This window comes from Paenibacillus sp. N22P23 (assembly GCF_059383735.1).
In genome coordinates, this window is sequence record NZ_JBXENT010000003.1 from 634,210 (window position 1) to 691,578 (window position 57,369).

The window sequence follows — 57,369 nt, forward strand, 5'->3', positions numbered from 1 at the left end:
ACGAAGACCTTCGCGTCGTACGCAAAGGTCTTCGTTATACACAAGGAGCGTATTATTGAAAGTTTTCCCGGTATTCCTGAGGGGTCATGTTCATGGCTTTCTTGAATACGCGGTAAAAGTGCCCATCGGACAAGAAGCCTACCGCCGCCGAAATATCGTTAATTCTCATAGGGCTATCCCTTAGCATCTGCTTCGCTTTAGAGAGTTTTGCTTCAGCGATAAAGTCGGACAAGTTCTCGCCCGTGACCTGCTTAAATAAACGGGAGAGGTAGGATTGATTGAGCTTTACGACTTCGCCGAGCGCAGGCAGCGATAAATCGCCGGAAATATGATCGGCGACGTACCGCTTGATTTTATTGATGATTTCATTGCCCTTCTTTTCGAAACCCGCATTTTTGCTCGCAAACACCCTTACGGCCAGATGATGAAAATAGTCGAGCGCCGAGTTCCATGAATCATGCGCCTGAATACGCGTAAGACGATCCAGGTCTATCGCGCTTTCCTGGCCTGTTTCTTTGGCTAATTCGTGCGCGAAAGGCAGGAACACCGCGACCAGCGAATAGAAAATTTCCGCTCTCCATTCTACGGCCAATCCGGCGGGGATTTCCGCGATGTTCGTTTTCATTTCCGCGAACACCCGCTCAAACTCTTCCGACTTTCCCTCTTCCAGCAAAGCTCTCAATTGGGAAGTGCGATTGGTTTTCGATTTTAAGAGATGTAGCTCGGAGGACGTCGTCTTTACCGCATGTTCTTCCGTTAACAGCAGCTCCTCGCCAAGACCGAGTCCGTGCGAGAGTTGAAGCCTCATCTCTTTGAGTTGCTCCTCTAATTCCCCCCAGACAACTTCCTTGTTGCTCGTCACAAACGATATTTTCATGCGGTAAAACCCGCGGCACGTCTCTTGGATTTGTTCGAGCATGCCTTGGATAAAGCGGGCGATTCGCGCGCGTGATTGCTCGTCGGCTTCTTCCTCATCTTTGGATTGAAGAATCCAAACCATCTTGTTTTCATCCAGGAAACAAGAAACGGACGACAACATGGACGAAAAGAACTCTTCGGAGATGTTTTGCAAGGCGAAGCGATACCGCGTCCGGTCGGAATAGCCTTGGCTAGTCCCCCAATCGTCCACTCTTGCAAGAACAAGGTGAAAAGGCCCCTCCGTTAGTGGAAACTTCAACTCCACTGCTTTCTCCTGGATGATTCTAGGATCCCTAATGCGACCGCCCACGACTTCCTCCAGAAAGGATTGGCGAAGCATCGGCAATGCCGTCTGGGCATGCTTCTTCGCCGCCGAAAGCTGGACTTCCATATCCCACTCTTTCTCAAGCAGCTTGACCGCCCTGTCCACCGCTTGGAGAATACGGGCGTCTCCTTCCGTTTTCAAGACGAAATCCAGGCTCTCGTTGCGCATCGCTTCTTGGAAATACTCGACCTCGTGATAGCCAGTCAAAAAAATGACTTTGCAAAGCGGCCATTGGCGCAAGATCGACTTTTGCAACTCCAATCCCGTCATGCCTGGCATTTGAATATCGGAAAGCACGATATCGATTTTGGTCCGGTTCAGCCAGCTCAATGCTTCGTCCGCCGACTCTGCGCCGTATAGTTCCAAGTGTTCCATCGAACCAAATAGATCGATAAGGCCGTCGACGACGAATGACTCGTTATCTACGATCAATAATCTGAACTTCATCGTTAGGCTCCTTTTCTTTGGCGGGAATTAGCAATGTGGCGAGCAGTCCGCCAAGCGGCGAACGAGAAAACCGAAGTCCGGACTCGGCGCCAAACTTTAATTGGAGACGCCGATGGACGTTCAAAAGCCCCGTCGTTTCGACGTCGTGGCCCGATAACTCCAAGGTTCGGTTCATGTCGGCAATGTCCTCGTCAGAAAGCCATTCTCCGTTATCTTCAACGCGAATGCTCAGGCTATCCGGCGATTCCGAGAATTGCACGCTTAGCAATCCATCCCTTTTTTTGCGTTCGAGGGCATATTTAAAACTGTTCTCGATCAACGGCTGTAAGATCAGCCGCGGTACCTTCCAGCGTTCCGAGCCCGGAGGCAGCGTATCGAACTCGGAGGAAACAGACTTTCCGAAACGGGTCATCTGAATTTCCAAATAAGCTTTCGCGTGGCTTGCTTCCATCTCCAAGTCCACTTCGTCTTCCGCCGTTCTCGTCATAAATTGAAAATATTGCGTCAAATGCTCCGTAAACCGGATTACATGGTCGATGTTGTGCAGTTTGGCCATGCGGTAGAGTACGAAAAAGCTGTTATATAGAAAGTGAGGATTGATTTGCGATTGCAATTGTTTCAGCTCCGATCGCTGGGAGCGTATTTTTTGTTCGTACACTTCATGGATCAGCGTTTGCAGCTTGACCGTCATATCGTTGAACCGATCGATCAGAAAGCCGAATTCGTCCCGATGCCGATAGGTCAGACTAACATTCAAATCCCCGCTTTCCAGCTTTCGGAACGCCCTGGACAAATGGTTCAACGGAATTTGAATCAGACGGTAAATCCGATAGCTGAAGAACAGGATAAGAAGAAAAGACATCATGGCTAGAGCTAACAGCATGATCTTGTACATGTTTAACGCTTTGAAAAATTGATCTTGAGGGACATAGGAAATCAAATAAACGCCGAGGAGCGGGGAGTAGTCTTGCGTGATCAGATAGGTACGGTCGCCGATTCTCAAGCTTGTTTGGCTGGCATCTGCCGTCTTCGAGAAATGCCCGTCCAAAAATGCAGCGATTTCAGGGCGATTGCCATCGCCAATGAGTAACCCGTTCGCTGGATTATATAAGGCCGCGCCGCTATTCTCGAAATTGCCGATCTGACTTAGAGCGTCGGTAAATTTCGCTTGATTTAAGGAGATGCTCAATAGAAAAACGGGGTCGCCTTTTTTCGAATTCGACGAGGGTTGTACCAAATAAACTTGTCCGTTCCATGAAATTATAGGCGATCCTTGTTGATCAAATGGATTACGGAGCGCAGCGGTCTCGTCCTTTGGAGCATTCCCTTCACTGAACCCGTCCGGATAGATGGCTCGCCCAATGAGCGGAATTTCTGCTTTCACTTCATTAACATAGACGCTGGCCGTCTTCAGCATGGAAAGCTTCTTTTGCAGCCTCAAAATAGAAACGCGCTTGTCGTAATTGTTCATATATGTCGCAATCGTGCTGAGATCCATGAGATCGTCGTCCCGCACGAATTCTTTTTTCAATTGTTGCAGTCGTTCCATCTCGATTTCAAATGAATTCAAATAAAAGTGGACGTTTGAACGCATGGATATCGAAATCTCTTTCTTTAAATTCTCCGAAGCCAGCTCCACGATATAAAGACACAAGGAGACGATCGGTACGATGACGAGCAGAAAGGTAATCAGTAATCTACGATAAATCGAAATCCGGTTGCGTTTACCCCATTTCATCGCTGGTGCTCCCCCTCAAGTTGTCTTCTAACTATAAACACGCGGCGGCATTTCGGACAAGCGTTTTCTTAGTGAAGCCAAACGGACTGCCGCGCCACGCGCGAGCAGTCCATTCGATTTCATGCTTTCCCCGCTACACGATGCTAAACTCAGTTGCGAAACTGCGGCGCTACCGGCTGCAACGGTTTTCCTCCGCCTCCTACTGATTCAGGCGAATTGTTCGTAACCTCTCTCAATGCCGTGAATATCTTCACCATATCCCTGTTCCAAGCCGTATCCGCCCATCCATCCGGAGACCATGTGCTCATCTCGATGTCGGCGACTTCTTTCATCTCGCTGCGAACGCCGTATTCCACGTTGAGAAGATTTTGCCCCCAGCCGCTATTGTGGCCGCCGGCATCCACGATATACGCGCCGTAATACCTCAGCGTCCAAGCGATTTTCTTAGCTGGCATCGTCTCCAGACTGTCGAGCAAAGCCGAGAGTGCTTCGTCCGACGATATGGCTAACAAGGAGCCCATCTTCAGAAATGGCTCATAGCCTTCAGCGTTGATTCCATAAGCATCAAAGCTCAAGTTTGTGTCAGCTGCAATGGCAGGCCATCGGTACAAATTGCGCACGACGTTGCCATCCTCGTCTTTCTCACCTGCAGCCCAACGGGATGTATCGATCGTTAGTTGCAAGACGTGGCGAATGCGCTTGGCTTCTTCCGAGGTCAGCTCACCAAGGCGCAGCATGCCGCCAAAGCTGGATAAACCCGATCCGCCGTGACCGCCGAAGAAGTCGCTGGATGGCTGCCCGCTTCCTTTGATGTCCTGCTTGGAGCGTATGCCGTCTCCTGCGATGTAGATGTTCCCTCCAGGCGTGAACCTTCCGAAGTAATTATATTCTTGAATGGTGTTGCCGTCCTCGAGGACGATGGCGCCCATATTGTTGGGCATATCCCCGCTCCAATCCCCGTCTCCTGGCTTCGCGATATAATCGTCGCTGATCGGCCATCTTTCGCCCGTGTCGTAAGCATTAACAGGTGGGTTAACGATCGGCCAATCGGCCGCGAATACTTTGCGCAAAGGAGCGCCAGGGTTAATGACGATTGGAGCCGTGTCCACGTCAAAACCATTCGGTGGTTGGATTTTGTCCGCGGGAACCGGTGGACCCGAGAAAATCGCATCCGATCCTATCGGCATATTCCATATGCTGTCCGAAGCGAACGGCCATACATATTTGTTTCTGGATGAAGGAAATACATCCTGTACAGGTTCGACGCTCACGTTGTCGAAATTCGTTCCCGTGGATTGCACGCCAACCCCAATTTTACCGAACGACAACGAAGTATCCTGCCTTCTCTCTATTAACGTCTTCGTAACGGAATCTTTCGCAGCTTTAACAGTCATGTATCCCCCGACCTCATAGTTAATTTCAATGGTCGTATATCCGCTTCCGATATTCAGATCGCTAGCCACCGTCTCCAGCGCGGACTCCGTACCGCCGACTCGTTTTTTCAAGGAGACGGTAGGAGAATCCCCGGCACCGATCTCGGCAAAGTAATAATTATCGCTGTCGGTGTAGCCGAAGATCACCTTCGTCTTATTGCCGTCGCCGCCGCCCCATGTATTCACGTCGACTTTGTAGACGAAACTGCTATTCCAGATAACGGGTTCGTAGACGTTCTCCGTATGTCCGCCCCAATTTTCGAGAGACATTTTATTGCTTCCAACTGACCAATTGTCCAGAAGATCTATCCATCCCTGCGCTTCGTCGTCGCTAAGGTCTTCCGTATAGGTTGGTAATGGTGCAGTCTCGGGTTCCGTTTCGGGATCGGTCCCTCCCCCCGGTTGTTCCGGATTTGGGTCCGGTTCCAACGGATCCGGGGGCAGCGGTTCCGGTACCGAGTTGACGACGCGTACGTTGTCAAAATCGCTTGCGCTGGAAGTTACCGTTACACCGATCTTCCCCGTTGCGAATGTCTCATCTTTAATCCGGTTAAAGAGGACGACGGTCGACTCTCCTTGTATCGCAAGGACAGTAATGAAGCCTGCGCTTTCGTACCGAATTTCGATGGTCGTGTAGGCATCTCCGTTAATAGATGGTTGTACCGGTTTGGCTGCCAGCGTGCTGCTCGTACCGTCTGCCATTTTCCTTAAGTAGCTTCTCGGACTGGATCCTCCTCCCAGATCAACGTAGTAGTAGTTCTGGTCGTCGGTATAGTTAAAGACAAGCTTCGTACGATTTCCGTTGTCGCCCGCTACAGTGCGGACGTCCGCTTTGTACGTATAATCTCCTGTCCACACAATTCCGTCATAGACAGCGATCGGATTGATATCCCATCTGTCTGAATGAAGCGCGCCGTCGCTTACGGAAGTTCCTTCCGGAAGCACCCATTCTTGTGCCAGGTTATCTTCGAAATCCTCGGAATACGTCCGAATCGGTAGTTGCGGTTGCGTTGGTGGCGAGGTGGTGACCGGGGGTACCGGTGCAGGTGTTGGAGTCGGTTCGATCAAACCGAGTGCCGTTGCCAGCTTGGCATCCACGATCCCATTCTCGATTAATACGTCGATTAATGTGACTTTTTTACTTGCTGAAGATGTCTTTACCTCTGCACGCAATATTCGCGCGATCCCATCGGCAAATATAGCGTTATTCAGGCTGAGAGGCTCGCCACCTGCAGCGATCTGCTTGCCGGTCGCGAACTCCGTTACCTTGTCCCATGTGAAATCCCGATTATACTCATAACCAAGGGCAACGAGGATCACCTTTAAAAACTCCTTGGCGTTTACTGTTTTTTCCGGGTGGAAATAACCGGAGGAATCACCGATCCACCCTAATTCCGGATGCGCTTTCAAGAATCCGGTTACCTTGCCGGCGAGACTGGACAGGCTTGTGTCCTTGAATGCAGCCTCCCCATTGTAGCTCAACGCTTCATCCCAACGTCCATTCAGTCGCAAGCAAACGATCGCCAACTGCAGACGGGTGGTCGGCATGTTCAGATATTGCTCCGTAATGCCTTGACCGTTGCCGACGATGAGACCCAAACCTTCTACGATTTCAAGGCTTGTTTCTTTGTCGGAGCGCGCCGCGTTGACTCCGGGCGGGGCGATCGGTAGGATTGCGGAGAATAATAAGGATAACGCAATAAGAATAGCTAATCTTTTTTCTCTCTTCACGTTGGAAATGACCTCCTTTAAGGTTTCGAATTCGCTTTCGTTCGTAATTGTATAACGGTGATTAGGCGTCGCTCTACTTGCATCTCATGACATCGGTGTCTGATGTTTTTACGTCCACACACACAAGAAGCCTCCGCACCATAGCGGAGGCTTCACGTTTAAAGCTGATAGATTCTAGCCGCATTTTCTCCAAAGAGCGCAGACTTTTCCTCAGCAGATAATTCCTCAGGCAAGGACTGCAATAAGAGCTGATAGACGTTACCATATCCGCAAGTCGTCAAGCAGACCGGCCAATCGCTGCCGAATAAGACACGATCGGATCCGAACGTTCGAATAACATGATGCACATAAGGCTTTAAATCTTCTGCGGACAGCGCTAATTGGTTGGCTTCCGTGACTAGTCCGGATAGCTTGCAAGAAACGCCCGGATAGGCAGCCAACTCGATCATATCAGTCCTCCACGGTTCTATGATGTTCTCCGCGATAAACGGTTTAGCCGCATGGTCAATGACCGCCCGTAAACTGGGATAGAGACGTAACATCTCCAGCACGTAAGGAAGGTGGCGCGGCCTAAGCTGCAGATCTATGGGGAAACCGTCTCTAACGATCAACTCCAAATTTTGTAATACCTGTGGCCTAAGAATCCAAGGATCCGGCAAATCTTGAAGCATGGGACGAAAGCCAACGAAGCCTTTTCTTTCGCGCAACCTTGCGTACGTCTTCGGAAATTCGGCGGAGTCCAAATCTAACCATCCGACCACTCCCGCGATACTGTCGTATTGATCGAATAGCGAGAGTAGAAACATGGTTTCCTCGATCGTAGGTGCCGCTTGAACCGCAATCGTTCGCTCGAAGCCGTATTTTAAGCGCGACTCATCAAGATGCTCCGGCAAGTAATCCGCATATAGAATTCCCGTATCCGGGGTCAGCCAGCCATAGTCTTCACGATCAATCTTCCAGTAATGCTGATGCGAATCTATTCTCATGCTCGGGCCTTTAGCGAGGTCTTTTGATAATGAAGCACCTTAACCTCGTCTTCATTCATCAAAAATTCGAATCGTTCACCTATTGAAGAGATTTCATATGTGTGTCCACTCGAGAGATCATAGACTTCTCCCGCCTCGGGAAAACGTATATGCGCGATGGCATTTTTGCCTTCGTTAATGACCGTAAGTACTTCTCCTTCGGGGTGATCGAGTTTTTTCAAGCGAATTCGGCTGTCCGTTTCCTTCTCTAGCTCGGTGCCTTGCTTCACCCGTCCGCCCAGCAACCGCCGCGCGAAAGCGCGTAGTTCCGTTCCAGGGTTCGAGAAATAGGACTGGAACAAACAAGTCCCTACCCGAATCAGCGTGCCTTCCCCGAGACGGCGTTCCGTCATGGCAGTTCGGCCGTCTTCGAAACGTCCGATCACCACCGCATTCTCATCGCAACGCAGTGGCAATCTGTAAAACCATCCCGGCAACGGCTCGTCATTGTCGGAAACGGTAATACGAATCCCCTTGCGCTCGGATACGACATCCTGCACGCGTGCTCCGAACAGGTAACCGGCTTGCTGCATGGCAGCTTGATCGAGTTTGCCGTTGGCATCCTTCATCCCCGTCAACCCGTCCGCGACGACGAGCCCTCCCCTTCGCGCAAATCGTTCTATCGCTTCCCATTCCGGCAAGCCGAGCACAATTGCGTTCGGTATTATTAAGACGCGGATCGCATCCGGCACGCCTTCTTTCGCCAACCGCTTATCGTTGATGAACTCGGCGTCGATAGACAAATCGGACAACATTAAGTAAGCTCCCGCTACCGCATCCATATACATATTCCGGTTGCGGGGGTTTAATGGTTCATCCCCTTGCCCTTCCACGCGTCCGAGCAATGACGACGTTTCGGAGCAGAGAATCATGACCTGACCTTGAGAAGGTTTGCACGCAGCAAATAAGATTTCGTGGCGCTCCAATAGATCGGCAGCCTCTCGAACCGCCTCTAGACGAGGAGACGTATTCCCAAGCTGGTCGAGAAGTGACCATTCGCCTGCCTCGTAACCGCTATTACGGGAATTAAAGCACCAGAATACGACCGCTTTCGCCCCGCTTCCGACACCCTCCCAGATCCATTTGCGAATATCCGCTTTCGAAGGTGAGTACGCCTCATTCGCGGAAAACAAGGTCATCCCTCCTTGCAATTCCGTCACCCAAAACTTGCGGCCAGGCGCCCGGGTCGCACTCTTCATTAAGTCTGAGAACATCGCGACGGACTGGCTCCATCGGTCAGAAGGAAACCGGGTAGAATGCCAGGTCGGATGCGCCGAGCATCCCATGAAATCCACGATTTCGCTTTCTTCCCATATGGATTGTCCGATTGGCTGCAATTCCGTCTGAATGTTATGCGGATTAACGTGTACGGGATGAACGGGATCAATTCCGCGAATTTCGTCCCTAATGATCCGTAACTGTTCGTTCAGATTATGTACCGTAAAGCGATACCACTCCAATTGCTCGATGAACGATTTGAACGGTTGATCGTACGCAACCATTCGCTTCTCTTCCGCCTGCCTCAATTGCTCGAAGCTCGAATATTGCTCATAGGAAACGGCGTTATACGCCTCGATCGTTCCGTAACTTTCTTCTAGGTAGCGAGCGAAAGCCTGGATAGCGAACGGAGTCCTAGCTATCGCGCGGCATGCCTCGTTCCACAAGATCCAAGAATCCATCGCGGGGTGATCATGGTATCGGCTTACGACTATTCGAATATACGATTTCGATATCTCCAGATATTCCGGATCGTCTAAGTCCGCTACCGCTTGCGGACCATCAGTCAATCCCATCCAACCCGGAGGACTTACGGACATCAGCGTCGGAACGACAGTCATGCCGTTACGAGCAGCTTCGTCGAAGCAGGCATCGTAATTATCGAACTGCCATAAGCCTTGCTTCGGCTCGAGCTGTTCCCAAATCATGAACAGTCTTATCACGTTTAAGCCATACGACTTCATTTTAACGACCAGATCCCTGACTTGCTCCGGCGTATCATCCTTATTAATAAATAACTGGCTTCCTAATCTAATCGATTCTGGCATGTTCAACCTCCGTCGTGGTAGCCTATCTTATTCATATTTTAAGATGTCGCCCTATCACTCTCTACTCGCATCTCATGACATATGTAGTCCATATTGTCTCTATTTTTTACTTTGTGTCCCTCCGTGCTCCTATACTCTGTTATAAAATATAAAGCAAATTTTCTAGCAAGGCTGAACAATTGGCACCGGATCTTGTAGCGATAATGCCCGCAGCCTATTCCTCTCCCTTCAATCCGAACGTCTGCAGCGGACCAAAGGAGGTCATACGCGTTATTAACAAAGCCATCTCTTGAGGAGAAATCTGCATGCCGTGTTCTAACCAGTGCTGAATGACGCCTAAGTTTGCGGATGCCAAATAAGCAATAATGTACTCGCGCGGCATCGCTATTTGCTCGGACTGTATCAAGGTCAACTTATTAAAGATAAGCTTTTCAATGATTCGTCTTATTTGAATAGGATAAGCCGGATCGCCTTTGGGTCCTAAGAGAACTTTGAAAAATACCGCATGCAGCGTGAAAAAATCGAACAATTTCAGGAATACCGGATAAGGCTCGTTACGTGCGGCATGCTTCATGAGTTGAATAGGATCGACAGCATTAATGATTTCCAGAATCTCATTGAGCATGTCCTCTTTGCTCAGTTCCAGTAAATCGTATTTATCGCGGTAATGTAAATAAAAGGTACTCCGATTCAAGCCTGCCTGCTGCATCAAATCCCGGATGGTTATAGCTTCTAAGCCTTTTTCCTCCAATAAATCGATTAAGGCATTTCTTAGCATTAGCTTCGTTCTAATAATTCTAGGATCTGTCTTCTCCTGCATGTTCTTCCACCTCTCCGTCAATCTATTTATAAACTAATAAACATCCCGTATGGATGTGTCGAGTAGTCGACTTTTAGAGGCATCTTGATTATTGAATTTATCCTCGATCTCATTATAATAAACTGTGTGACGACTAATCAACATGAAGTCGATTAAATAGGAGGAGATCGTATATGAGATCTGAGATGACACGAATGCAATACATCAAAGAATTTGCAGGCCAACGTCCTATTCTGTTTCTATTCTCTGTTGTTTTCATTAGCTGTTGCGGGGTCATAGCGACATTCGGCAGTCTTTGGACGATTGCGGCACTTTGCATGGGCTCTATCGTTTTTATCTTAATCGAGTATACGGCTCACCGATTCGTTCTTCATGAATTCCCACGATTTGCTCCCAAATCTTATATGGGGCATGTGGCTCATCATGCATCACCTAGCGATGCAAAGCATTTGTTCGGTCCGGTCTCTGTCGATGTGTACGGCTATTTGATCATTTTCGGAGCGGCATTTGTGGTAACGGGATTTAACTGGCATCTGTCTCTGGCCGTCGTGTTAGGAACATCCGGTTTTCAGATCTATTATCAATGGCAGCATTATATCGCTCATCGCCCTATAGTCCCACTGACCCCTTGGGGGAAATGGATGAAAAAAAGACATCTGCTGCATCATCATATGGATGAGAATGCCATGTACGGCGTAACGAACCCTATGATCGATATGGTCATGAAAACAAACCGGCTAAAGCGTCAAAATCGCGGCCATCAACTTCCGAAAACGAAAAAGGGAGATGCTGTACATGAGCGAAATGACAAGAAAATGGCTTAGTTGGATCGGCATTGCGGCAGCTATTATCGGTTGTTTCTTTGCAACTGCCTGGATGGGCAGCATTGCCGTTATCCTAGGACTCATTTGCATGGCTACCGGTCAAACGCCTGTACGTTGAAATAAATGCAATTACAGTCGGGTTGCCATGATGCGACATACCTACCTTACTTGTGCCCGAAGCAAACAACTTAATCATACAAATCTAAATTAATGGAGATGTTGCAGATGAATGAAACGGCAGCAAAATGGCTTGGCTGGATCGGTATTGTGTTAGCTGTAATCGGATTTTTCTATGCGCCTATCTGGATGGGCGGGATTGCCGTTATCCTAGGACTCACATGCTTTGCTAATCCTAAAAAGGGAATCGCTTGGTGGACGACCAATCTAGGTGTAATTGCATTAATCATTCCGTTATTTAAATAAACCTAGTAACCGTAGAAAAGCATTTAAAATTAGGTAGGTATGTGACATCATGGCGACCCTTGAACCCTTGCGTAGCAAGGGTTCTTTGATTTTTGATTATCGACAATAAAAAAGCCCGCGATTAACACGGACTCCACCACATTTTGATGCACAAACAGACTATAAGCTCCCGTTTATAACCGGAATATGAAAGACCCGATCATGAGAACATGATCGGGTCTTTCTTGGCGTCCCATTTGTGTTATTTCGCACTACGAGGACCAGCGGTCGACTTCCGGACAATCAATTGCGTCGGCAGCAGCAGCTCCGTATAGGGGTCGTCCGGAAACTCAATGCGCTCGATCAGTCGCTCCACAGCTTTGACTGCGTAAAGCTTCAGGTCAACCTCTACCGTCGTTGATGGCGGCGTGGAGATACGAGAAAGATATCCGTTATCGAAACTTACGATAGATACATCTTCCGGCACAGACAATCCTTGTTGCTGAACCGCGGCGTTTAGGAAGAAACCGAGACCATCGTTCACGCAGAACCAGGCGGTCGGCAGCTCGTTCAGCCCGTTTATATAGGAACAAATGAACGTACCGTCTTCAATCGCCGAGGTATGAACCCATTCCTCCCGTATAGGAAGGCCGAATTCATACATTGCCATTCTATAGCCGTCTAATCGCTCGTAGTAGCTTGGCGAGAAAGCAATATCGCCTACAAAACCGATGTTGGAGTGCCCTAACGCAATCAAATGACTGACCGCTTCATAGGCACCGAAACGATTGTTAGTCAGAATACAGTCTGCTTTGATTTGTGGGTGGTGATGGTCGATCAGAACGGCAGGTATGCCTGTATCCAGAAGGGCATTAATATAATCAGTTGTAATATGGGACAAGATAATCATGCCGTCTACCGCACGGTTCTGCACGATTGGCGGCATAAGAAGTTCCTTGACCGAATCAGGGCCGATCGATTGAATAAGCAACTCATAGCCCTGCTGCTTCGCTTCTTTCTCAACGCTCAAATAGATTTGGCCAAAAAAGCTGTGCATGCTAAAGGCGAAATCCGAGGCAATCAGCGCGAGCTTGCCGCTTAACGGGAGACTACTCTCCTCCTTCTTACCCTTGCTATATACATAACCCAACCGCTGGGCCGTCTCAATAATCAGCTTGCGCGTATCTTCGCTGACGCCATCTTTTCCAGTCAGCGCTTGCGAGACGGAGTTTTTGGACAATTTAAGCTCGTCGGCAATATTCTGCATCGTTACTTTCGGTTTCATCACCAAAACATCCTTTCGACGCAGCATAGCAAATCCGCGCAGCACTTTCTTCTATTGTAACGTTACAAAATAACATTGTAAATATCCTGTCCTTTGTATAGTCACTTGGAAATCGAATTAATCACTTGACTTTGCGTTACAAATATTCAATAATTGATGACACAAGCGCTTACAAAAATATTGTAACGTTACTTTAGTCATGACAAACCTCATTACTTATTTTTGTTTGACACATCAAAGGAGGAATTTCACGTAATGAAAAAGCTAGCTTCCACCCTTCTCATCACCGCAATAGCCGGTTCGATGCTCGCAGGCTGCGGCCAAAGCAGCGATAACCAAAATGTTTCGGAAGATGGCGTAACAACAATCGAGTTCTGGGCTGCTCCTAACCCGACCCAGCAGGCTTACTGGATTGATTTAGCAAAGGCTTACGAGAAAGTCAACGACAAAGTTAAAATCAACGTCAGTGCTATAAAGGAATCGCCTACCTCGGAAGCAAGCATCCAATCCGCGATTGCCGGCAAGAGCGCTCCTACGATATCGGAGAACATCAACCGCGGATTCGCAGCCCAGTTGGCCAACAGCAAGGCGCTTGTCCCACTTGAAACGCTGCCAGAATTCGAGGGTCTTATAAAAGCTCGGAACATGACAAACACAATCGAGCCTTGGAAGTTTTCCGATGGCCATCAATATGTGCTGCCAATCTACTCCAATCCCATGCTGTTCGGCTGGCGCATCGATATTCTAAAGGAAGCCGGCGTTAACGAAATCCCGAAAACATACAGTGAAATGCTGGACGCGACCAAGAAGCTGAAAGCCAAATACCCGGATAAATACGTATGGGCCAAACCGGATTTGGCTGATCCGACTGCTTGGAAACGCTGGTTCGACTTCTTCATGCTGTACAATGCGGCCTCTGGCGGCAACCACTTCGTCGAAGGCAGCAAATTTGTCGGTGACGACAAAGCGGGCACGGAAGTCTTGACGTTCGTGGACAACCTGCGCAAGGAAAAGGGCATTCTGTCGCAAACCGTCACCGATCCTTTCGAAACCGGCGTTGGCGTCTTTACCGATATCGGTCCTTGGACATTCAGCATGTGGGAAGAAAAGTTCCCTGAGCTTAAATTGGGCGAAACGTTCGCGCTGAGCATGCCTTTAGTGCCGGATGGTGCAGACCCGGCTGCAAGCAAGACATTCGCCGATACGAAGGGTCTTGTCATCTTCGCGCAAGCTTCGGAAGCGGAGCAGAAAGCGGCGGTTGACTTCATCAAATGGGTCTACTCCGATGCGAAGAACGACGTGAAATGGCTCGAGCAAACGAAGCTGCCGCCGGCACGCGACGACCTGACGAGCAATGAATCGTTTAAAGCCGTACTCGATGCGAATCCTGCATTGAAGCCTTACGCGGAAAATGTGCCGAATGCCGTGCCGCCGATGGACAATGCAAAATATAACGACCTACAGACGCTAATCGGTCAAGAAGCCTTCAACAAGGTGGTACGCGGCGAAATCGCGCCAGCCGAAGGCTGGGCTAATATGAAGAAAGCCATTGAAGCCGCTCTTCAATAGAGGGAGTTGTCCTAATGGATAAACAAAACAATCGATTGGGCTGGTTATTTACCAGCCCCTACCTCATTTATTCGCTGATATTTTTCTTCGGCCCGCTTCTCTGGTCGTTGTACCTGTCCTTTACGGACTGGGATTTAATCGCGCCAAGCTACAATTTTATTGGTCTTCGTAATTTCACAGACGCATTGAAGTCGCCGGGCGTTCACGCCGCGTTCTGGGTGACTTACAAATTCATGATGATTTTCGTCCCACTCGTGACGATTCTCGCACTGGGCGTTGCGGTCGTTGTACACAGCCTGCCAAGATTCAAGAGTTTGTTTCTAATCGGTTTCTTCCTGCCCTACTTGTCTTCTGGGGTCGTGTCGGCACTGATCGTCAAAGGGCTTCTGTCCTATTCGAGTCCGCTCAATACGTTTATGCGCAAGCTTGGCATCGAAAACATAGATTGGCTTGGCACTCCGATGGCGGCGCTGTTTGTCGTGGGGATGATACTAGCGTGGAAATTCACAGGGTATTATGCTCTGATTCTGACGTCGGGACTGAACAGCATCGACAACGAGATCTATGAAGCCGCCGCAATCGACGGCGTCACGGACCGCCAGCGATTCTGGCGCATTACGCTGCCGATGCTCTACCCGGCGTTCTATACGACGCTCATTTTATCGTTCGGCGTCACATTCGGCATTTTCACGGAAGTGTATCAATTAACCGGCGGCGGACCGAATTTTGCCACGAACACGTGGCAGATGGAGATTTTCAACCAAGCATTCAAAAACTTGAAAGCCGGCTACGCATCTGCCGTCGCACTGCTTGCGTCGATTGCTACCTTCATCTCGATCTTTATCATCCGCAAACTGCTGGAACTGTGGGGGAAACGCAATGGTTGGGTCTAACCGAAACAGTAAAAGCAAGTTGGTGGTCCGATACGTGCTGGCTGCCATACTTCTGTTCTTCATGGTCTACCCGTATTTATACATGGTGCTTAATTCGTTCGCGGATTGGAGCCAAATCGACAAGAAACTTGTACCGAATTCGTATTCCACGAAATCGTACGTTTGGCTGTTCTCCGGCGGCGAGACGGGCATATCGCGCCCTTGGGTGAGGTCGTTCTTCAATAGCGTGCTCGTATCGGTCGCTTCAACCACCCTGATGATGTTATCGGGCGTGATGGTTGCTTACGCGCTTTCCAAGTTGAATTTCCGCGGACGGGACACGATCAACAATTTCGTTTTGTTCCATATGTTTTTTCCGGCGATCATTTTGCTCATTCCGACCTTTCTGATCGTGCAGAAGGTCGGCCTGTACGACACCTATTGGGGCATGATACTCCCCAAGGCAGTCAGCCTGTGGGCTATCTTCATGTACACCAACTTCTTCAAGGCGATTCCGTCGGTGTTCATCGAGGCGGCCAAACTGGACGGCGCCAATGATTTCAAAATTATGTACCGCATCATGCTGCCGATGTCCAAGTCGATTACGACAGTCATCTTCCTGTTCCTGATCATGGAACGCTGGACGGAGCTTCTGTGGGATATGATCATCATACGCAGCGACGATATGCTGACGCTGAACGTGCTGCTGTCGCAAATGTTCGGACCGTACGCCACCTATCCGGGGCCGTTATACGCCGCGTCGGTACTGCTATCGGTGCCGATCATCATCCTATTTATTATTTTCGGCAAGAAATTCCAAGACGGCATGCAATTCAACTTAAAATAGTGAGTCTTATGGCGAGAGGAGTCGAACAGCTTGGGTTTGAATAAAACGGCTATTACAACATGCGAAGAACTGCTGAGAACGTTCCAGTCCTCGGGAGCGGAGCTGCGCGATGCGCAGAAGCTTACGTTTGCCGGGGCCGACGTTGAGGGCAAGGACGTTTACAATATTACCGCTCCCTTCACGGACGAAGGCGAACAAGTCATTGCGGGTCGCGTTGAGTCACGCGACAGCGAGCATTCCGATGTCCTGTTCTTCACGCAGCTTGACGGACGCTGGATGCCGCGCGCCGGTGCGCCGACATTTCGCTTGCAGGATCCTTTCTTCACGCGAATCGCCGGAGAGCTCGTTCTTGGCGGCGTAGAAATATTTCCCGATCCGTTGAAGCCGGATGCGCTGAAGTGGCGAACCGTCTTCTATCGAGGCGAGAATATCGCCTCGTTGCAGCCGTTCTTCAAAGGGCCAGACGGTATGAAAGATATCCGCCTCATTGAGCTCGCGGACGGTTTCATCGGTGTTTTCACACGTCCTCAAGGCGTGAAAGGCGGCCGGGGCAAAATCGGCTACGTCCGAATTGCCTCGCTGGACGAGTTAACCGTCGAGCGGATCAACGATGCGCCGCTATTGGATGGACAGTTCACCGATGAAGAGTGGGGCGGCGCCAATGAGGCCCACCTGCTCCGGAACGGGCTGGTTGGCGTACTCGGTCATATCGCCTCCTTCGACAAACAGGGGGACCGTCACTATTACCCGATGGCGTTCGTCTTCGATCCAACAGACGGGACCATCTCGGATATCAAGCTGATAGCCGTTCGTGCCGCCTTTTTGCCAGGCCCGTCGAAACGACCGGATCTGCAGGACGTTGTCTTCAGCGGCGGTCTTATACGCCAGGGAGATGGAACGGCCGTCCTGTACGCCGGGATAAGCGACGCCGAAGCGCAGCGGATAACCATCGCGGATCCGTTCGCGCAGTTTGAAACCGAATTTGCTTGATAAGGGAGTTATCGATTGTTCATGAATGTATACCGCTATGAAGAAAATCCATTGCTTACGCCGCTCGACGTGAAACCGCACCGCGACAATTTCGAAGTCATCGGCGCATTCAACGCAGGCATCGCGTCCTACAATAATGAAGTTATCATGCTGCTGCGCGTAGCGGAACGTCCGATCAGTCCTGATCCGGGCATCGTACTGGCGCCGGTCTATAATATGGCAACGAAAGATCTTGACCTGATCGAGCTGCGGCTTGACGACGAGCGCTATGACTTCTCTGACCCGCGCGTCATCAGGAACAAGTCGCAAAGCGCAACGTTCGAGTATTTAACCTCGATTTCTTATCTGCGGATCGCACGCAGTAAGGACGGCCACCACTTTACCGTCGACGAGAAGCCGTTCCTTTATCCGTCCCAGTCGCTTGAAACGTTCGGGATCGAGGATCCGCGCATTACGCAGATCGGCGACACTTATTACATTTACTATTCAGCAGTAAGCCCGGTCGGCGTCGGCGAGTCGATGGTATCCACAACTGACTTTGTGAACGTCACTTACCACGGCATGATTTTCGGGCCGGATAACAAGGACGTGCTTATCTTCCCCGAGAAGGTGAACGGCAAATATTACGCCCTTCACCGTCCGACGACCAAGAGCACCGGCAACCCGGAAATGTGGATCGCCGAGTCGGACAACCTGCTGTACTGGGGCAATCACAAACATCTGATCGGACTTCGCCCAGGCATGTGGGATGGTGGCCGGATGGGCGGCGGCTGCGTGCCAATCAAGACAGATCGCGGCTGGCTGGAGCTCTACCACGGCGCTACATTCGAACATCGCTACTGCATGGGGGCCGTGCTTCTTGATTTGAACGACCCGTCGAAAGTGATTGCCCGCTCGGGCAAGCCAATCCTGGAGCCGGAAGCCGATTATGAGAAGGAAGGTTTCTTCGGAGACGTGGTCTTCTCTTGCGGAGCGCTTGTGGAAGGCGACCTCGTCAAAATGTATTACGGCGTCGCGGACACGTCTATGGCGGCCTGCGAACTGAGTTTGCAGGAGATTTTGGACAGCTTGGAACCGATTGAATAACGCAGCTAACAAACGAAGAAGAGAAGAACCTCCGGGAAGGCGTCCCGGAGGTTCTTCATTTTTGAAGGCAAGCTACCTTTTTCGGATAACGAGCACGGCGTCGTAAATCCCCTTAGGCTGGCGAACCGTTAATTTGCTTAACTTCTAGACCCGCTCCAGCCGCAATATCCAATCATCTTGATCTGGTGTATAAGCCCGCCACATCATACCACTGCCATAGCCATGGTACTCGCCTGCAGCCGGGCTCCATTCGCCAGTCCTCGGGTTCATCCACTTTCCTTCATATTTCGAGCCGTCTTGCTTATCCCCGAGAATCATAACCATAATCGGCGTAGCTACCTGACCACCAGTGCAGTATATGACGTACTGGGACTGCAGAATAGCTGCGCAATACACATTGCTTTCGATCGTCGTGCTCACCCATTCCGGATGCGGCTCCAGCCGCTTCCAATCCACCGATTCCATGAGTGTTCGAACATGCTTCATCTGGCCTGAGCCGGGTAAATGCAAGTCATGCGTCCACAGGTCCGGTCGGAAAAAGTCTGTCCACTTCTCCTGCTGCTCGCCATTATAGAGCGACCAGATGCCATGTGCGCCATATGTTTGTCCAATACAACCTTGAAGTAGAGGCACATAAGTCGCGAATCGGATCGACTTCTCGTGAATTCTACCATCCTCCAACACGCAATTCGGATGGTTCTCGTACCACGATTCACTCATGATCGTCGGCTTTGGCGGCTCCATGTGATAATCAATATAAGGCAGCTCAGCCATAAAATTTTTGAACCCGAGCACATGCCCGACTTGGATTAAGTTGAAGTCATACCATTCCTCTGCATGGTAATGGCGGCTTCCGCTGTGCGGCGCGATGGAATGAACGGAGGTCGGATGATCGTACGGATCATAGCAGTGAATTTCCTGCCCAAGCACACGCCACCCTTCGACGTCGTCCGTGAACAAATATTCACCAGCCGGTGACCATATCACATTGCAGGCCGCATACCGTGCGATGATGTAGCGAAGATAGCGCTTGGCGTCTTCTCCCTTTATCCCCTGCAGTTCCTGTCCCCACATAGCCATCAGGCAAGGTACAAAGCCCTCCTCCAACATCAGTTGGATTCGCTGATCCAAGTAACGGAAGTAGGAAGGATTAATGCGGGAGTACCGCTCCAAATACGGGGCTCCGCCCTCGTTCAGGAAGTATTCGGGATCGTATCTCACATAGCTCGGCGTATCTTCCCCCCACTTATCCCCGGTTGGATGCCCAACAACCATCTGAATGACAGTAAACCCTTTTCTCTTTCGGTCATCTAAGTAGGTAGGCAGCGTGGCCTCCACATCGCAGCGAAGCGTATGAGCAGACCATAAAGTATCGCCCATCCAGTAGAAAGGTGTGCCGTCCGCATATTCGAACGAACGACCTGCCTCATGCACACGGATGAAACCTCGTCGATTCGGATTCGCAAGCAGCTCCCCCTCCTGCCACGCGCTGGCTGTCACAATGCCTTTCTGTCCATGCAGCCCGCTGTCTGTTTGCACCGAACAGACGGTAGTATACCGCCACTCCCCAGTTACTGGCGGCGCGAATCGAATCTTCCATTGGTTTTCCCCATCCCAAAAACCAGGAATGATGAGTTCCTGCCGATCAGAGCTTTCAAATCGAGCATATAGCACTACATCCAAAAACGGATTTTGATAGCCCCCCTCTGCCATAAAGGTAAGCTCTACGTATTCCCACAATTTCGTTTCTATTATTAGATCCATTCACCATCACCCTCCCGATTGTTAAAAATCCAGCCAACTACTAATAATCTTGTCATCATTGTAATTCAGACACTTCAATGAAAATAGTAAATAAACCGAGGAAATTTACCGCAATCCATAGATTTATTTCCACTAAAGTGGATACACAAGAAAAAACTAGGATTACATGCAAAAATCCCCTAGCTAATCATCAGATACCGTTAAACTTCCGAAAATTGTAGGGTATTGGTCATCAAGATCAGAGTGCTAGGATCTAGGAAGTACGAAATGAATGCGCATACATTTCGAAAGGCAGGTGAAGTAGCCAGCCCTAAAGCAGGTCGCTTTCCAACTATAAGGAGGGATATGAATGAGTATGATGTTTTCCACAGCAAGACCAGGCAGGAGATCAATTTGGTTACTAGCGTTTGCGCTTCTGATCGGAACTTTATCTGCGGCGTTCGGTCCGATCTCACCCATGCACACGGCGTCAGCTGCTGGTGCGGTTTATTACGTCGGAGGCACTGGCGCGTCCGACAGTAATCCGGGCAGCTCCTCTCAACCATTCGCAACGATCCAGAAAGCCTCTACCATGGCAACGGCCGGAGACACGGTTAGAATCCGCAGCGGCACTTACCGCGAAACGATAACCCCTACCAACTCTGGAACTTCCGGCAATCCGATCGTGTACGAGCCGGATGGCGATGCCGTCGTAACGGTTAGCGGTGCGGATACAGCCGATGGTGGCTGGACAGCTCATAGCGGCAGCATCTATAAGAAAACGATCACGATGACGAACGGCTACAACGCCAACATGACGAACAATTCGACGCTCATGGCGAACCAGGTCTTCGTGAATGGTCAAATGATGATCGAAGCCCGTTGGCCGAACCTTCCGGATTCGAACGACTTGCTGAACCGCAACGACTATCGAAGTGCCACGATCGGTACTTGGTCGACTGTGGGTTCACAAACGTTAAACGATTCAGGCATTCCAAGCATCACTGGCGGCTGGGCGGGCGGCACGATTTGGGTGAACGGATGGTTCATTTCTCAAACCCGTAATATTACCAACCAATCCGGCTCAACACTCACGTTATCCGGAGATCTCATCGGGGCAGACTTCCGAAAGTATTATTACTTGACCGGCAAGCTCGGGGCGCTCGACTCAGCCAAAGAGTATTTCTATGATGGCTCCCAGCTTTATCTATGGGCTCCCAGCGGCGGGAGTCCGACGAATGTCGAAGTAAAGAAACGCAATTATGCGTTCGAACTGAGCGGCAAATCCTATATTACAATCCGTAAGCTCAAGCTGTTCGCGGCAACGATTAATACCAATACATCCAGCACGAACATTACGCTGGACGAATTGAATGCGAAGTATATCAATCACAGTGTCACGTTGACGGATTCCGACGTGATCTACACCCACACGGGTCAGAGCGATACGACAGTAGGCTCGACAGGCATTCGCTTGCTAGGCGCAAACAGCAGGATCGAGGACAGTGAAATTTCATTCAGTTCAGGCCATGGCGTCTACCTCGGACCAAATTCTACCGCGCATAACAATCTGATTCACGATATCGATTACGAAGGCTCTTACACGGCAGGCATTGCGCCAGTCAACGGGACAGACGGACAAACGATTACGAACAATACGATTTACCGGACCGGACGATCGAGTGTTGATCTGCTAAACAGCAAGAACGTCACAATCGCGTACAACAATCTGTACGATTTCGGCATGAATAATATCGATTTAGGCACTATTTATTCCGCAAGGAATGCCGATACGACCGGCTTGCACATCCATCATAACTGGATTCACGACTTGAAAGCGCCAACGAACGGCTACGGTTTACAGACAGGCATCTACTTCGACCAGAATTCCGGGCCGTCGCGAATCGACCATAACGTTGTTTATTTCGCGAATAGCGGACCCGGCGTCGGGGATCTCTACGTGCAGCACACCGCCGAACGAACCTTTTCTCACGAAGTCTACAATAATACGTTCGCTACGCTGGGAGGCTACACGTCGTACAAGAACGAGAATTCAGCTTCGACGACGACGTTTGACGTCATGAAGAACAATATTTTCCGGAACGTTTTCCACTATACCTATATCGAATATACCCCCTCCGGCACAAACTCGCTCTACAGGACAACAGATCCTTTGTTCTCGGGAAGCGGATCGGATAGTCTCGCCTTCCGTCTGCAGAGCAGTTCTCCGGCTAAGGATACCGGAGCGATCGTCTCTGGCGTTACGGGCAGTTACGTCGGCAGCGCACCGGATATCGGGGCATACGAATACGGAGGTACGGATTGGGTGACGGGATACGTTGCTCCATCAGGCTCAGGTGGCGGAGGAAGCCCGCTCCATATCGAGGCTGAATCCTATAACGCGATGAGCGGCATCACGAATCCCGGAACAACCGTGGAAAGCACCGACGCCGGGGACTATGTTCGCTATAACGGCGTCAATCTGGGCAGCGGATACACGACATTCACCGCCAGGTACTCCCGCGGTAATACCGGCAGCGGCAGCGCCGAGATTCGCTTGGACAGCACGACGGGAACACTTGTCGGCACGCTCACAACGAACTATACCGGCAGCTGGGCCACGTTCACGACGGGCACGGCCAGCTTGACCGGGGCCAGCGGCACGCATGATGTCTTCATCGTATTTCCTGCCGGCTCCGGTACCGGTAATGGTAACTTGGACTGGTATGAATTCAGCGGTACCACTTCACCGCCGCCAACTCAAACGAAGTACGAAGCCGAAAGCGCCTCCCTCTCGGGTAATATTGCGACGGCTACCAATCACACAGGATACTCCGGCTCCAGCTTCGTCGCCAACTATTGGACTGCGGGCGACAGCGTTACCTTTACGGTCAACGCCGCGAGCGCCGGTAATAAAGACGTGACGTTCCGATATGCGAACGGCCAGACGGCAGCTAGAACGCTCAGTATTTATGTGAACGGGACGAAGATCCGTCAATCGAGTTTCCCGAACCTCGCAAACTGGGACACCTGGGGCGACAAGGTCGAAACCCTTAACTTGAACGCGGGCAGCAATACGATCGCGCTGAAGTTCGACAGCGGCGATAACGGTATCATTAATTTGGATTATTTGTCGCTGCCGGCCTCCACGCCGACAACGACGAAGTTCGAAGCGGAGAGCGCCTCCTACTCGGGCAGCGTCGCGACAGCCACGAACCATACGGGCTATTCCGGCTCCGGATTCGCCGCTAATTTCTGGGCAGCGGGCGATGCTGTCACATTCACAGTCAATGCCGCAAGTGCCGGCAGCAAAGACGTGACGCTCCGATACGCGAATGGCCAAACAACGGCTAGAACGCTGAGTATTTACGTCAACGGGACGAAGATCAGACAGACCAGTCTATCCAATCTAGCAAACTGGGACACATGGGGCGATAAGATCGAAACACTTAACTTGAACGCAGGAAGCAATACAATCGCGCTGAAATTCGACAGCGGTGATACCGGCGTCGTAAACGTGGACTTTATTTCCCTAACAAATTAAACGATCTAAGAATGAAGAGCAAGGAACCGTTAACTCGGTTCCTTGCTCTTTTTTTGATGTAGAAACCCGGATTCGACATCCTCCATATTCCGTTACTTTTCCGCGAATCGTGTGGTATATCGGTCTGAACCACGATGTTAAGATAGGCATAGACAAACGAACTGTATGCGTTCTCAGTGTCGAAAACGCAACGGAAACAACGGAAAGGACGGATGTGTTGATGACGTCGCACAAACGCAGATTGCGTTCGGATTACACGATTCTATATGTGCTGTTAGTACCTGGATTAGTGTTAACGTTCATTTTTCAATACTTGCCTATGTTCAGCAACATCATCGCTTTCATGGATTACAGTCTGTTCGACGGCTGGATGGGTTTGGATAGTCCCTGGGTCGGCTTTAAACATTTCGGGTTCATCACCGAGTCCTGGTTCCACCAATTGCTCTGGCGTACGATCTACTATAACGTCGTAAGCCTGATCTTCTGCTTCCCGGCTCCACTTATACTGGCACTGCTCATGAACGAGATTCGAAGCACCAAGTTCAAGAAAGTCGCTCAATCCATCACCTACGTTCCGCATTTCGTATCTTGGGTTACCGTCGCAGGACTCTTCTATATATTCCTCAGCGTCGATCCATCCGGATTTGTGAACAACATTAAGGTGGCTCTGTTCGGCGGAGAACGTACAGTGTTCATGCAAGATTCAAACCTATTCCTGCCGCTGCTCATTCTCTCTCAAACCTGGAAGGAAATCGGTTGGGGCAGCATTCTCTACTTGGCAGCAATGACGATGATCGACCCCCATCTCTACGAAGCTGCGAAAGTTGATGGAGCCGGACGCTGGCAACAGTTGCTTCGTATTACATTGCCATCTATGATTCCAACGACGCTCATCCTGCTAATCTTCGCCTTGGGCGGCATGGTCGGCGGCAACTTTGATCAAATCTTCAATTTCCAGAATATCGTCATCCAAGAAGACACGAACATCATTAATACCTTCACCTTCTACAAAGGGGTACGGGAGCAGCAATTCTCTCTGGCAACAGCGGTCGGATTATTCTCTGGTGTGATCAGTTTCTTGCTGCTAATGGCAGCCAACTATACGAGTAAGAAAGTCAACGATACTTCGATCATCTGACGGAGCAACGAAAGAGGTGAATAACTTGAACGGATTAGCCGCACGTGACAAAACCTGGTTCGACACCGCAAACCTCTTGATCATTTTCGTCTTATGTGCAATTACGTTGTACCCCTTCTGGTACATCTTCGTTCTTTCTTTGAACGAAGGAAAAAACGCCGCACTAGGACCGATCTGGCTCTGGCCAAGAGAGTTTACACTCGACAACTACCAATACGTGATACGAAACCCATACATTTTGGACGCCTTCGGAGTTACGATTGCCAGGGCAATTATCGGATCATTGATTTCTGTAGGGGTCACCTTCTTGGTGGCGTTCTCCCTGTCTCATCGCAGCCTTCCCGGCCGTAAAGCAATTCTATTCTATTACATGATGCCGATGTTCATAGGCGGAAGCGTCGTCTCGAATTATGTCATCATGGCAAAGCTTGGCCTGATTAATAACTTCCTGGTTTACGTTCTTCCCGGCGCTTTCGTCTTCTTTAATATGATCATCATGAGAAGTTTCATCGAACAAATCCCGCCCGAGATTCAGGAATCCGCCATGATCGACGGCGCCGGAAAGCTCAGGACGCTAATCAGCATCATCGTTCCTTTATCTAAACCGATCTTGGCAGCCATGCTGTTCTTCGCTATCGTTGGCGCCTGGCTCGATTTCGGAGCGAACCTTCTCTATGTAACCAAACGAAGCCTGTATGTGCTGCAATACGTGCTTTACATGACGGTATTGTCTAGCCAAAGTAATGAAATGATCCAACTCATGGCTTCTACCGGCAAAATGCCGACCAACGTATCGTCGGAACTGCCGACACCGGAAGTATTGAAGATGAGCACACTTATTGTCGTCACGCTGCCTCTTCTCTTCGTTTATCCGTTTTTCCAGAAATATTTTGTCAAAGGTATGATGGTTGGAGCCGTAAAGGCTTGATCATAGCGTTATACTCATAATAAGGGGAGCGTGTACGAAGTATGCTATGGGGCAATAAAAAAGGGGTTAAGCTTGCACTTGCGTCCGTGATGGTTTTGACGCTTTTGGCCGGCTGTACGAAAGACAAGGGCTCCAATGAGCCTTCAAGTAATTCGGCAAGTAAGTCCGAGAACACGACAGCAAATGCTGCACAAGAGACGACGCAAGAAGGAACGCAAGATCCAACGACAAACTTCAAGGAATTAAAAATTACGATGCTTGGAGACATGCAAACCGGAACATCGAAGCCTACCGAAGACGTGCTGACTCCAATTTGGCGCGAGAAAACAAAGGTCATTCCGGAAATCGTGCAAATTCCGCCGGGTATGGACCGGGCGCAATGGTTTCAAAATCAGATCGTTGGCGACACTCTGCCTGATATTCTGGCGGTCAACGGGATTTTCAGCGTCACTCAGCTTCGCAGTATGTTGATTGAAGGAAAACACATTCGTGAAATCTCGAAAGACGACATTAACAAGTATATGCCTCGTACTGTAGCGTACCTGAAAGAACTTGGCGTTACAGTGGACCAATATTACGAAGATAATCTGGTTGACGGCAAGCTTTGGTACATCCCAAGCGGCAATGATACAAGCACCCTCGATCCGATGGCTTTCCCGAACATCCGGGATGCTGTCAGCGAGAAGAACCCGCCGCCAACTGAGCCTTATGCCGTTTATCTCCGCGACGATATTCTCAAGCAGATCTTCCCGCAAGTGAAAACGGAGAAGGAATTGAAGGATCTATACGTCAGCAATGGCGGCAAGCTCAGCTTCGAAGAAGCGAACGACATTCCAATCAATAGCCAATCGGACATGCTCGCGTTCTTGCATAAAGTCAAAGACTTGAATCTCAAAGTCGGAAACAAGCAAGTGATTCCAGGCCACCTGAGCTTCAACAACACCGTAGATTCGCTTCTATGGTCCAGCTACACAACTGCCGGCTTCTGGTGGACGAATTTCGCCAATAACGTGGCGAACGGTGAGCAGATCAACTATGCCCCACTCACGGCGCAATGGAAAGATTACATTAAATTCTACAACACGCTCTACAATGAACAGCTAATCGACAAAGAGAACTTCATTCAGAAAGACGAGCAACGAAACGCGAAAATCATTAACGGCGAGTATGCGGTCTTCAACGCATGGGGACCGGTTGCCGATGCACGTGCCTTGTCCGATAAAGAGAATCGCGGCTACGGGTTCCGCAGATTGATTTTGTTCCCGCAATCTCCAATGACAGGTGAATTCCAAAACGCTGCCATCGCTCCGAACAGCATCAACGGATCAGGCATGGGCGTCGGAATCAGCTCGAAGATCACAGACGAAGAACTGCCGCAAATCCTGAACTGGATCGATTGGAACCAGTCGAAGGAAGCAAACGAGCTGCGTGAATGGGGTCTTCCTGAATGGTCCACAGGTACAGGCAAAGACCGCAGATTCAAGCCTGAATTCAAAGACATGGAGAACTGGATCCTCTACCAGAAAGACGGAGAGAAAGATGGTCCTCACTACGGTCTGTATTTGCAGAACAACACGCACGCCGCTTGGAACGCAGAGACGTATCAAATTGCGGGATTGCCTTATGCAGAAGGTCCGATTTACACATATCCGACAGTTGCTGACGCGAAAACCGTCAATATCGATATGGTCACGCAAGTCGTTAACCGCCAGCATTTCGCAGAGAATGTTACCTATTACCGGAAAATCGGCTGGACCGAAGCGGATCTCGATCCGGAAAGCAAGCTTGGCAATCTGAGTAAATCGAATGGCTGGGAAAGCGATTCGGGTAGAAGCACGATCGTGAAGGCCATTGTCGGCAAACCAGATGACTTCGACAAAAACTATGATGCCTACCTCGGCACGTACAGTCAGGAATGGAAAGACGCTTTCGGTGAACTGCAATCCAAGTATAAATCGATCTACGATCAATTCATCAAACCTGAGCTGGACAAAGTAAAATAACGAACGCTAAAATGAATGCAACCCCTCTTCTATCAACAAAGAGGGTTGCATTCATTGCGGTTTCTTAAGGGGAGACAGGCCATGTTAACATTGCTTATCGTAGACGACAACCCGGCCGATCGGGAAGGTATTCGCCACCTCGTTCCCTGGGATGAGCTCGGTATCCGGGTCGTCGACAGCGCCGTGAATGGCGAAGAAGGTTTACGCAAATGTATGGAACTCCAGCCCGATCTTGTCATTACCGACGTTTCGATGCCCGTGATGGATGGCATACAAATGGCCGGAGCCATACGCCAGGCATTGCCGAATACCGGGCTTCTGTTTATGAGCTGCTTCGATGAATTCGATTACGTAAAGGGCGCACTCAAGAACGGCGCATATGGCTATGTGCTGAAGCCGATCAACATCGAGGAATTAATGGAAGCTGCAGGAAAAGCGGTCTCGGTCATTAGGCATGAACAAGCTCAATCGAATCGCATCGTGGAGCTTCGGGAGCAAGTGGAACAAAGTCTCCCTGTCTTGCGCGAGCGGTTCATTCAAGAGCTGGCCATTCAACCTCATCTGGTTGATAACGATACTTTATCCGATCGTTTGCATTTTCTCGGTATTCCTGAAGGCAAGACGTTCACGATCGTACATATAGGCTTAGAGACGAGCGAAGAAGACCGCGAAGTGTCCATGGACCGGTTGTATATGGCAGGCTACTCCTTGAAGAGCGGGTTCGAACGGTCAATCGCCGGACGATATGAAGGCTACGTCATTATGCAGGACCTTACGACGGTCCGATATATGCTGTTTATCGATCCCTGGGAAGAAGAAGACAGCGTCGGCCGATTGCTGGACCTTGTAGGCGAATTTAAGGAAGCGGTTTCAACGGAGCTCGGAATGCCCGTTTTCATTGTAATCGGAGATTTCTCTACGCAGCTTACAGAAGCGAATCATCACTATGAGCAAGTCTTACTGGCCGCAGATTCCCGTTATTATTCAGGAGCCAATCGGATCATTCTGGTATCCGAAGTGAAGGCGAAGGATGCTCCGCCCGAATACGACTTCAAGACGTTAAAGCTTCGGATGGCCGAACTGCTGGATCGTGAGGAAACCGGTCAGGAAGACGTGGATGCCTTTTTGGACAGTTATTTCTCAAGCGGACACCGATTTCCCTCCTATTATTACAAAGGTCTGTCTCTAGCAATCATAACGACGCTGCAGGCTCAGCTGCTGGAGAAGAACGAGAGCCTCCTCAGCGTCATCGAAGACGTGGAAGGCATCTGGCGCTCGCTCGAACATATGGACAACGTGGATTCGATTCGAAGTAAGCTTGGCGAGACCATCTGCTCCGTCTGCTTGCATCTATCCCGCGCACATACAGGCGGCAAGTACGGCAAAATCGTAGAAGATATCAAAGACCTCGTCGATCGCGATTACGGCAATTATACGAATATTGAACAAATCGTGCAGCCGCTCTATTTGAGTGCTGCCCATGCTAACGCGATATTCAAACAACACACCGGTCAAACGATCTTCGATTATTTGATCGGCAAAAAAATCGAAGTGGCCAAACGTATGCTGCTCGATCCTTATATTAAAGTATACGAAGTCGCCCAACATGTCGGTTACCGGAGCAAGTCCTATTTCTCCCTCGTTTTCAAGGACTATACGGGTATGACCCCGAGACAGTACATGGATAAGCAAAGCAAACGGGGGCAATAAGATGAAGTGGCGATTACGGGTTACCTATCCCGCCGATAGTGTAAAGTTCAGGGTGCTGCTCAACCTGATCATGTTCACGACGATTCCGTTCATTATTATCTCTTTCCTTATTGGTTTCTATCTGTATAACGACTTTAAGACTTCCTATATTCACAAAGTGCAGGAATCAATTAACCAGGCTGCCGAACCAATCAACCATGATTTCGCCCGGTATATGGACCGAAGCAACATCATCTTGTCCGGCCCTTATTATGTTCCCCTGCTCAACAATAAAGACAGCATTAATAACATCGTGGTCATGACGGATTTTCAAAGGCTGTTCGAGGCGACTTTCACCGAATCGGATATTTACCAATATCAATTTTACTTGAAAAATTACACAGGTCTAAAAGGCAGCTTCATCGAGGATTTGAACGACAGGGATGCCTCCGAGATCTCTTTCGTCGAAGAGAAAGTGATCAAAGGTAATCCTACCGGATTCGTGTGGGCGCCTGAATGGACAATTATCAATAACAGGCCCTACATAACCTTTTACCGGAATCTAGTGACGCTTGCAGCCTTTAAAGGCGCACTTGCCGTCAATATCCCCTTGCCTTCGCTGAATTATTATTTAAGCGACCTGAATATGCAGAAGAACGTGCAAATCATAATGCGCAAAGGATCGAATTATTATTGGGACGGGGAGCTGTTTGCTGACAATCCACTCTCCGGCAGCAGAGCCCTGCTCACGCAAACGGAGCTGAAGGATGGAAGCCGACTGATCGCATTCGTTCCCAAGTCGACTTTCGATCACCGACTGCTCCAAATTATCGGTTGGATGGCAGCGTGCCTGCTGCTGCTCATTATAGCGGTCATATATACCTCGTCGGTCACGGCGAACAAGATTACCGGTTCCTTCAACGAATTCGTCAGTTATTTGAAAACACATGACCACTCGCTCGACGATAATGAAATTTGGAAAATGTCAAACCGGAACGACGACGTCGATGTGATCAAAAACCGGTTGATCAACGTACTGCGCAAGCTTAACGACTCCTACTCAGCTTTAACCAGCAGCCGAACCGAGAACATCAAACTGGAGATGGAGTTGCTGCAGGCCCGAATTAACCCTCATTTGCTCTACAATACACTGTCGGTCATTAAATGGGCGCTTCTAAAGCAGAAGGATCGACAAGGCGCGCATACGATCGATCTAATGACCAGCTATTACCGGATCGCGCTGAACAAGGGAACCGGCCAAATAGCGGTCGCCAAAGAGTTGAAGATGATTGGGCTCTATGTCGATATTATCCGGTATACGCATAACACAAACTATCAATATGATGTGCAAGTCGACGTGGACGCGATGAGCCGCAGCATCCCTCTGAATCTGCTTCAGCCCATTGTGGAGAACAGTTTGATGCATGGACTAAACGGTAAGGGTGAGCACGGCAAGCTGCGTATTCGCGGATATATCGAAGAGAACGAGCTCGTATTTACCATCGAAGACAACGGCTACGGCATCGCCCCGAACAAAATTGATCAATTATCGAAGCTGGAATACCAGCCTGAATACGGCGGGTACGGCATAAAAAACGCCATTCGGCGATTGAACAACTTGAACGGAACGCCGGGAGGCCTGACAATCGATAGCGAGCTCGGGCAAGGAACCACAGTAACGATTAGAATTGACCTTGACCGTCTAACAGAGCGAGAAGCCGTGTAATCGGCAACCAAATGACAATCAGAACGACGCTCTCGGTGCGTAATTGCGCGCCGAGAGCGTCGTTCGTTTTGGCTATAATTGAAAGACAATAAAAAGCTCCTCAGCCTCGCAAGAATTACCTTGCTTGACCAAGAAGCTTGAATCATTACTTGCTTAGATTATTCAACAATCGCATCAATACAGTTGCCGCCTGTGCCCTTGTGCTATGCTCTTGTGGGCCGAACAATCCGTCGCCGAGGCCATTGGCCAGCCCTAGGCTTACCGCGATTCGGACCGAATCGGCAGCCCATGCGCTGATTGAGGCTTGATCGGAGAATTGCGAGTCCTCAGTTGCAGGTACACCCGGCAGCGTATGTCCCGATGCATATGCATAAGCTCGCAGCAGGATAACGATCATTTGCTCCCGGGTAATCTTGGCGTTCGGAGCAAACTTGCCTTCGCCGACGCCGTTTACGATCTTCGCTTCGACAGCGGCGTCGATGGCTTTGCCATACCAAGCTTTCTTTGCTACGTCAACGAATGCCGACGCTCCATTTGCGCTCGGCAAGTTGATCGCTCTTGCGATCATCGAGACGAATTCGGCGCGGGTCACGCTGCCATTCGGCACGAATTGCCCATCCACCTTGCCGATGACGATTTGCTTAGCCGCGAGCGCCTCAATTGCCGCCTGCGCCCAGTGCCCTTGGATATCGGCAAAAGTCAGACTGCTTTCCATGACCGAATACTTGGAGAAGTGCGCCAGCTGCGCATTCACCGTTCCATCTGGGTTCAGGGTGCCGCCAATGTATTCCCAGTACCCAGTCGATTCGTTGAAGTAATAAACGCCGACTTTGCTAGGATCCTTAATCTTAGCCGGATCGACTTTGAAGCTCACGTCGAGCGGCGTATTGAAGTTATGAACCTCCGTATTGCCTACGAACAGATCAAGATCGTAAATGGCCGATTCGGATTCGAGACCTTGCGGAAGCTGTTCTCCCGTCTTGATCGACCAACTGAGACGAACGGTTCCGGCATCTGCCTTCACGTTCAACGTCCCCGGGTTAAGCTTTAGCTGAATGCCATTGCTCTCAATAATAATTGGCTTGCCACGTTCATTCGCGAGGGCGATGACTTCAGCCGTCAGACTGACTTCCACTTTATCGACGGCTTGCTTCGGCGTAACGTCAATGTTCAAGCTGTCACCGCTGCCGTTAAGAGCGGTAACCAGAATTGCCGTGTTCGTCGTGAACGTCCATACTTTGCTGCCGTTGCCTTCCGTGCCGATCGTTCCTTGACCGTAACCTGCCGCTGGAGGTATCGGCGTTGACGTTGTCGGCGGTGTCGGTGGTGTTGGTACCGCCTCAGTCATGGCGGGCAGCGAGATATAGTCGAGATTCGCGATACCGGTATCGCCTTCGTCAAACTGAAGCGTGATTGTATTCGTTCCGGCGTTCAAAAGCAGCTTCTCGACCTTACTGCCCCACGTATCCCAGTTCGCCAAATTCAACAAAGTGGTCTGCCGTACTTTCGTATCATTGATATAGATGGTCAGGGTTCTATCCGAGCCCATGCTATTGGCATAGCGGAAGGTGACGTCTTTGTTTCCGGCCGATGCAGCTTCTACTGTGAAGGCGACAGCATCTCCCGGACCCCAGTAGTTGGCCGCGAATCCCGTGCCCGAATAGCCGGTATGGTTGGTATCGTTCGCGATATTGCCTTTATGCGTCGCGCTTTCCGCCTCGTAAATCGTAGGCGCCGGTATCGGCACGGATAGGTAATCGAGATTCACGATGCCTGTATCTCCTTCGTCAAACTTAAGCGCGATCGTATTCGATCCGGCGTTCAAGTTTAACGTTTCAAGCATGTTGCCCCACGTATCCCAGTTCGCCAAACTTGGCAAACTGGTTTGTCTGACTTTCGTTCCGTTCACATAAACGGTGAGCGTTTGCGCCTTGCCCATGCTGTTGGCGTAACGGAACGTGACGTCGTGGTCACCGGCGGCCAAGGCATCCACCGTGAACGTAACGGCATCGCCCGCCCCCCAGTAATTGGCTGTAAAGCCTGTACCCGAATAGCCGGTATGATTCGTATCTGTCGCAATATTGCCCGCGAAGACGGCGTTTTCTGCTTCGTATATCGTAGCAGGCAAGGCAACGCTCACATAGTCCAAGTTCACGTGTGCAATGTCGCCCGAATCATACTTATACGTAATCGTATTGACGCCTTCGTTTAATTCGATTGAATCCGTGATGAATCCCCACGAATCCCAGTCGGCGAAGCCCGGTATCAGCGTTTGCCTAAACTTCTTGCCATTGACGTAAATCGTCAGGCTCGAGATAGCGCCGCCATTGGCGTACCGCAGCGTAACGTCGCTCGGGCCAGCGGATGCGGCGTGAACCGTGAACGTGACCGATGCGTCTTCATCGCCGAAGTGATCGACGAAGCCTTCGCCGGAATAGCCTGTATGATCGGTATTAACCGATGCTCCGCCGTCAAGCACCGCTTCCTCCGCTTCGTATTTCGTACCCGCTGCCGGAAGTTGCGTATTTGGCGCTGGCGGAGGCGTTACCGGATCTGTCGGCTCGATGACGGTCGGCGGCGGTACGGCCGGTTCCTCGTAAGGCACGTATATCGCATCGAGGAGAACATTTCCCTTATCCTCCGCATCAACCTTGAAAGCAATCTCGTTCTCTCCTGCATTCAAAGCGACCGTTTCGGTCACCACATCCCACGCATTCCAACCGTTCGTGCTTGGGAGCGTGAGCTGCTTCACCTTGTCGCCATTTACGTACAAGCTCAAGCTCGCGTCTGTCTCGTTCCCGTTTGCATACTTCAGCGTCAACGTTTTGTCGCCTGCGGTTCCGGCATTCACCGTGAATTCGGCCGAAGCATCCTCACTGCCGAAATCGCCTAGATAACCGCTGCCGGAATAGCCGGTCTGTTCAGCAGCAATACCTGCGCCATCCGTCGTAGCGGCTTCTTCTGCCTCGTATACCGGCATCGTGCTCACAACGACCCGATCGGCGCTATGATAGAAGTTATCCGACGCCGCATTTTTCGTCCCCGTGATGCGCACCTTCATAATGTGCTCCCCGCTCGTCAGCACAGAGCTCGTATACACGAGCGTATTATGAATTTTAGTAGGGTTGTAGGTATCGACTAACGTTTCTTCACCGCCGTCGATGGACACGCCGATGATGCCTAACGATTTATACTTCTGAGCATATAGTCTTACTTGCGTGCCATCAAATCGAACTTGATAATAAGAGTCGGTCGTGCTCGAGTAGTGCTCGTTGTCCATGTACGCGCCGGCTTCGGGACTGACTCCCCAAGTTCCGACGAACTCGTACTGATTCTTATCCGTACCTGTATCCATATCATTGATCGCTATGGAGGACGAGAACGGTACAAAACCCGTTACAACCTGAACCCGGTCGGCGCTATGATACGTGTTATCCGATGCATCGTTCTTCGTGCCCGTGATGCGCACCTTCAAAATATGACCGCCGTATTCAAGTTCGGGGGTTGTGTAGACGAGGGTATTGTGAATCTTGGTCGGACTATAGCAATCGACCAGTTCTTCTTCCCCGCCGTCCACGGACACGGCCACGATGCCAAGCGATTTATACTTCTGGGCGAATAGTTTCGCCTGCGTACCGACGAACCTCACTTGATAGTAAGCGTCTGTCGTATTCGAATAATGCTCGTTATCCATGAACGCGCCCGTTTCTGGACTTGTTCCCCACGTGCCAATGAACTCGAATTGGTTCGCTCCTCCGCCGACATCCGCATCGTTGATGTCGATTGTTCCCGTCGTCACGACCACGCGATCGGCGACATGAACATAATTGGATGAGTTGACGTTCTTCGTTCCCGTCACGCGTACCTTAAGCACGTGCTCGCCAAGAGACAGTTTCTCACTTGAGTAGAGCAGCGTATTATGGATCTTCGTTGGGCTGTAGCCGTCTACCAGCTTCTCCGGACTGCCGTCGATGGAAATCGCCGCGATACCGAAGGAGCTGTTCTTCTGCGCATACACCTTCACTTGCGTGCCGGTAAACTTCACTTCGTAATACGCGTCGGTTTCGTTCGAGTAATGCTCGTTATCCAGATAGGCTCCGGTTTCCGGACTTACACCCCAATTGCCGACGTAATGGAACTGATTCTGGCCTTCTCCTTCGACTGCGTCGTTGATCGTTATCGTCCCGTTCGATGCGCCGCCTGCATCGGTATCGCTGTCGGGAGAAGCAGCGTCCGGATTCTCGTAATTCGGCGACCAATTCTGTCCAACGTAGCCCGGGACCCAATCTTCGCCGCCGAACTCGTATGCGCCGATGTCGGGCTTAATGCCGGCATACCCATCCGTTACGCCTACAATATCGGCGCCTGCGTCGATCGCTTGCGAGCTTTCTTGCAGTCGGAACCGCAAGCCGCGCTCCCCTTCGTTCAGGAACTTAGGCGTCTTGTTCATCGTGAGGGAAGTCGACGTCGGCGTGCTGCCTACGACTTGATCCCTGTAAATATTGTTGATCAGCACATCCGCTGGAACCATCGTGTAATTCAAGTACGAAGCGGTTTCACCCGTCGCGAACGTGTTGTTATAGATGTGGTGGACTTGCTCGGCCGCGCTCTCGTGCTGGACATAGATGTCCACGTCTTCGTTATTCCACAGCACGTTGTGGTCTACTTGCGTTGGACCTGCGCCTTGGTCATAATAAATGCCTGCAACGAGGCCGTTACCTTCCAAATCTGCCTTCGTATCATGAATCCAGTTGTGATAAATCCGGGTTCCATCGAGATCCGCATTGCGCGCAGAGTAGATCGCCCCGGTATCGGTATTGATTAAGCCATAGTTATAAAGATCGTTGTACCCGATTTCGACGTTCTGGGCCGGTAACAAATCGATGTTTGAGCGTCCTACGTCGTAAATCGTATTATGGAGAATTTTCTGATCGGATGTATTCGACACGGGACTAATGCCGCTCGCGTACGTTCCATCGTATGCTACATCGTGCACGACGTTGTTTTCCGCAATATTGCCCGTGCCGAGGACGATACCTTGGTTAGAGCTGTATTCGACGATGCTGTTCTTGATCACGCTGCCCGGCCCGATCAGACGAATACCGGTTTCATTGGTATGCGAGTAAATCACGTCCGAATCGGTTAACGTTACGCCATGGCTGATATATTGGGCTTTCATGCCGTCTAGCATAATATTCGAGCTGCTCGCGTCCGTAGTGATCGTCGCCGCGAAGATATCGATGCCATGGACTGTAATATTGGACTTGCCGCTCAGGTCGAACGCATAGTTCCGCATTTTCACTTCGACGCCGGAAGGGCTTTCGTTGTTCGGCATCCATAAGTAGAGGTCTGTTCCGTCATAGAACCATTCTTTGGCCGTATCGAGCGCGCCGAGCTTGCCGGTCAAATAGTAGTAATCCCGGAAATCCGCATCGATGTAATTGCCAGGCAACGTCAGCTGCGATCCCGAATCTTCGGAAATGCTCCGCGTCTGGGAAATAAACCAGCCATTCGTCCACAGCGTGCCGCCGGCCCAGCCGCCTTCGATTGCCGGTATCTCCGAGTCACTGAGCTTCAGCGAGCTGCCGCTGGCAGTCCAAGTAGCAGCCTTGCCGTCTCTGTAATCCGCACGATTCATCAGATCGTCCGAATCAGATACGTTCGGCCAGCGCGCTTCGATCATCATCTTGCTGTTCACGAACACTTGGTTGGCGAGCAGCGTATCATTGCTCGTAATGTGCTCGTTGTAGCCGGAATCCGGCAGCGAGATAGCTTTCTTATAGATATTGCCCTCATACACGCTCCAGCCGCCGTCTGCGGCATCCGTTCCGCTAACCGTAACAGCCGCGTTACCATCTGGCTCGAATACGATCGGCTCGCCATCGGAGCCGGAATTCGCGGGAATAACGGTCTCGCGATAGATGCCGTCTCGGATCTTGACGGTATCTCCCGCCTCCGCGATAGTCGCGGCATACTGAATCGTTGCGAAAGGCTCTGACTCGGTGCCGGGATTGGCATCAGATGCGCCGGCTCCGCCGACGTAATACACATGACCATCGTCGGCATACGCGCTAGCTTGCGGAAATACCGACAGGAGTAAAGCCGTCAACATCATGAAAACGATTGCTTTTCTAGACGTGCGTTGCCGTAAAACAGGACTACTGGACATTTCTTCCCCTCCAAACATAGAAATGATAGCGGCAAAACTATGAACAGAGCATATTAAACCCGTACTTCAAACGCGCGGTATGCCCATGGTTCCAACTCTAGCACTGCCTTATTCAGCACGACCGGCACCCGCTCTCCCGTCACGCGGTCGAACAATACGCCGGATGGTACGGGAATTTCTAATAAAACCGTAACCGGCTCGTCTGTCGGATTCCCAACCGTAAGCACATACTCAACGCCTTCGAACAAATTCGCTATACCATTTTCAGCTTCAACATCGAGCGAAGACATCGGATTTTCGCTGATTTCGGGATACGCATCGTAATAATCCCGCGTTATTCTACCATACGGAGCCATGAGCTCGTTCGACGAGGCATGGGTATAAATGTGCATCCCGTTGACTGCGTTAAACAAGTGATTCTTGCGGATGTCTACAGGCGAAGAGTCGGTATGGGCGTAACTTTCGAATATTTTCAAATCGGAATGCAGGAAACGAATATAAGGAATGTCAAAATGGTACCTTGCCCAATCATGCGTATGAGACAGGAAGCCGTCAGCAAATTCTGCTGCCAAATCAGAAAAGCCTTCTATAATGAGCACCGTGCCAGGATTTACTTTGTCGAGTGCTTCCCTTATTTTCCGAAGCAGCCTGCGCAGTCCCCAGTTCCAAAAGTCAGGATGGCTATGCGGATGATTTGGATCGTAATTACGATGGTTGTAGGTCGCGCAAGAGGAGTCGAGGAAGAAACCGTCGATGCCGGTCGTTCGCACGATATCTGCGCATGTCTCAGCCAGCCAGTTCTGGTATTCCTCGTTCGCCAAATCCATGTGCCAGAAGTCTCGATAATGCTCTGTGCAGGAGCCGTCTTCTTCCTGCAATGCCCACCGTTTGCCCTTGCTTAGCCCGATACGGGACTGCTTCCACATGATTAGTCCTTCGATGTAATAGAGAATGCGCCCGCCTCGGCGATGGACAGCCTCTACGCCTTTCTTGACCGCTTCGAAACCTCCGAGATTTTGTGCTGCGAAATAGTAGTCTCCTCGGTTAAGCCAGTTTTTGAAGGTGGTTGCCATTTCCGCATCGTGGAATCCCATGACATGGAACATATTCGCACCAAGCGTTTCTTTGTGCGCTGCAAGTTTAGGGTAATCGTAGAAGGATTGGCCTTCCTTTACCATTTGATCGCCCATGTGCTCGGCTAAGAAAGTAGTGCGCTGATACCACTCGGCTGGAGACTTTCGAATTGGAATGTGGGATCTTCGTGAACGCACCCACTGCGCCCCGGATTTCCAATTTCCCGAGTACGCATAAGTTCGAATTGGGCCAAGATCGACGTACTCGACAGCCATGCCATGATTTGAATAGGAGATCGTGCCTTCGCTGCCGTTAATTTCATTCTTGTTTGACAGCCCATCCTTGCTTACTCCAGAAAAGCACCTGGAATGGCATACACCGGCGAACGGGCCGTCATCGCCTCCGCCTCCGTCGAAATAATCGTTAATCCAGAAATCATGATGCGTTGAATAGCGGGATACTTGTCCAAAATCGTTGCCCACCGCATATTCCCGTCTGACGCAAGCACCCGGGTCCGCCGTCAAATCAGCGCGGTTGTCGTCCAGAAATGCAATCCCTCTGCCCGCTCCTTCAACCAAGAACGAAGGGGATGTCAGTGTGCCAACATAAGCATTCTTGTAATTTGCTTCGTTGAGCGGACTCAATACGGCCCCCGCAATATGCGGAATGATGGCCCTCGCATCGCTCGCATTGCCAAAACTGAATTTTGATAGCAGCGGGAAATAAATATCTACATCTACGGACTCATCGCCACGCCATGCCGCCTGCCCCCTCCAAGTCGCCACATGGCCTTCCGTTTCGATGATCAGAAAGAGCTGAAGCGGCAACCGATCATGCCCCAATTCCACACTCATCTTCCATTCGTTATGTTCCATGTTCAGAACGCGAAACGACTCCATCCCGTACCGACCGGCATACTTTCCTCTAGAGACCACGACCGTCAGGGGATTACCTGGCAATCCTTCGACCGATTCTATCAGTTCCCCGTTCGCTTCCGTACTCATTCCGACCAGACGGATGCGCTCTTTCACATGCTCAAATGTAAGTACCAGCCCCGGTCCACATAAACGAACAACCGCCATTCACCATACGCTCCCTTAGTGATCTGATTGATTAAACTATCTAGTAGATTAGCTTGCTTGCTCATGATTAATCGTAGCTTTGCTCAAGCTCGGTTTATACCCTATAATCTCGGGAAATGTAACGCACAATTAGGATTTCCACGGAAGATGTTCGGAGAATACAGCAAAAGTCGCCGGGTCTCGGACCAGGCGACTTTCATTAATAGTGGCGAAGCAACCATCTGCCAGATGGTTCGCCTTTAGTTCATTTGATAAAATCTATTCCAGCTTAGTTACCGATAAACGTGAAAGGTTTTAGACCGCTTCATGAACTAACGCCTCGCAATACTTGAATGATTTCTTGATAGAATTCATAGCCAAGATGGAATTGAACTAGTTGTTTACAGGTAAAACGGAATATGGATAAAGTAAAACGAACATGATGCACTAAAATGCCGGGCTTTGGCTGTTTATTTCATATCGCGAGGTAATACGAGCGAATCCTTTATCTCGTTTAAAAGCGAGTTCTGCTCCTCCTGCAGCGCCTGCACCCGCGCACTGTATTGTCGACGGATTGCAATGAGAGCGTTCACTGACGCCTCTTGCAGTTCCTCTTCCAAGGCTTCCCGCCGATCCTCGTACGCAGCGATCGTGATACGCATCCGTTCGCTAGCCATCCCGAGCTCGGCTAGCGTCTCTTCCTTCTCTCCCTTCTTCCCAAGGAAACTGAACAGTTCCTGCAAATCGACGACTAGTCCGCGTCCATTCATCTTTTCCATCCCCCACTCGATATCTTTCTATGAAATATTATCGACAATTCATAGGGAAGCTATGCCGGGCCCGGCATAACGGTCTCCCCTATACGTAGGCGTGAACGTTTTGAAGCGTCCGCTCCAGCTTGCAGAATGGACTCGTTTCCGATTCCGAGGGTAATTGTGATCCCATTGAAAAAACGTTACGATAGAGTCAACAGCGAGATTAGCAGACTCCGTTTGAAGAATTCAGAGGAGGAATCAAAATGGATTACACCCGTCTGGGCCAAACCGGCCTGGAGGTATCCAGACTATGTCTGGGCTGCATGAGCTACGGTATCTCGACAAGAGGAACGCATTCATGGACGCTGGACGAAGAGCGAAGCCGCCCCTTCATCCGCAAGGCGCTTGAGCTGGGCATCAATTTCTTCGATACCGCCAACGTTTACTCGGACGGCACGAGCGAAGAAATCGTCGGTCGCGCGCTGATGGATTTCGCCCGGCGCGAGGACGTCGTCATCGCGACCAAGGTTCACGGCCGCATGCGACTCGGCCCGAATGGTGCCGGCTTGTCGCGCAAAGCGATTCTGAGTGAAGTCGACGACAGCCTGCGAAGACTCGGCACGGACTATATCGATCTATATCAAATTCACCGCTGGGACCCGCATACGCCGATCGAGGAAACGATGGAAGCGCTGCACGACGTCGTCAAATCCGGCAAGGCTCGCTATATTGGCGCTTCGTCCATGTACGCCTGGCAGTTTCTCAAAGCGCAGTTCGTTGCAGAGAGACATGGATGGACCAAATTCGTCAGCATGCAAAATCATTTGAATCTGCTGTACCGCGAGGAAGAACGGGAAATGCTTCCGCTCTGCCAAGATCTCGGCGTAGGCGTCATTCCATGGAGCCCGCTGGCCCGCGGCCGCTTGACGCGCGACTGGGATGAAATCAGCGAACGTTCGGAATCCGACGCGTTTGGCAAGACGCTGTATACATCCGCCGTCGAGTCAGACCGCGCGATCGTCGAAAGCGTCGGACGAATCGCGACCGAGCGCGGAGTACCGCAAGCACAGGTTGCGCTGTCCTGGGTACTGAGCAAATCCGCGGTCACGGCACCGATCATCGGCGCGACGAAGCCCGGCCATTTGGACGACGCGACTGCGGCGCTCTCACTTGCTTTGACTTCCGACGAAATCCGTAAGCTGGAAGAGCTGTACGTGCCGCATCCCGTACTGGGCTTTAATTAACACGGGAACCTGACAAGCGTGCAGCTTGCCCGAAACTGTACCCGCGGAAGAGAAAGCCCGTATGTACATAATTCAGCACCAAGAGGCGGCCTCCGAAATTTTGGAGACCGCCTTCTTCATAGCCGATATAATCGCAGCAACCGGTACAGTCCTCAAAAACGCCTAGATAAAGCAGATCGGTACGATGTGAAGATACAAGCCCTTAATGAGATCCTCTGCGCGATATGCAATAAATCGGCCTGTAATAGCACCGTCTTTCTTCTCGCTTCCTTCCGACGGCGGAACGCAAAAAGAGATCTGTGCTGACAAATTGCAAGTCAAGTCAGAATAGATCTTATTTCTGTATCTTGAGGTTTAACAACCTCTTGCTCCGTGAACAAATCATTCAATGAACTGAGCGTTCCATCCTTTTCGACCTGATAAACATCGAGCTTCTCGCCGATGAGACTCATTTCGATACAACAATTCCAGCAAAAATATTGATGAGGACCGATCCTTCCTATATCGATTGAGTTGCAATTAATACATTTCAATGGTAAAAGCTCCTTTCTTGTCATTTGGTATTACTACTAGAGTTGCCGAATTACGACTCGTATAAACGATAATCGTTCAAATATTGCTAGAATTTAAGAATATGAACAACACCGGTAAATATGAGCGGACTTTTATCCGACGATCCACGCAAGCAAAACAGCCCTCTTCGATGTTGGTAGCGGGCTTTTTCATTTTTTTTCGCAAGCCTCCGTTTGCACTATTGATCTTTCCAGCGCGGATGAAAATCGAGATGAGTCATTGGCTGGTATTCCGACATAGAAGGGCTATGGGACGAGTGGCCAATGGCTATGTGTGCAGAGTAACCTCCCATTAGAGCAATTAATTCTAGTTTGCTACTAATGAAAGGTTCTAGACATTGCTTTTTGAACAACCGTATCCTAGTATTTGAACGAATTCTCGTTAGAATACATAGTCAAGATGGAAGGAACTTAAAGTATCTATTTTTAAAAGTAAAGCGGAGTATCGATCGAATAAACGAACGCGATGCGCTAAGCTGCGGGCATTGATTGTTTTACTAATTAGGAATTTTTTCTTTTCATATTACGAAAAGGACCGAGGATACTTTCCCTCGGCCCTTCCTTACGTGTGTGGTGCTTCCCCTGCAACAGGATCTTAAACTTAGTAACAAATACACACACACTTTATTATGCAGTTACAAACTTCTTTTATCAGTTACAATCTATATTTTGCAGTCATATACAATATTTAACGCATTCACAACTACTGATTTCGACTTCTAACCCTACTCCACCGTAACACTCTTCGCCAAGTTACGCGGTTTATCCACATCATTACCACGTGCCAGCGACGCATAGTATGCAATCAGCTGTAATGGCACAACCGACAATGCCGGCGAAAGAAGCGGCAGCGTCTTCGGAATCGCGAAGAGCTCATCAACCGACTTCGCAACTTCACCCTCGAAGCCTTCGTTCACAACGCCAAGTACATGCGCGCCGCGAGCTTTCACTTCTTTAATGTTGCTAAGTGTTTTCTCGTACAGATCTTCTTGCGTGATCAGCGAGATTACCGGAATGCCCTCTTCGATCAAAGCAAGCGTACCGTGCTTCAGCTCACCCGCAGCATAAGCTTCGGAGTGAATGTAGGAGATTTCTTTCAGCTTCAGCGAGCCTTCTTGCGCAACTGCAAAGTCTACGCCGCGGCCGATGAAGAACAGGTTGTTATGCTTCGAAAGCGACTCCGCCACTTGCTTCAGCACAGGCGCTTTATCAAGAATGCTTTCCACTTGCTCAGGCAGCTGATGCATCGCCGTTACAACGCCAGCGATCCATTCTTTATCTTTTGTTCCGAGCGTGTCAGCAAAGAACAAACCAAGCAGGTAGAACGCGATCAATTGGGACGTGTAAGCTTTCGTCGAAGCAACCGCGATCTCAGGTCCTGCTTGCGTGATGATCACATCATCCGCTTCGCGGGAAACCGAGCTGCCAACGACATTCGTAATGGCCAGAACACGTGCGCCGCAGCGTTTCGCTTCACGCAGTGCAGCCAGCGTATCAGCCGTCTCACCGGATTGGCTAACTACGATCACAAGCGTGTCTGGCGTAATGATTGGGGAACGGTAACGATACTCCGAAGCCACATCCGTTTCAACCGGAATGCGAGCCAGGTTCTCAAGTACAGTTTTACCAACCAAACCAGCGTGCATCGCCGTACCGCAAGCGACAATGTGAATCTTACGGATCGCACGAATCTCATCCGCTGTCATGCCGATTTCGTTCAACTCAACGGAACGGCCATCATCCGAAATACGGCCCATCATCGTGTCGCGGTATGCTTTTGGCTGCTCATAGATTTCTTTCAGCATGAAGTGATCGAATCCGGCTTTCTCCGCCGTTACCAAGTCCCAATCGACATGGAATATTTCCTTGGAAATAAATTCGCCTTCAGTCGTCATCAATTCGACACCGTTCTTCGTCAAAATCGCCATTTCACCGTCATTCAGAATATACACTTTGCGTGTATGCTCTAGAATTGCCGGAATATCCGATCCAATGAAGTTCTCGCCTTCGCCAACGCCGATAACGAGCGGACTAGCGAAACGAACAGCAACCAAACGTTCCGGTTCATACTCTGTCAATACGCCAAGCGCATAAGCGCCGCGCATCCGTTTAACTGCACGTTGTACAGCCTTCACGATATCGCCATCGTACTCATCGGCAACCAGATGGGAAATAACCTCGGTGTCCGTTTCGGATACGAACTTGCAGCCTTTTGCGATCAGCTCATCCTTCAAATCCAGATAGTTCTCGATGATGCCGTTATGCACAACAGAGAACTTATGCGTGTTGTCTGTATGCGGATGGGAGTTAGCATCGGACGGCTTACCATGTGTTGCCCAGCGCGTATGACCGATACCAACAGAGCCTTCAAGCGGCTGTCCGTCTAACTTCTGCTCTAAGTTTGCAAGACGACCAATCGACTTACGCACTTCAAGACCATTCTTCGTGAAAACAGCAATACCTGCCGAGTCATAACCGCGGTATTCCAGCTTCTTCAAACCCTCGATTAAAATATCCTGCGAATCCCGTTTACCAATATATCCTACAATTCCACACATATGAATAGACCTCCGTATTGGGTAGTTTACCCCGCTTCAACGGTTGCCATGAGAAATGAATGCGTCGGCACAAAGCCGTCTCAGTTCGCCGGCATCGTCCCTGCTAAGGTTCGAAATTTTATCAAAAAAGACAATAAGAAAGAAAGCGCACCTTCATGTGCGTTTTGAAAAATAATAAGGAATTAGTCCGAACACAACGCAATAGAGACAGCCCCTCTGTGGGTTGCTGCCACTGCCCGTGAACATCTGCAATCTTACATCCACACACTCCAGCCTCCGTTGCTGCAGGTGCTTCTATATCCTATGGAGCATTTTACCGACCCTTTGTCAGCCCGGTCGCCCGGTCTATTTGAGTATCGGCTTACGGTTAAATGCAATACCGGGAGGTCCCCGCCGAACATTCCGAACACCTCCACCTCGTCAGCTTGCCGCTTTATACACCCGACTACTACCCGCATGGCCATTTCCGAATGGACCGTGCAGCAGCTGTATAAACCCTTGCAAGCTCTGGCGCTTTGTCATGCTAACAACCTCTATCCTCACTTTCGCTTCCTGAATGATACTTCTCCTACTATATTCATTTTTATGCGATGGTGCAACAAATAATTGTGGAAACCGTTTACAAACGGTACATATTTTCCAGGAGCCTATCTAACTAAGCCGCGATCCTAATATTACAAAAGCAACCCTAGACGCTCGCAGTAACTGCGTATGTCTAGGGTTGCCCGATCACTACAAGTTATGAATGATAATGCCGCAATTTGCTACTCTGCGCCAAGCTCTGCACGCACGGTGTCTACGATGCGGGCTACATAAGCCTCAACTTGCTCTTTATCCGGACCTTCTGCCATGACGCGGATAAGCGACTCTGTCCCCGATGGGCGCACAAGCACGCGGCCGTTGTCGCCCAGCTCCTGCTCCACTTCGGCGATAACAGCTGCAATCACCGGATTGTCCTTGTACGTGCTCTTATCTGCAACACGCACATTAATCAGCACTTGCGGATATTTGCGCATCAATTTTTTCTGTTCACTCAGCTTCTTGCCTGAACCAACGAGAGTATCCGTCAACTGCAATGCAGTCAGAATACCGTCACCTGTCGTATTGTAATCGAGGAAAATAACGTGGCCGGACTGCTCGCCGCCCAAGTTAAACCCACCGCGGCGCATCTCTTCCATCACGTAACGGTCACCGACCGCCGTTTGTGCCGTATTCAAACCGATTTTGCTTGCAGCCTTGAAGAAACCGATGTTGCTCATCACTGTCGTGACGACTGTATCGTTGTTCAGCTTGCCTGCCCGCTTCATCGCATCGCCGCAGATGCACAGAATGAAATCGCCATCGGCTTCTTCACCATTCTCGTCAATGGCGATCAAACGATCTGCATCCCCGTCAAAGGAAAGACCAAAATCCGCGCCATGCTTCAGTACTTCTTCACGCAGATATTCCGGATGCGTCGAACCTACGCCTTCATTGATGTTAAGTCCGTTCGGCTCAGCGCCGACCGTGATGATTTCTGCGCCTAGCTCACGGAATACAGTTGGTGCAATGGAATGCGCGGAACCGTTCGCACAGTCAAGAACGATCTTTAACCCTGCGAAGGAATGCGTAACCGTCGTTTTCAAGAAGTCGATAAACTGGCGCTTCGCCGTTTCATCCACCGTAACCGTACCGATATCTCCACCTTCAGGGCGTGGCAATTCATCCACTTCTGCATCCATCAAGCGCTCGATTTCGAGTTCTGTATCATCGGAGAGCTTGTAGCCGTCTCCGCCAAAGAATTTAATGCCGTTATCTTCTACCGGATTATGCGAAGCGGAAATCATGACACCCGCATCTGCTCCAAGCACACGTGTTAAGTAAGCAACGGCAGGCGTCGATACAACGCCAATACGTACAACGCTTGCCCCAATGGACAGCAGGCCCGCAATCAGCGATGCCTCCAGCATTGGACCTGATATACGGGTATCGAGCCCGATAACTACCTTCGGCTTCTCAGCCTGACCGGCAAGAACATAGCCGCCGCAGCGACCGATTTTATAAGCAAGCTCAGGCGTGAGCTCGCGGTTTGCAACACCGCGTACACCGTCTGTTCCAAAATATTTTCCCATTGTTCCAAAATCCCCTTTATCTATTCTAAAATAGGCATCAATCAACGATTGGCTCCGCTAAGGCACCGATGTTGCTGTGTTCGTGTTCGTGCTCGAATTGGCTGTACCGTCACTATTACCTTGGCCATCACCGGCAGGTTCATCTCCGGATATCGCGTCTTCCCCGCCATTCACAGCCTCGGAATCGGGAGTGGTGGTCGCCGGATCTCCTCCGGTATCTCCTCCACCGTCTGAATCGGTAATCGTCTCCGTGCTGTCTGTAATCTCTACGGTAATCGTAATCGGCGCATTTGGTGCTTGATCGACGAACCGCGGCAAATGTACCTCAAGCGGAACATCATGACTGCCTGGCCCAAGTCCGCTTAAATCAGCAATCAGCTGAACATCCTTGGATTCAAGCCCGGCCAGAACGTTCGAAGCCCCTTTCACAATGGCATCAACCATGCCGTTTGGAGGGATCGTTACTTTCGCGTTCAAGCCTTCTGACAGTCCAATCATCTTCACCGGCAAATGCGACATCACCCTCGTCTCGGCGAGCACAATCGAATACTCGAACGTGACTGTCAGCGGATCAACTGTGGCAATTCCTTCAATTGGAGGGATGTCGAGCTCCATCGTACCTGATTCTGTCAGCTTCGACAAGTCAATTGTAATGCCATCATAATAGTCATACTTGTCCAGCACATCCTGAGGTCCGTACACCGTAATCTGTTCCACACTCTGCTTAAAGGAAGCAATTGCATATCCGTCTGCGAGTTTGCCCGTGAATCCAATTTGCAGCGGCAGCTTCTTAAACGGCTTCGTAATCGGAATCTCCACTTCAACCACGCTCGGACTAATGACTGCGTCTGTCAGCTCATTGCCTTCCTTATCGAAGGCGATAAGCTTCATTTTCTTATCATTAACCGTCTCTTCTTCACCCTCGACCGATACCGTTCCGCCGACCGATGCGACCAAATCCATCTGATCCTTCGGCAGCGTCACATGGACGCGGTTATTTGGTTTCACGACGGGCTGCCCGATTTTGTACCCTTTACCCGGCACGCCATCGGTCTTAACCGTGACCTCATATTCTTTCGTAACGATGCGCTCTAATACGACCGTCACATTACTCGGCCGCACTTCGATGAGCTCCAGTCCACGAGGCAGGTTCACCTTAACCGGAAGCACCTTGCGCCCTTCAGTTGCTTGACTGAGATCGACCGTGACTTGGTAGTCATTGTTGCGTGAAGCAATTAGAAAATCCGACTTCGAGCCCTGTACCGTTAAATGAACGACTTCCGGATCAAGCAGCCTTAGCGCATAATTCTTATCGTCCATCCCAATTGGCGTCACCTGAACCGCATCAATCTCCTGCGTTTCCGTTAGCGTTGCCACTGTATTAGGCGTTTTCTCCGAATCGAAATGGACAACAGCCCACATCAATATCCCAATCATCAGCGAAAGAATCTTAATCGCCGTCGGATGGCTTAGCCACTTATCCATGCTGTTTGCCTCCTTTCCGTTTCCAGAAAGGTTTCTTCGCGCCCTGACGCTCACGCGCTTTGGAGTTCGGGTTCAGCTCTTCGAACAGCTTCGAGATCAGCGATTCTTCTTTAATGTCACGAACAATCATCCCGCCGACCGCAAGCGAAATCTGCCCAGTCTCTTCCGAGACGACGATGGACACAGCATCACACACTTCGGTGACGCCAATGGCAGCACGATGCCTTGTCCCTAATTCCTTGCTGATGAAAGGATTCTCCGACAGCGGCAAATAACAGCCCGCGGCCATAATTTGACTGCCTCGAATAATAACGGCTCCGTCATGAAGCGGTGTATTCGGAATGAAGATATTAATCAGCAGCTCCGAGCTCACGAGTGACTCCATTTGGATGCCGGACTCAATGTAATCCGACAAACCGGTATTGCGTTCAAAGACGATCAATGCGCCGATTTTGCGTTTAGCCATATAATTAAGCGACTTAATGATCTCACCAATCCGCTCACTAATGTCCCGCTCCACTACAGAGGACCGACTAAATAGACTGCCTCGTCCGAGCTGCTCGAGCGCCCTGCGAAGCTCCGGTTGAAAAATAATCAGAATCGTAACGACCCCGAACGTAAACATTTGATTCATGAGCCACTTGAGCGTATACAAATTAAACCAGGTGCTGATGGCCCATGTCGCAACCAGGACAATGATCCCTTTCAGCAGCTGAACCGCTCTTGTACCTCGAACAAGCAGAATCAATTTATAGATAATATAGCTAACAACGGAAATATCAATGAGATCTTTGATCCATTCTTTCCAAGTCAAATCTGCAAAATAGTTCATCTGCCAACCCCCAAAGACCAAATGCCTGGGCATTCTAATTCTTTTATCGGATTTCTAACTTTATTATTTTCTAGAACCGGGGATGCAAATCCTTTTTTTTTCACAAAAAAACCTCCCGCAAGAGGAGGCAGTCAAAAATCAATAGGCCAAACTGCTGATGGAATGCGTAACTTTGTACCAAAACCAGTCCAGCGCCTGGTCAATCTGCTTCACTTCTCCGGATATATGTGCGGTAGAGGCTTGATACAACGAACCCGAAATCACGGTTACATCGCCTTCTACATCGCCTAGTACGTTTGCTTTGCCATTCTCAACCGTAAGATCTCCCTTTAAATGAGCCCCCTCCGGCACGGTAACCGTATCACCTTCAATAATAACCTGTGCAAGATCTCCACCGCGTACGGTAAGATCATTATCCTGCTGCCACATGGCGAGGAAGCTTGAGAACATCACAAAGGCAAATACAGCCGCAACCGAAACGGCAGGATGATTACGAATCCAGCTGGCGAAACCGATTTTACGGCGTTTCACCGGCAGCGAGCTCATAATGCGGTTGGTAAGCTGTGCGGATTGATGCGGCGAAATCGTTAAGCGAGTGTCCATCATCGTATGTGTCAGCGCTTCTGTCCGTTCCAACTGCTCAAGCCTGATGCAGCATGATTCGCAGGAATCTATATGAAGTTTCAATTCAGCCAGATCATCGTGAGGCAACTCATCATCCAAATAATCATGCATCAGCATGATGGCGACGTTGCAATTCATAGCAGCCATTCCTTTCTTCGTTAGTTACAGTAATATACGTTACGTGTTGAAGGCCGCGATGTTTCACTTTTTTCAAATATCCGCACCTGACCAAAATTTAGCTTTTCTGGATTCCGCATCTGTCTACAGCTTATGCTCCAGTTTCTTACGAAGGAACTCCCGACCGCGATGAACACGGGTTTTCACTGTCGTAACCGGCATATCGAGCACATCGCCGATTTCCTGCAAGGACAGCTCCTCCAAGTACCGAAGCACCATAACCGATTTATATTTAGCCGGCAGCGTCTCAATGGCTTGATGAATGATTCGCTGCGTATCCGACAGCAGCATCTCGCTCTCCGGCGTACGGTTATCACTTGGGATCATGGCGTAACCATCAAGACCCTCATGTTCACCTGACTCTGCATCTAAGGAATACACAGGCTTTCTCTTACGCAATCGGTCGATACATAAATTCGTTGCGATACGGTAGATCCAAGTGGAGAATTTCATCGTATCATCATAACGCTCTAAATTTTTGTATACACGCAAAAATACATCCTGTACCACGTCCTCAGCTTCCTGACGGTTGTACAGCATTCGATAAGACATATGATAAAGCTTGTCCCGATAAAGCTCCACAAGCTCTGCAAAAGCTCGTTGATCGCCTTTCAAAGCTAACTTGGCTAATCTCGCCTCTACTGATTTCAATGCTTCTCCTCCAAACGCGCCGAGTTCCCCTTCCGTTTACCGGTCGGCAATTCGGCTATTCCGATCCCTGCTACAATGAGCAAGATACCAACTACTCGCCACACGCTGAACGGCTCTCCAAGGATGGTCCAAGCCGTCAGTATTACTACGGGCAGCTCTACGGAGCTGAGCAATGCAGACAAGCTGCTGCCTATGCGGGGAATCCCGATATTAAACAACAATGTGGGTACCACTTGGGCCAATGTACCAAGAAGCAATCCCCACCGAATCAGCGCCGCTTCTCGACTTGCTGAGAAGGCCCCAGAGCCATAAAGTAGCGTGATGAGTATAAATCCCGCACTGACCATGACAGCAGAGCGTATAACAGTATCCTGCTGCCCCTCAAACTGTCCCGTCCACCATATAAACAAGCTATAGGACACGGCGGATAAGAACCCTGCTAGGACACCGGTGATACTCACCATTGTCAGCTCGCTCTCCAGCAGACCGACGGCAAGCACCGTGCCGATCATCACGATAACAATCGCCAGCATACGTAATCTGCCAGGCCATATCCGTTTCTGAATACTGTCTAGCAAGATGGTAATCCATGTAAACTGAAAAAGCAATACTATGGCAAGTGACGCGTCTAATCGCTGCAGCGCCAAATTATATAGAATTGTCGTCATCGCAAGCCCACAGGTCCCGATGAGCACTAACTTAGGCCACGGCCCACGTAGAGGATTCCGCCACCGCTTCATCCTTACCAGCGCAATCAGCCACAACATCACCATCGCAATGCCCGTCTGATGAACGGTCACTTGCCCTTGGGTAAAGCCATCCTCATACGCTTTCTTAATAAGAACTGACATTAATCCGTAGCTTGCAGCCCCTGCCAGCACACAAAGAAGGGACAGCCAATAGATCGGATCCCTCTTCATGCGAAGCCGCCTCCTCTGTCCGATGAACGGATAACAACGAGAAAAAGGGCCGGACCCCGGGCGGACAACAGCTGTCCGGGCGTCCAGCCCCTCTTATGATTGTTATGCTACATCTGATGAAGGGATGCTGCATGAGCCGTAGGGCTCATGCAAACCAATCAAATTCGACCAATGCTGCTGTCCCCGTAGGGGCACGCAAGCCAATGGTATCGCTGAATGCTGCATGAGCCGTAGGGCTCATGCAAACCAATCAGCATCGACCAATGCTGCTGTCCCCGTAGGGGCACGCAAGCCAATGGTCGTCGACCAATGCTGTCTGGCCTACCAGCCAGCCAAGCCAATGGTCGGGCATCAACCTGTATTACGAAGTCCCGCCGCTATTCCGTTAATCGTGAGCAGCACTTCACGCAGCAGCTCTGGATCGTCGGCTTCACCGTTTTCACGTTTCTCGCGCAGTTCTTTCAACAGCTGCACTTGCATGTAGCTTAGTGGATCTACGTATGGGTTACGCAGACGGATCGATTCTTGGATAACAGGAACGTTGTCCAGAATATCCGCTTGGCCTGTAATTTGCAAAATAAACGAAGATGTCGTTGCATACTCTTCCTCGATTTGAGTGAAGATGCGGTCCCGGATCGTCGTATCTGAAATCATACCGGCATATTCTTTGGCAATTTGCAGATCGGCTTTCGCAAGCGCCATTTGCAAGTTATCAATTAATGTGGTGAAGAACGGGAATTTCTCGTACATGACACGCAGCGTGTTCATACGCTTCTCATCACCTGCGACATACCCTTGCAGTGCCGTTCCGGCTGCGTACCATGCAGGCAGCAAGTAGCGGCTTTGTGTCCAAGCGAATACCCACGGAATGGCGCGCAGATCTTCGAAACGATCGCTTCCTTTACGTTTAGCAGGACGGGAACCGATATTCAGCTCGCCAACCTCAGGAAGAGGTGTCGACTCTTTGAAGAACGTCATGAAATCCGGATCACGGAAAATCAGATCCTGATACTTCGTCAGCGCCGTCTCCGAGATCCCACGTGCAATCTCATCCCACTCAGCAGTTGCTCCCGCTTCTTGTTCCGGATATTTCGCTAAACGCGAAGCTGTAACCAGCGCCCAAGTCGCTTGCTCCAAGCTTCGGTAAGCAATACCCTTCATCGAGTAACGGGACGACAGAACTTCCCCTTGCTCCGTAATCTTAATGCCGCCACCAACCGTATGAGGAGGCTGTGCAAGAATGCTGCGGTTCAGCGGCATGCCGCCGCGGCCAAGCGCTCCGCCACGACCGTGGAAGAACTTCAGCTTCACGTCGAACTTCTTAGCTGCGCTGGTAATCGCATTAAGCGCTACGCGCAGTTCCCAGTTCGCCGTAACCACGCCGCCGTCTTTGTTGCTGTCAGAGTAACCGAGCATGATCTCATGCAGATTACCGCGAGCTTCAACAGATTGACGGTAGATAGGCAGTGCAAACAGCTGCTCCATAATGCCAGGTGCCGCATGCAAATCGTCGATTGTTTCAAATAGAGGTACGGCTTGCAGCGTGCAGCGAACTTGACCGTTTGCTTCCTTGCGGAACAAACCGACCTCTTTGGCAAACACCATGACTTCGAGCATATCGCTCGCGCCTTGAGTCATGCTGATCAGGTAGCTGGAGATACAGTTCACACCGAACTCAGCTTGCGCACGGTAAATCGTATGGTAAACATCCAAGCACTCGCGAGTGCTCTCGGAATATTCAAAATGCGGTGAAGTAAGCGGACGCGGATCGATCAGCAATTTGTGCAGCAGCTCGATCTTCTCGTCTTCGGTCAAAGACGCATAATTATCCACGATGTTCATGTTGGCAAGTACTTCAGTCATTGCATTCTCATGCTCTTTACTGTGCTGGCGAACATCCAGTGCAGCGAGATGGAATCCAAACAACTCGACTTGGCGAATCAATTTACGAATGTGCGTATCCGCAACATAATCGGCAAAATGATTACGCAAACTTCTGTCGATGATAAGCAGGTCTTCTTTCAGCTCATCCGCGCTGTTATAACGCTTGACCGAACCCTTAAATGCATCCTTTGACGTATTAGCGAGCTTCTCCAGCATATAGCCGAGTTTAACCCGGTAAGGTTCTTTATCATTGCGCCAAAGATCCACACTGCGAGTGTCGATTAGTTGACGATCCTGCTTAATCGATTCCTGCAGCTCATCCGAAACTTCAATGATATTCGTGCTGAAGCTGAGCTGGCCCATGACTTCTTTCAGAAGCTCCTCATACTTTTCCAGTACAAGTCCGCGCTGCAGTGTTAAAGTCTCCCAAGTTACTTTTGCCGTTACCGAAGGGTTGCCGTCACGGTCGCCGCCAATCCACGAACCAAAGCGGAGATACGTAGGTACATGCCAACGCTCTTCAGGATAGTACTTGTCCAAGCAGCGTTCGAGCTCTTCATACACACTTGGAAGCACTTCGAACAATGTCTCGTCAAAATAGTACATGCCATTGCGCACTTCATCTATAACTGTAGGCTTACGATCACGAAGTTCGTCCGTTTGCCACAAAGTCAGTACTTCATTGAGCAGCTTCTCACGTAATTTCTCACGCTCACGGTAAGTCAGCGTCGGGTTGTCCAACTCCATGACATCCGCTGCAATCCGCTGATGAATATCTAGCACTGCGCGGCGTGTAGCTTCAGTTGGATGTGCTGTCATAACAAGCTCAAGCGAAATATCTTCAATAATGCTTCTCACATTGCCTACATCAATACCTTGATCCTTGAGCACTTGAATAGCGCTCTCGATTGAACCTGGCTGTACCGTTTCCCCAGCAGAACGCTCGTAATCGCGTTTACGGCGAATACGGTGATTCTGTTCCGCAATATTAACGAGTTGAAAATAAATCGCAAACGCACGAATAACCTGATGACGCGTCTCCGGATTCAAAGCATCAATGACTGCAGTGAATTCTTCATACAGCTCCGGCAGGAATTGCGCACGCAGCGCTTTACTCATCTCACGGATTTTCTCTACATTCTCCAGCAGTTCATGACCGCCTTGGTGGACAAGTACATCCCCCAGAATGTTCCCCAAGAACCGAACGTCTCGGCGAAGCAAATTGTTTGATTGCGGCCGGTTGGTTGTGACAGTCGTTCCAGCATGTTCCGACATTCCCTAATCCTCCTCCAGGTTTCGCATGATGCAAAACCACCTCGTAAGCATAGTCTTTGTGTTTAACGGAGCAAAACCACTCGTAAGCAAATCTTCGGATTTAACGCATGAATTCTACTTGTCATGTGTATTTATACGACTCATTCTCAGATTCCAGGTCGTAAAATCATCAACATAAGCCAATTTAATCCGTATTGTCGATTTTTAACTTTAACCATCATACTACAAAATAACAGTCGGTTGAAGCTTTTTCACGCATGGAAGAATAAGGGTCGAACTATATAAAAATAAAAAGCCTTGGAGTACCAAGGCTTTGAATGTCGTTTATGGAGCGGGTGATGGGAATCGAACCCACGCTATTAGCTTGGAAGGCTAAAGTTCTACCATTGAACTACACCCGCAGAAGAAGATGGTCGGGATGACACGATTTGAACATGCGACCCCCTGGTCCCAAACCAGGTGCTCTACCAAGCTGAGCTACATCCCGTTATGTATCAACTGCATGAAAAGAATGGCGTGCCCTGAGAGATTCGAACTCCCGACCTTTTGATTCGTAGTCAAATGCTCTATCCAGCTGAGCTAAGGGCACTAATGGAGCGGAAGACGGGAATCGAACCCGCGACCCTCGCCTTGGCAAGGCGATGCTCTACCGCTGAGCCACTTCCGCATTGTATCAGTCGCTTTTTCTCAAGCGCGACAAGTAATAATATATCATGCTGAATTATGAAATGCAACCCTTTTCCCAAAAAAAATATGATACCTTTGCAATCGCCGGCGATGTGCAATAACCGGCGATGATTTGCGCTTATTGCACTGCTCTCACAGCCTATACCGACATACTTAGTGGCTTAGGAATCTCTTGCTGAACCGCCTCAGGCGCTCCTGTACGAGCCAATGCATAAGGCAAGCAAAGCGGCACACCTGAGCGAGGGTCTAGAATGATATCCGCCTCGATACTAAATACCTCACGCAGGACATCCTTATTCATTACAGCAACCGGTGTTCCTTCACCGACCACATTACCATTCTTAATCGCGATCATGTGATGCGCATACCTTGATGCATGATTCAAATCGTGAACAACCATGACAATGGTTCTGCCTGCCGTTTCATTCAAATGCTGCAATAGCTCCAATACTTCAAGCTGATGCGTCATATCTAGGAATGTTGTAGGTTCATCTAGGAACAACATATCCGTCTGTTGTGCCAGTGCCATCGCAATCCAAGCACGTTGACGCTGACCGCCAGATAAACGGTCGATTGGCCGATCTGCGAATTCCGTCATTCCGGTTTTCTCAACCGCCCACTGGATTACAGAACGGTCTTCCTTGCTCAATGAGCCAAAACCCTTCTGATAAGGGAAACGACCGTAGGAGACAAGCTCAGCCACTGTCAGACCATCGGGAGCCGTTGGATTCTGTGGCAGGATAGCAAGCTGCTTCGCCACTTCCTTCGTGGATTGTTTATGTACCGATTTGCCATCAAGCAGCACCGTTCCAGCAGAAGGGGACATTAAACGAGCCATCGTCTTCAGAATCGTCGATTTACCCGATCCGTTGGCTCCCACAAGCGCTGTGATTTTACCTTTAGGGATAATTATATTTAAGTTCTCGACAATAAGACATTCCTCATAGCCGATATTCAGCTTTGTTGTCATGAATGAATTCATCTATTTACAGCTCCTTGCAGAACAGACTGCCCTGCTTTGATAATATTTCTCATTACGTTCTATACCATGATAATCATTCTCAGTTGATCCGTCAAGTGTTAGAACGAGTTGATTGATATTATATCCCCATACATGGCATAACTCTGTGAAGAACTACTTATTATCGAATGAATAGTCACAACATTCAGGTAAAACTGTGGATAAGTAATGCAGTGATAGCAAGTGTTTCGCCGTTTATGCAATAGTTATCTACAGAGTTATACACAAAAAGACCCTCAACGAGGGTCTTCTGTTTGTGATGCGCGTAGAGGGACTTGAACCCCCACGGTCGCCCGCCAGATCCTAAGTCTGGTGCGTCTGCCAATTCCGCCATACGCGCGCATATACAATTCCATTCTCATTAGGTGAAAATGGTGAGTCATGTAGGATTCGAACCTACGACACCCTGATTAAAAGTCAGGTGCTCTACCAACTGAGCTAATGACTCAAACTAAAATGGCTGGGGATCTAGGATTCGAACCTAGGGATGACGGAGTCAAAGTCCGTTGCCTTACCGCTTGGCTAATCCCCAGTATACTGGTGGAGGCTGACGGGATCGAACCGCCGACCCTCTGCTTGTAAGGCAGATGCTCTCCCAGCTGAGCTAAGCCTCCGGGATTGAGGAAAAAATGGTGACCCGTAGGGGACTCGAACCCCTGTTACCTCCGTGAAAGGGAGGTGTCTTAACCACTTGACCAACGGGCCATCTTGCAAAAAATCACTGGAGCTCTCAACCGGAATCGAACCGGTGACCTCATCCTTACCATGGATGCACTCTGCCGACTGAGCTATGAGAGCATAATGGCTCCCCGAACAGGACTCGAACCTGTGACAACTCGATTAACAGTCGAGTGCTCTACCAACTGAGCTATCAGGGAACAGTATAATTCAGGAAACCTAACACCCTGAAAACTGGATACGAACCTTTGCGAAGGTCTTGTTTAGCTGATCTTGTCCGAAGTTGAACATCCGAGCGAATGTTCGTAGGATAAGCCCTCGACCGATTAGTATTCGTCAGCTGCATGCATTGCTGCACTTCCACCTCGAACCTATCAACCTGATCGTCTTTCAGGGGTCTTACATACTGGGAAATCTCATCTTGAAGGGGGCTTCACGCTTAGATGCTTTCAGCGCTTATCCC

The 57,369-nt window shown here is 49.9% G+C and carries 36 protein-coding genes, 11 tRNA genes and 1 rRNA gene; 15 read left to right on the top strand and 33 right to left on the bottom strand.

Features of this window, described 5'->3' with window-relative positions; genetic code table 11:
- Window positions 1-52 precede the first annotated feature (52 nt).
- The 6 genes from AC506A_RS17980 to AC506A_RS18005 form a co-directional block, all read right to left on the bottom strand.
- Entirely contained in the window at window positions 53-1,690 is a 1,638-nt protein-coding gene (locus AC506A_RS17980; RefSeq protein ID WP_495462382.1) for a response regulator transcription factor, read from the bottom strand.
- On the bottom strand, window positions 1,662-3,428 hold the full coding sequence (locus AC506A_RS17985; RefSeq protein WP_495462383.1) for a sensor histidine kinase: 1,767 nt from the start codon (window positions 3,426-3,428) through the stop codon (window positions 1,662-1,664). The genes AC506A_RS17980 and AC506A_RS17985 overlap by 29 nt, the downstream gene beginning before the upstream one ends.
- 149 nt (window positions 3,429-3,577) lie before the next feature.
- Window positions 3,578-6,592, bottom strand: a complete 3,015-nt coding sequence (locus AC506A_RS17990) for a hypothetical protein (protein WP_495462384.1) — start codon at window positions 6,590-6,592, stop codon at window positions 3,578-3,580.
- Between the two features lie 158 nt (window positions 6,593-6,750).
- A complete protein-coding gene (locus AC506A_RS17995; protein WP_495462385.1) occupies window positions 6,751-7,578 on the bottom strand; it encodes an amidohydrolase family protein in 828 nt (275 codons plus the stop codon).
- Window positions 7,575-9,662: a beta-galactosidase gene (locus AC506A_RS18000; RefSeq protein ID WP_495462386.1), complete on the bottom strand. Its 2,088-nt coding sequence runs from the start codon at window positions 9,660-9,662 to the stop codon at window positions 7,575-7,577. The genes AC506A_RS17995 and AC506A_RS18000 overlap by 4 nt, the downstream gene beginning before the upstream one ends.
- Window positions 9,663-9,876: 214 nt before the next feature.
- Window positions 9,877-10,482: a TetR/AcrR family transcriptional regulator gene (locus AC506A_RS18005; protein WP_495462387.1), complete on the bottom strand. Its 606-nt coding sequence runs from the start codon at window positions 10,480-10,482 to the stop codon at window positions 9,877-9,879.
- A 173-nt stretch (window positions 10,483-10,655) separates the two neighbouring features.
- Here AC506A_RS18005 and AC506A_RS18010 point away from each other — a divergent pair, with 173 nt between their 5' ends.
- The 3 genes from AC506A_RS18010 to AC506A_RS18020 all read left to right on the top strand — a co-directional run bounded on the left by AC506A_RS18010 (window position 10,656) and on the right by AC506A_RS18020 (window position 11,729).
- Complete coding sequence (locus AC506A_RS18010; protein ID WP_495462388.1) at window positions 10,656-11,306, top strand: sterol desaturase family protein; 651 nt, start codon at window positions 10,656-10,658, stop codon at window positions 11,304-11,306.
- Entirely contained in the window at window positions 11,278-11,424 is a 147-nt protein-coding gene (locus AC506A_RS18015; RefSeq protein ID WP_495462389.1) for a hypothetical protein, read from the top strand. The genes AC506A_RS18010 and AC506A_RS18015 overlap by 29 nt, the downstream gene beginning before the upstream one ends.
- Window positions 11,425-11,531: 107 nt before the next feature.
- A complete protein-coding gene (locus tag AC506A_RS18020; RefSeq protein WP_495462390.1) occupies window positions 11,532-11,729 on the top strand; it encodes a hypothetical protein in 198 nt (65 codons plus the stop codon).
- 241 nt (window positions 11,730-11,970) lie between these two features.
- Here AC506A_RS18020 and AC506A_RS18025 read toward each other — a convergent pair whose 3' ends face one another.
- Window positions 11,971-12,993 carry a LacI family DNA-binding transcriptional regulator gene (locus AC506A_RS18025; protein WP_495462391.1) on the bottom strand — a complete coding sequence of 341 codons (1,023 nt, stop codon included), beginning with the start codon at window positions 12,991-12,993 and terminating at the stop codon, window positions 11,971-11,973.
- Window positions 12,994-13,248: 255 nt separating this feature from the next.
- Between AC506A_RS18025 and AC506A_RS18030 the strand changes: the two genes are divergently transcribed.
- Genes AC506A_RS18030 through AC506A_RS18050 form a run of 5 tightly spaced genes read left to right on the top strand, consistent with a single transcriptional unit; the run spans window position 13,249 to window position 18,357 of the window.
- Complete coding sequence (locus AC506A_RS18030; protein ID WP_495462392.1) at window positions 13,249-14,562, top strand: ABC transporter substrate-binding protein; 1,314 nt, start codon at window positions 13,249-13,251, stop codon at window positions 14,560-14,562.
- Between the two features lie 14 nt (window positions 14,563-14,576).
- Window positions 14,577-15,455: a carbohydrate ABC transporter permease gene (locus AC506A_RS18035; protein ID WP_495462393.1), complete on the top strand. Its 879-nt coding sequence runs from the start codon at window positions 14,577-14,579 to the stop codon at window positions 15,453-15,455.
- Window positions 15,442-16,281, top strand: a complete 840-nt coding sequence (locus AC506A_RS18040) for a carbohydrate ABC transporter permease (RefSeq protein ID WP_495462394.1) — start codon at window positions 15,442-15,444, stop codon at window positions 16,279-16,281. Before AC506A_RS18035 ends, AC506A_RS18040 begins: the two co-directional genes overlap by 14 nt.
- Window positions 16,282-16,311: 30 nt before the next feature.
- On the top strand, window positions 16,312-17,271 hold the full coding sequence (locus tag AC506A_RS18045) for an MTP-1 family protein (protein ID WP_495462395.1): 960 nt from the start codon (window positions 16,312-16,314) through the stop codon (window positions 17,269-17,271).
- 21 nt (window positions 17,272-17,292) lie between these two features.
- A complete protein-coding gene (locus AC506A_RS18050; RefSeq protein ID WP_495462396.1) occupies window positions 17,293-18,357 on the top strand; it encodes a BtaManbiosPhlase in 1,065 nt (354 codons plus the stop codon).
- Window positions 18,358-18,501: 144 nt separating this feature from the next.
- Here AC506A_RS18050 and AC506A_RS18055 read toward each other — a convergent pair whose 3' ends face one another.
- On the bottom strand, window positions 18,502-20,121 hold the full coding sequence (locus tag AC506A_RS18055) for a glycoside hydrolase family 140 protein (RefSeq protein ID WP_495462397.1): 1,620 nt from the start codon (window positions 20,119-20,121) through the stop codon (window positions 18,502-18,504).
- A 349-nt stretch (window positions 20,122-20,470) separates the two neighbouring features.
- Between AC506A_RS18055 and AC506A_RS18060 the strand changes: the two genes are divergently transcribed.
- From AC506A_RS18060 to AC506A_RS18085, 6 genes are all read left to right on the top strand, one after another.
- Entirely contained in the window at window positions 20,471-23,644 is a 3,174-nt protein-coding gene (locus AC506A_RS18060; protein WP_495462398.1) for a carbohydrate-binding protein, read from the top strand.
- A gap of 220 nt (window positions 23,645-23,864) precedes the next feature.
- On the top strand, window positions 23,865-24,782 hold the full coding sequence (locus tag AC506A_RS18065) for an ABC transporter permease (RefSeq protein ID WP_495462399.1): 918 nt from the start codon (window positions 23,865-23,867) through the stop codon (window positions 24,780-24,782).
- 25 nt (window positions 24,783-24,807) lie between these two features.
- Window positions 24,808-25,710, top strand: a complete 903-nt coding sequence (locus tag AC506A_RS18070; protein WP_495462400.1) for a carbohydrate ABC transporter permease — start codon at window positions 24,808-24,810, stop codon at window positions 25,708-25,710.
- A 41-nt stretch (window positions 25,711-25,751) separates the two neighbouring features.
- On the top strand, window positions 25,752-27,713 hold the full coding sequence (locus AC506A_RS18075; RefSeq protein WP_495462401.1) for a type 2 periplasmic-binding domain-containing protein: 1,962 nt from the start codon (window positions 25,752-25,754) through the stop codon (window positions 27,711-27,713).
- A gap of 81 nt (window positions 27,714-27,794) precedes the next feature.
- The gene (locus AC506A_RS18080) at window positions 27,795-29,423 is read left to right on the top strand and encodes a response regulator transcription factor (protein ID WP_495462402.1); all 1,629 of its coding nucleotides are present in this window, start codon (window positions 27,795-27,797) and stop codon (window positions 29,421-29,423) included.
- A 1-nt stretch (window position 29,424) separates the two neighbouring features.
- Window positions 29,425-31,128: a sensor histidine kinase gene (locus AC506A_RS18085; RefSeq protein ID WP_495462403.1), complete on the top strand. Its 1,704-nt coding sequence runs from the start codon at window positions 29,425-29,427 to the stop codon at window positions 31,126-31,128.
- A gap of 145 nt (window positions 31,129-31,273) precedes the next feature.
- Here the strand turns inward: AC506A_RS18085 and AC506A_RS18090 are convergent, their stop codons facing one another.
- The 3 genes from AC506A_RS18090 to AC506A_RS18100 form a co-directional block, all read right to left on the bottom strand.
- On the bottom strand, window positions 31,274-37,297 hold the full coding sequence (locus AC506A_RS18090; protein WP_495462404.1) for a CBM35 domain-containing protein: 6,024 nt from the start codon (window positions 37,295-37,297) through the stop codon (window positions 31,274-31,276).
- Window positions 37,298-37,350: 53 nt separating this feature from the next.
- Window positions 37,351-39,453, bottom strand: coding sequence for a DUF6259 domain-containing protein (locus AC506A_RS18095; protein ID WP_495462405.1), 2,103 nt, complete (start codon window positions 39,451-39,453; stop codon window positions 37,351-37,353).
- 449 nt (window positions 39,454-39,902) lie between these two features.
- Window positions 39,903-40,202, bottom strand: coding sequence for a hypothetical protein (locus AC506A_RS18100; protein ID WP_495462406.1), 300 nt, complete (start codon window positions 40,200-40,202; stop codon window positions 39,903-39,905).
- A gap of 248 nt (window positions 40,203-40,450) precedes the next feature.
- Between AC506A_RS18100 and AC506A_RS18105 the strand changes: the two genes are divergently transcribed.
- Window positions 40,451-41,431, top strand: coding sequence for an aldo/keto reductase (locus AC506A_RS18105; RefSeq protein WP_495462407.1), 981 nt, complete (start codon window positions 40,451-40,453; stop codon window positions 41,429-41,431).
- Window positions 41,432-41,748: 317 nt separating this feature from the next.
- Here AC506A_RS18105 and AC506A_RS18110 read toward each other — a convergent pair whose 3' ends face one another.
- The 22 genes from AC506A_RS18110 to AC506A_RS18215 form a co-directional block, all read right to left on the bottom strand.
- A complete protein-coding gene (locus AC506A_RS18110) occupies window positions 41,749-41,964 on the bottom strand; it encodes a YrzR-like zinc ribbon domain (protein ID WP_495462408.1) in 216 nt (71 codons plus the stop codon).
- 764 nt (window positions 41,965-42,728) lie between these two features.
- On the bottom strand, window positions 42,729-44,561 hold the full coding sequence (gene glmS / locus AC506A_RS18115) for a glutamine--fructose-6-phosphate transaminase (isomerizing) (protein WP_495462409.1): 1,833 nt from the start codon (window positions 44,559-44,561) through the stop codon (window positions 42,729-42,731).
- Between the two features lie 764 nt (window positions 44,562-45,325).
- Window positions 45,326-46,672, bottom strand: a complete 1,347-nt coding sequence (gene glmM / locus AC506A_RS18120; protein ID WP_495462410.1) for a phosphoglucosamine mutase — start codon at window positions 46,670-46,672, stop codon at window positions 45,326-45,328.
- Window positions 46,673-46,729: 57 nt separating this feature from the next.
- Window positions 46,730-48,157: a CdaR family protein gene (locus tag AC506A_RS18125; RefSeq protein WP_495462411.1), complete on the bottom strand. Its 1,428-nt coding sequence runs from the start codon at window positions 48,155-48,157 to the stop codon at window positions 46,730-46,732.
- Window positions 48,150-48,989 (bottom strand): diadenylate cyclase CdaA, encoded by an 840-nt coding sequence (gene cdaA, locus AC506A_RS18130; RefSeq protein WP_495462412.1) that lies wholly within the window; start codon window positions 48,987-48,989, stop codon window positions 48,150-48,152. Before cdaA ends, AC506A_RS18125 begins: the two co-directional genes overlap by 8 nt.
- A gap of 138 nt (window positions 48,990-49,127) precedes the next feature.
- Window positions 49,128-49,751, bottom strand: coding sequence for an anti-sigma factor family protein (locus tag AC506A_RS18135; RefSeq protein WP_495462413.1), 624 nt, complete (start codon window positions 49,749-49,751; stop codon window positions 49,128-49,130).
- Window positions 49,752-49,874: 123 nt separating this feature from the next.
- Window positions 49,875-50,441: an RNA polymerase sigma factor SigW gene (gene sigW / locus AC506A_RS18140; protein ID WP_495462414.1), complete on the bottom strand. Its 567-nt coding sequence runs from the start codon at window positions 50,439-50,441 to the stop codon at window positions 49,875-49,877.
- A complete protein-coding gene (locus AC506A_RS18145) occupies window positions 50,438-51,361 on the bottom strand; it encodes a DMT family transporter (RefSeq protein WP_495462415.1) in 924 nt (307 codons plus the stop codon). The genes sigW and AC506A_RS18145 overlap by 4 nt, the downstream gene beginning before the upstream one ends.
- A gap of 351 nt (window positions 51,362-51,712) precedes the next feature.
- Entirely contained in the window at window positions 51,713-54,520 is a 2,808-nt protein-coding gene (ppc, locus tag AC506A_RS18150) for a phosphoenolpyruvate carboxylase (RefSeq protein WP_495462416.1), read from the bottom strand.
- A gap of 327 nt (window positions 54,521-54,847) precedes the next feature.
- Window positions 54,848-54,921: transfer RNA gene (locus tag AC506A_RS18155), tRNA-Gly, on the bottom strand.
- A gap of 9 nt (window positions 54,922-54,930) precedes the next feature.
- Window positions 54,931-55,007, bottom strand: a tRNA-Pro gene (locus AC506A_RS18160).
- A gap of 25 nt (window positions 55,008-55,032) precedes the next feature.
- Window positions 55,033-55,109 (bottom strand) — tRNA-Arg (locus tag AC506A_RS18165).
- 3 nt (window positions 55,110-55,112) lie between these two features.
- A tRNA-Gly gene (locus AC506A_RS18170) sits at window positions 55,113-55,187 on the bottom strand.
- Window positions 55,188-55,346: 159 nt separating this feature from the next.
- Window positions 55,347-56,189, bottom strand: coding sequence for an ABC transporter ATP-binding protein (locus tag AC506A_RS18175; RefSeq protein ID WP_495462417.1), 843 nt, complete (start codon window positions 56,187-56,189; stop codon window positions 55,347-55,349).
- Between the two features lie 299 nt (window positions 56,190-56,488).
- A tRNA-Leu gene (locus AC506A_RS18180) sits at window positions 56,489-56,568 on the bottom strand.
- Between the two features lie 32 nt (window positions 56,569-56,600).
- Window positions 56,601-56,676: transfer RNA gene (locus tag AC506A_RS18185), tRNA-Lys, on the bottom strand.
- 9 nt (window positions 56,677-56,685) lie between these two features.
- Window positions 56,686-56,760 (bottom strand) — tRNA-Gln (locus AC506A_RS18190).
- Between the two features lie 6 nt (window positions 56,761-56,766).
- Window positions 56,767-56,842 (bottom strand) — tRNA-Val (locus tag AC506A_RS18195).
- A gap of 16 nt (window positions 56,843-56,858) precedes the next feature.
- Window positions 56,859-56,933: transfer RNA gene (locus AC506A_RS18200), tRNA-Glu, on the bottom strand.
- 17 nt (window positions 56,934-56,950) lie between these two features.
- Window positions 56,951-57,026, bottom strand: a tRNA-Thr gene (locus tag AC506A_RS18205).
- Window positions 57,027-57,030: 4 nt separating this feature from the next.
- A tRNA-Asn gene (locus tag AC506A_RS18210) sits at window positions 57,031-57,106 on the bottom strand.
- 106 nt (window positions 57,107-57,212) lie between these two features.
- Window positions 57,213-57,369, bottom strand: a 23S ribosomal RNA gene (locus AC506A_RS18215); the annotation flags it as partial.

Excerpts from the sequence above, each read along its gene's own strand:
- AC506A_RS17980 (WP_495462382.1), bottom strand. The coding sequence starts at position 1,690 with ATGAAGTTCAGATTATTGATCGTAGATAACGAGTCATTCGTCGTCGAC.
- AC506A_RS17985 (WP_495462383.1), bottom strand. The coding sequence starts at position 3,428 with ATGAAATGGGGTAAACGCAACCGGATTTCGATTTATCGTAGATTACTG.
- AC506A_RS17995 (WP_495462385.1), bottom strand. The coding sequence starts at position 7,578 with ATGAGAATAGATTCGCATCAGCATTACTGGAAGATTGATCGTGAAGAC.
- AC506A_RS18000 (WP_495462386.1), bottom strand. The coding sequence starts at position 9,662 with ATGCCAGAATCGATTAGATTAGGAAGCCAGTTATTTATTAATAAGGAT.
- AC506A_RS18005 (WP_495462387.1), bottom strand. The coding sequence starts at position 10,482 with ATGCAGGAGAAGACAGATCCTAGAATTATTAGAACGAAGCTAATGCTA.
- AC506A_RS18010 (WP_495462388.1), top strand. The coding sequence starts at position 10,656 with ATGAGATCTGAGATGACACGAATGCAATACATCAAAGAATTTGCAGGC.
- AC506A_RS18015 (WP_495462389.1), top strand. The coding sequence starts at position 11,278 with ATGAGCGAAATGACAAGAAAATGGCTTAGTTGGATCGGCATTGCGGCA.
- AC506A_RS18020 (WP_495462390.1), top strand. The coding sequence starts at position 11,532 with ATGAATGAAACGGCAGCAAAATGGCTTGGCTGGATCGGTATTGTGTTA.
- AC506A_RS18025 (WP_495462391.1), bottom strand. The coding sequence starts at position 12,993 with ATGAAACCGAAAGTAACGATGCAGAATATTGCCGACGAGCTTAAATTG.
- AC506A_RS18030 (WP_495462392.1), top strand. The coding sequence starts at position 13,249 with ATGAAAAAGCTAGCTTCCACCCTTCTCATCACCGCAATAGCCGGTTCG.
- AC506A_RS18035 (WP_495462393.1), top strand. The coding sequence starts at position 14,577 with ATGGATAAACAAAACAATCGATTGGGCTGGTTATTTACCAGCCCCTAC.
- AC506A_RS18040 (WP_495462394.1), top strand. The coding sequence starts at position 15,442 with ATGGTTGGGTCTAACCGAAACAGTAAAAGCAAGTTGGTGGTCCGATAC.
- AC506A_RS18050 (WP_495462396.1), top strand. The coding sequence starts at position 17,293 with ATGAATGTATACCGCTATGAAGAAAATCCATTGCTTACGCCGCTCGAC.
- AC506A_RS18055 (WP_495462397.1), bottom strand. The coding sequence starts at position 20,121 with ATGGATCTAATAATAGAAACGAAATTGTGGGAATACGTAGAGCTTACC.
- AC506A_RS18060 (WP_495462398.1), top strand. The coding sequence starts at position 20,471 with ATGAGTATGATGTTTTCCACAGCAAGACCAGGCAGGAGATCAATTTGG.
- AC506A_RS18065 (WP_495462399.1), top strand. The coding sequence starts at position 23,865 with ATGACGTCGCACAAACGCAGATTGCGTTCGGATTACACGATTCTATAT.
- AC506A_RS18075 (WP_495462401.1), top strand. The coding sequence starts at position 25,752 with ATGCTATGGGGCAATAAAAAAGGGGTTAAGCTTGCACTTGCGTCCGTG.
- AC506A_RS18080 (WP_495462402.1), top strand. The coding sequence starts at position 27,795 with ATGTTAACATTGCTTATCGTAGACGACAACCCGGCCGATCGGGAAGGT.
- AC506A_RS18085 (WP_495462403.1), top strand. The coding sequence starts at position 29,425 with ATGAAGTGGCGATTACGGGTTACCTATCCCGCCGATAGTGTAAAGTTC.
- AC506A_RS18090 (WP_495462404.1), bottom strand. The coding sequence starts at position 37,297 with ATGTCCAGTAGTCCTGTTTTACGGCAACGCACGTCTAGAAAAGCAATC.
- AC506A_RS18095 (WP_495462405.1), bottom strand. The coding sequence starts at position 39,453 with ATGGCGGTTGTTCGTTTATGTGGACCGGGGCTGGTACTTACATTTGAG.
- AC506A_RS18100 (WP_495462406.1), bottom strand. The coding sequence starts at position 40,202 with ATGAATGGACGCGGACTAGTCGTCGATTTGCAGGAACTGTTCAGTTTC.
- AC506A_RS18105 (WP_495462407.1), top strand. The coding sequence starts at position 40,451 with ATGGATTACACCCGTCTGGGCCAAACCGGCCTGGAGGTATCCAGACTA.
- glmS (WP_495462409.1), bottom strand. The coding sequence starts at position 44,561 with ATGTGTGGAATTGTAGGATATATTGGTAAACGGGATTCGCAGGATATT.
- glmM (WP_495462410.1), bottom strand. The coding sequence starts at position 46,672 with ATGGGAAAATATTTTGGAACAGACGGTGTACGCGGTGTTGCAAACCGC.
- AC506A_RS18125 (WP_495462411.1), bottom strand. The coding sequence starts at position 48,157 with ATGGATAAGTGGCTAAGCCATCCGACGGCGATTAAGATTCTTTCGCTG.
- cdaA (WP_495462412.1), bottom strand. The coding sequence starts at position 48,989 with ATGAACTATTTTGCAGATTTGACTTGGAAAGAATGGATCAAAGATCTC.
- AC506A_RS18135 (WP_495462413.1), bottom strand. The coding sequence starts at position 49,751 with ATGAATTGCAACGTCGCCATCATGCTGATGCATGATTATTTGGATGAT.
- AC506A_RS18145 (WP_495462415.1), bottom strand. The coding sequence starts at position 51,361 with ATGAAGAGGGATCCGATCTATTGGCTGTCCCTTCTTTGTGTGCTGGCA.
- ppc (WP_495462416.1), bottom strand. The coding sequence starts at position 54,520 with ATGTCGGAACATGCTGGAACGACTGTCACAACCAACCGGCCGCAATCA.
- AC506A_RS18175 (WP_495462417.1), bottom strand. The coding sequence starts at position 56,189 with ATGAATTCATTCATGACAACAAAGCTGAATATCGGCTATGAGGAATGT.